At 68.8% G+C, this 56,330-nt stretch carries 54 protein-coding genes and 1 pseudogene (1 of these 55 running past the window's edge); 29 read left to right on the plus strand and 26 right to left on the minus strand.

Annotated elements, in window-relative coordinates:
• A protein-coding gene (gene leuA, locus QNA09_RS26480) for a 2-isopropylmalate synthase (RefSeq protein WP_040273612.1) crosses the window boundary here: on the minus strand, positions 1-818 show its start. 991 nt of this gene lie to the left of the window's left edge; the window shows 818 of its 1,809 coding nt (coding positions 1-818); it begins with the start codon at positions 816-818; its stop codon lies off the left edge, out of view.
• A 366-nt stretch (positions 819-1,184) separates the two neighbouring features.
• Here leuA and QNA09_RS26485 point away from each other — a divergent pair, with 366 nt between their 5' ends.
• From QNA09_RS26485 to QNA09_RS26495, 3 genes are all read left to right on the plus strand, one after another.
• Positions 1,185-2,402, plus strand: coding sequence for a DUF4185 domain-containing protein (locus QNA09_RS26485; protein WP_010594959.1), 1,218 nt, complete (start codon positions 1,185-1,187; stop codon positions 2,400-2,402).
• Positions 2,403-2,669: 267 nt separating this feature from the next.
• Positions 2,670-3,935: an aspartate kinase gene (locus tag QNA09_RS26490; RefSeq protein ID WP_003935350.1), complete on the plus strand. Its 1,266-nt coding sequence runs from the start codon at positions 2,670-2,672 to the stop codon at positions 3,933-3,935.
• Positions 3,936-3,938: 3 nt separating this feature from the next.
• The gene (locus tag QNA09_RS26495; RefSeq protein WP_248957450.1) at positions 3,939-4,970 is read left to right on the plus strand and encodes an aspartate-semialdehyde dehydrogenase; all 1,032 of its coding nucleotides are present in this window, start codon (positions 3,939-3,941) and stop codon (positions 4,968-4,970) included.
• A 122-nt stretch (positions 4,971-5,092) separates the two neighbouring features.
• Here the strand turns inward: QNA09_RS26495 and QNA09_RS26500 are convergent, their stop codons facing one another.
• Genes QNA09_RS26500 through QNA09_RS26515 form a run of 4 tightly spaced genes read right to left on the minus strand, consistent with a single transcriptional unit; the run spans position 5,093 to position 9,107 of the window.
• Positions 5,093-5,239 carry a hypothetical protein gene (locus QNA09_RS26500; protein ID WP_156525141.1) on the minus strand — a complete coding sequence of 49 codons (147 nt, stop codon included), beginning with the start codon at positions 5,237-5,239 and terminating at the stop codon, positions 5,093-5,095.
• Positions 5,236-5,535 carry a hypothetical protein gene (locus QNA09_RS26505; RefSeq protein ID WP_017681845.1) on the minus strand — a complete coding sequence of 100 codons (300 nt, stop codon included), beginning with the start codon at positions 5,533-5,535 and terminating at the stop codon, positions 5,236-5,238. Before QNA09_RS26505 ends, QNA09_RS26500 begins: the two co-directional genes overlap by 4 nt.
• A 23-nt stretch (positions 5,536-5,558) precedes the next feature.
• Positions 5,559-6,713 carry a dihydrolipoamide acetyltransferase family protein gene (locus QNA09_RS26510; protein ID WP_203011376.1) on the minus strand — a complete coding sequence of 385 codons (1,155 nt, stop codon included), beginning with the start codon at positions 6,711-6,713 and terminating at the stop codon, positions 5,559-5,561.
• Positions 6,714-6,755: 42 nt separating this feature from the next.
• Positions 6,756-9,107, minus strand: coding sequence for a transketolase C-terminal domain-containing protein (locus QNA09_RS26515; protein WP_017681847.1), 2,352 nt, complete (start codon positions 9,105-9,107; stop codon positions 6,756-6,758).
• A gap of 265 nt (positions 9,108-9,372) precedes the next feature.
• On the opposite strand from QNA09_RS26515, the gene QNA09_RS26520 reads away from it, so the two are divergent.
• The gene (locus tag QNA09_RS26520) at positions 9,373-9,849 is read left to right on the plus strand and encodes an Lrp/AsnC family transcriptional regulator (RefSeq protein WP_026138030.1); all 477 of its coding nucleotides are present in this window, start codon (positions 9,373-9,375) and stop codon (positions 9,847-9,849) included.
• Between the two features lie 11 nt (positions 9,850-9,860).
• On the opposite strand, the gene QNA09_RS26525 is transcribed toward QNA09_RS26520, so the two are convergent.
• The 5 genes from QNA09_RS26525 to QNA09_RS26545 all read right to left on the minus strand — a co-directional run bounded on the left by QNA09_RS26525 (position 9,861) and on the right by QNA09_RS26545 (position 15,858).
• Complete coding sequence (locus QNA09_RS26525) at positions 9,861-10,487, minus strand: malonic semialdehyde reductase (protein ID WP_017681849.1); 627 nt, start codon at positions 10,485-10,487, stop codon at positions 9,861-9,863.
• Positions 10,488-10,495: 8 nt separating this feature from the next.
• Positions 10,496-12,484 carry an acetoacetate--CoA ligase gene (locus QNA09_RS26530; protein WP_059175036.1) on the minus strand — a complete coding sequence of 663 codons (1,989 nt, stop codon included), beginning with the start codon at positions 12,482-12,484 and terminating at the stop codon, positions 10,496-10,498.
• Positions 12,485-12,580: 96 nt separating this feature from the next.
• Entirely contained in the window at positions 12,581-14,347 is a 1,767-nt protein-coding gene (locus QNA09_RS26535; RefSeq protein ID WP_064065594.1) for an FAD-dependent monooxygenase, read from the minus strand.
• On the minus strand, positions 14,340-15,230 hold the full coding sequence (locus QNA09_RS26540) for a fumarylacetoacetate hydrolase family protein (RefSeq protein WP_248957452.1): 891 nt from the start codon (positions 15,228-15,230) through the stop codon (positions 14,340-14,342). The genes QNA09_RS26535 and QNA09_RS26540 overlap by 8 nt, the downstream gene beginning before the upstream one ends.
• A 55-nt stretch (positions 15,231-15,285) precedes the next feature.
• Entirely contained in the window at positions 15,286-15,858 is a 573-nt protein-coding gene (locus QNA09_RS26545; protein WP_064065595.1) for a VOC family protein, read from the minus strand.
• 306 nt (positions 15,859-16,164) lie between these two features.
• On the opposite strand from QNA09_RS26545, the gene QNA09_RS26550 reads away from it, so the two are divergent.
• From QNA09_RS26550 to QNA09_RS26575, 6 genes are all read left to right on the plus strand, one after another.
• Complete coding sequence (locus QNA09_RS26550) at positions 16,165-17,439, plus strand: CdaR family transcriptional regulator (RefSeq protein ID WP_026138031.1); 1,275 nt, start codon at positions 16,165-16,167, stop codon at positions 17,437-17,439.
• Positions 17,440-17,691: 252 nt separating this feature from the next.
• On the plus strand, positions 17,692-18,144 hold the full coding sequence (locus QNA09_RS26555) for a flavin reductase family protein (RefSeq protein ID WP_017681855.1): 453 nt from the start codon (positions 17,692-17,694) through the stop codon (positions 18,142-18,144).
• Between the two features lie 79 nt (positions 18,145-18,223).
• Entirely contained in the window at positions 18,224-18,865 is a 642-nt protein-coding gene (locus tag QNA09_RS26560; protein ID WP_248957454.1) for a 3,4-dihydroxy-2-butanone-4-phosphate synthase, read from the plus strand.
• Positions 18,866-18,985: 120 nt separating this feature from the next.
• On the plus strand, positions 18,986-20,149 hold the full coding sequence (locus tag QNA09_RS26565) for an acyl-CoA dehydrogenase family protein (RefSeq protein WP_248957455.1): 1,164 nt from the start codon (positions 18,986-18,988) through the stop codon (positions 20,147-20,149).
• A 77-nt stretch (positions 20,150-20,226) separates the two neighbouring features.
• Positions 20,227-20,616: a nuclear transport factor 2 family protein gene (locus QNA09_RS26570; RefSeq protein ID WP_248957457.1), complete on the plus strand. Its 390-nt coding sequence runs from the start codon at positions 20,227-20,229 to the stop codon at positions 20,614-20,616.
• A gap of 142 nt (positions 20,617-20,758) precedes the next feature.
• Positions 20,759-22,522: an FAD-dependent monooxygenase gene (locus QNA09_RS26575; protein WP_248957459.1), complete on the plus strand. Its 1,764-nt coding sequence runs from the start codon at positions 20,759-20,761 to the stop codon at positions 22,520-22,522.
• Here the strand turns inward: QNA09_RS26575 and QNA09_RS26580 are convergent.
• Positions 22,491-22,883, minus strand: coding sequence for an SPW repeat protein (locus tag QNA09_RS26580; RefSeq protein WP_017681861.1), 393 nt, complete (start codon positions 22,881-22,883; stop codon positions 22,491-22,493). The two genes, QNA09_RS26575 and QNA09_RS26580, sit on opposite strands and share 32 nt — an antisense overlap.
• Before the next feature lie 101 nt (positions 22,884-22,984).
• Here QNA09_RS26580 and QNA09_RS26585 point away from each other — a divergent pair, with 101 nt between their 5' ends.
• Positions 22,985-23,560, plus strand: coding sequence for a TetR/AcrR family transcriptional regulator (locus QNA09_RS26585; protein ID WP_248957461.1), 576 nt, complete (start codon positions 22,985-22,987; stop codon positions 23,558-23,560).
• An 82-nt stretch (positions 23,561-23,642) separates the two neighbouring features.
• Here QNA09_RS26585 and QNA09_RS26590 read toward each other — a convergent pair whose 3' ends face one another.
• Genes QNA09_RS26590 through couN form a run of 3 tightly spaced genes read right to left on the minus strand, consistent with a single transcriptional unit; the run spans position 23,643 to position 25,935 of the window.
• Positions 23,643-24,122 carry a MaoC family dehydratase gene (locus tag QNA09_RS26590; protein ID WP_248957462.1) on the minus strand — a complete coding sequence of 160 codons (480 nt, stop codon included), beginning with the start codon at positions 24,120-24,122 and terminating at the stop codon, positions 23,643-23,645.
• Between the two features lie 14 nt (positions 24,123-24,136).
• Positions 24,137-25,027: a 4-hydroxyphenyl-beta-ketoacyl-CoA hydrolase gene (couO, locus tag QNA09_RS26595; RefSeq protein WP_010594964.1), complete on the minus strand. Its 891-nt coding sequence runs from the start codon at positions 25,025-25,027 to the stop codon at positions 24,137-24,139.
• The gene (gene couN, locus QNA09_RS26600; RefSeq protein ID WP_010594965.1) at positions 25,024-25,935 is read right to left on the minus strand and encodes a 4-hydroxyphenyl-beta-hydroxyacyl-CoA dehydrogenase; all 912 of its coding nucleotides are present in this window, start codon (positions 25,933-25,935) and stop codon (positions 25,024-25,026) included. The genes couO and couN overlap by 4 nt, the downstream gene beginning before the upstream one ends.
• A 115-nt stretch (positions 25,936-26,050) precedes the next feature.
• Between couN and QNA09_RS26605 the strand changes: the two genes are divergently transcribed.
• Entirely contained in the window at positions 26,051-26,485 is a 435-nt protein-coding gene (locus tag QNA09_RS26605; protein WP_017681864.1) for a MarR family winged helix-turn-helix transcriptional regulator, read from the plus strand.
• Between the two features lie 319 nt (positions 26,486-26,804).
• On the opposite strand, the gene QNA09_RS26610 is transcribed toward QNA09_RS26605, so the two are convergent.
• Entirely contained in the window at positions 26,805-28,406 is a 1,602-nt protein-coding gene (locus QNA09_RS26610; RefSeq protein WP_064066511.1) for an AMP-binding protein, read from the minus strand.
• A 313-nt stretch (positions 28,407-28,719) separates the two neighbouring features.
• Here QNA09_RS26610 and QNA09_RS26615 point away from each other — a divergent pair, with 313 nt between their 5' ends.
• A complete protein-coding gene (locus QNA09_RS26615) occupies positions 28,720-29,085 on the plus strand; it encodes an HNH endonuclease (RefSeq protein WP_010594968.1) in 366 nt (121 codons plus the stop codon).
• A 39-nt stretch (positions 29,086-29,124) separates the two neighbouring features.
• Here QNA09_RS26615 and QNA09_RS26620 read toward each other — a convergent pair whose 3' ends face one another.
• Positions 29,125-29,688 carry a TetR/AcrR family transcriptional regulator gene (locus QNA09_RS26620; RefSeq protein WP_010594969.1) on the minus strand — a complete coding sequence of 188 codons (564 nt, stop codon included), beginning with the start codon at positions 29,686-29,688 and terminating at the stop codon, positions 29,125-29,127.
• A 116-nt stretch (positions 29,689-29,804) separates the two neighbouring features.
• On the opposite strand from QNA09_RS26620, the gene QNA09_RS26625 reads away from it, so the two are divergent.
• From QNA09_RS26625 to QNA09_RS26635, 3 genes are all read left to right on the plus strand, one after another.
• A complete protein-coding gene (locus QNA09_RS26625; RefSeq protein WP_040273621.1) occupies positions 29,805-31,046 on the plus strand; it encodes an oxygenase MpaB family protein in 1,242 nt (413 codons plus the stop codon).
• Between the two features lie 162 nt (positions 31,047-31,208).
• Entirely contained in the window at positions 31,209-31,721 is a 513-nt protein-coding gene (locus QNA09_RS26630; protein WP_040273624.1) for a GNAT family N-acetyltransferase, read from the plus strand.
• Positions 31,722-31,812: 91 nt separating this feature from the next.
• A complete protein-coding gene (locus tag QNA09_RS26635; RefSeq protein ID WP_010594972.1) occupies positions 31,813-32,220 on the plus strand; it encodes a hypothetical protein in 408 nt (135 codons plus the stop codon).
• Positions 32,221-32,233: 13 nt separating this feature from the next.
• On the opposite strand, the gene QNA09_RS26640 is transcribed toward QNA09_RS26635, so the two are convergent.
• A complete protein-coding gene (locus tag QNA09_RS26640; RefSeq protein WP_040273626.1) occupies positions 32,234-32,914 on the minus strand; it encodes an NUDIX domain-containing protein in 681 nt (226 codons plus the stop codon).
• A gap of 67 nt (positions 32,915-32,981) precedes the next feature.
• Between QNA09_RS26640 and QNA09_RS26645 the strand changes: the two genes are divergently transcribed.
• From QNA09_RS26645 to QNA09_RS26655, 3 genes are all read left to right on the plus strand, one after another.
• Positions 32,982-33,983 carry an ADP-ribosylglycohydrolase family protein gene (locus tag QNA09_RS26645; RefSeq protein WP_248957463.1) on the plus strand — a complete coding sequence of 334 codons (1,002 nt, stop codon included), beginning with the start codon at positions 32,982-32,984 and terminating at the stop codon, positions 33,981-33,983.
• On the plus strand, positions 33,980-34,489 hold the full coding sequence (locus QNA09_RS26650; protein WP_010594975.1) for an O-acetyl-ADP-ribose deacetylase: 510 nt from the start codon (positions 33,980-33,982) through the stop codon (positions 34,487-34,489). The genes QNA09_RS26645 and QNA09_RS26650 overlap by 4 nt, the downstream gene beginning before the upstream one ends.
• Positions 34,490-34,665: 176 nt before the next feature.
• Complete coding sequence (locus tag QNA09_RS26655; protein WP_228287210.1) at positions 34,666-36,294, plus strand: transposase; 1,629 nt, start codon at positions 34,666-34,668, stop codon at positions 36,292-36,294.
• A gap of 133 nt (positions 36,295-36,427) precedes the next feature.
• Here QNA09_RS26655 and QNA09_RS26660 read toward each other — a convergent pair whose 3' ends face one another.
• From QNA09_RS26660 to QNA09_RS26670, 3 genes are all read right to left on the minus strand, one after another.
• On the minus strand, positions 36,428-38,860 hold the full coding sequence (locus QNA09_RS26660; RefSeq protein ID WP_119699349.1) for a glycoside hydrolase family 65 protein: 2,433 nt from the start codon (positions 38,858-38,860) through the stop codon (positions 36,428-36,430).
• Between the two features lie 36 nt (positions 38,861-38,896).
• On the minus strand, positions 38,897-39,709 hold the full coding sequence (gene otsB / locus QNA09_RS26665) for a trehalose-phosphatase (protein WP_010594977.1): 813 nt from the start codon (positions 39,707-39,709) through the stop codon (positions 38,897-38,899).
• Between the two features lie 247 nt (positions 39,710-39,956).
• Entirely contained in the window at positions 39,957-40,391 is a 435-nt protein-coding gene (locus tag QNA09_RS26670) for a hypothetical protein (RefSeq protein ID WP_017681197.1), read from the minus strand.
• A 129-nt stretch (positions 40,392-40,520) separates the two neighbouring features.
• Between QNA09_RS26670 and QNA09_RS26675 the strand changes: the two genes are divergently transcribed.
• The 3 genes from QNA09_RS26675 to QNA09_RS26685 are packed head-to-tail and all read left to right on the plus strand — an operon-like array spanning position 40,521 to position 41,910.
• Complete coding sequence (locus tag QNA09_RS26675; RefSeq protein ID WP_010594979.1) at positions 40,521-40,850, plus strand: helix-turn-helix transcriptional regulator; 330 nt, start codon at positions 40,521-40,523, stop codon at positions 40,848-40,850.
• Positions 40,850-41,569, plus strand: a complete 720-nt coding sequence (locus QNA09_RS26680) for a cation diffusion facilitator family transporter (protein WP_010594980.1) — start codon at positions 40,850-40,852, stop codon at positions 41,567-41,569. Before QNA09_RS26675 ends, QNA09_RS26680 begins: the two co-directional genes overlap by 1 nt.
• On the plus strand, positions 41,569-41,910 hold the full coding sequence (locus QNA09_RS26685) for a DUF3703 domain-containing protein (RefSeq protein ID WP_010594981.1): 342 nt from the start codon (positions 41,569-41,571) through the stop codon (positions 41,908-41,910). The genes QNA09_RS26680 and QNA09_RS26685 overlap by 1 nt, the downstream gene beginning before the upstream one ends.
• 42 nt (positions 41,911-41,952) lie before the next feature.
• On the opposite strand, the gene QNA09_RS26690 is transcribed toward QNA09_RS26685, so the two are convergent.
• The 4 genes from QNA09_RS26690 to QNA09_RS26705 all read right to left on the minus strand — a co-directional run bounded on the left by QNA09_RS26690 (position 41,953) and on the right by QNA09_RS26705 (position 47,119).
• Complete coding sequence (locus QNA09_RS26690; RefSeq protein ID WP_119699350.1) at positions 41,953-42,798, minus strand: PhzF family phenazine biosynthesis protein; 846 nt, start codon at positions 42,796-42,798, stop codon at positions 41,953-41,955.
• A gap of 215 nt (positions 42,799-43,013) precedes the next feature.
• Positions 43,014-44,354 (minus strand): MFS transporter, encoded by a 1,341-nt coding sequence (locus tag QNA09_RS26695; RefSeq protein WP_119699351.1) that lies wholly within the window; start codon positions 44,352-44,354, stop codon positions 43,014-43,016.
• A 25-nt stretch (positions 44,355-44,379) separates the two neighbouring features.
• Positions 44,380-45,903 carry a long-chain fatty acid--CoA ligase gene (locus tag QNA09_RS26700; protein WP_040273635.1) on the minus strand — a complete coding sequence of 508 codons (1,524 nt, stop codon included), beginning with the start codon at positions 45,901-45,903 and terminating at the stop codon, positions 44,380-44,382.
• Positions 45,904-45,952: 49 nt separating this feature from the next.
• Entirely contained in the window at positions 45,953-47,119 is a 1,167-nt protein-coding gene (locus QNA09_RS26705) for an acyl-CoA dehydrogenase family protein (protein WP_040273637.1), read from the minus strand.
• Between the two features lie 189 nt (positions 47,120-47,308).
• Between QNA09_RS26705 and QNA09_RS26710 the strand changes: the two genes are divergently transcribed.
• The 4 genes and pseudogenes from QNA09_RS26710 (at position 47,309) to QNA09_RS26725 (ending at position 51,720) form a co-directional block, all read left to right on the plus strand.
• The gene (locus QNA09_RS26710) at positions 47,309-47,887 is read left to right on the plus strand and encodes a TetR/AcrR family transcriptional regulator (RefSeq protein ID WP_017681203.1); all 579 of its coding nucleotides are present in this window, start codon (positions 47,309-47,311) and stop codon (positions 47,885-47,887) included.
• A pseudogene (locus QNA09_RS26715) lies at positions 47,884-49,386 on the plus strand (flavin-containing monooxygenase); the annotation flags it as partial. The gene QNA09_RS26710 and the pseudogene QNA09_RS26715, both read left to right, overlap by 4 nt.
• Entirely contained in the window at positions 49,386-51,101 is a 1,716-nt protein-coding gene (locus tag QNA09_RS26720) for an FAD-dependent oxidoreductase (RefSeq protein WP_017681205.1), read from the plus strand. The pseudogene QNA09_RS26715 and the gene QNA09_RS26720, both read left to right, overlap by 1 nt.
• Positions 51,094-51,720: an acetoacetate decarboxylase family protein gene (locus QNA09_RS26725; RefSeq protein ID WP_017681206.1), complete on the plus strand. Its 627-nt coding sequence runs from the start codon at positions 51,094-51,096 to the stop codon at positions 51,718-51,720. The genes QNA09_RS26720 and QNA09_RS26725 overlap by 8 nt, the downstream gene beginning before the upstream one ends.
• A gap of 15 nt (positions 51,721-51,735) precedes the next feature.
• Here QNA09_RS26725 and QNA09_RS26730 read toward each other — a convergent pair whose 3' ends face one another.
• Both QNA09_RS26730 and QNA09_RS26735 read right to left on the minus strand, forming a co-directional pair.
• Complete coding sequence (locus QNA09_RS26730) at positions 51,736-52,533, minus strand: DUF5602 domain-containing protein (RefSeq protein ID WP_017681207.1); 798 nt, start codon at positions 52,531-52,533, stop codon at positions 51,736-51,738.
• Between the two features lie 2 nt (positions 52,534-52,535).
• Positions 52,536-53,336, minus strand: a complete 801-nt coding sequence (locus QNA09_RS26735; RefSeq protein WP_017681208.1) for a DUF5602 domain-containing protein — start codon at positions 53,334-53,336, stop codon at positions 52,536-52,538.
• A 135-nt stretch (positions 53,337-53,471) separates the two neighbouring features.
• Here QNA09_RS26735 and QNA09_RS26740 point away from each other — a divergent pair, with 135 nt between their 5' ends.
• From QNA09_RS26740 to QNA09_RS26750, 3 genes are all read left to right on the plus strand, one after another.
• Entirely contained in the window at positions 53,472-53,903 is a 432-nt protein-coding gene (locus tag QNA09_RS26740) for a Fur family transcriptional regulator (protein WP_010594993.1), read from the plus strand.
• Between the two features lie 76 nt (positions 53,904-53,979).
• Positions 53,980-55,440, plus strand: coding sequence for a catalase (locus QNA09_RS26745; protein ID WP_048774222.1), 1,461 nt, complete (start codon positions 53,980-53,982; stop codon positions 55,438-55,440).
• Between the two features lie 295 nt (positions 55,441-55,735).
• Positions 55,736-56,209, plus strand: coding sequence for a Dps family protein (locus tag QNA09_RS26750; RefSeq protein ID WP_010594995.1), 474 nt, complete (start codon positions 55,736-55,738; stop codon positions 56,207-56,209).
• Positions 56,210-56,330: the final 121 nt, after the last annotated feature.

Genomic DNA, 56,330 nt, shown 5'->3' on the forward strand with positions numbered 1-56,330 from the left:
TCGCGCTTGGCCAGGTTGCGGTGCATCCACTCGATCGAGTCGGCGTACACGTTCGGCGTGGCCATCTCGACCGTGGCCGGCAGGTTGATGATCACCGGGTTCTCGGGGGTCGCGCCCAGGGTGTCGACGACCGCGTCGCACACCTCCTTGGCATACGACAGTTCCGTGCCGGTGTACGACTCGGGGGAGTACTCCCACCGCCAGTTCGTGTCGGGGTGGTTCTTCGCCTCCTCGAGCACCAGCTCGGCCGCGTCGGTGGCGATCTTCTTGACCGTGTCCTTGTCCGCCCGGAACACCACGCGACGCTGCAGGATCGACGTCGAGTTGTAGAAGTGGACGATGGCCGAGTGGGCCCCGGCGCACGCCTCGAAGGTGCGCTTGATCAGCTCGGGGCGGGCCTGCGTCAGCACCTGGATGGTGACGTCGTCGGGAATCGCGTTGTCCTCGATGATCTCTCGGACGAAGTCGAAGTCGGTCTGGCTCGCCGACGGGAAGCCGACCTCGATCTCCTTGTAGCCCATGCGTACCAGCAGGTCGAACATGCGCCGCTTGCGGGCGGGGCTCATGGGGTCGATGAGCGCCTGGTTGCCGTCACGCAGGTCCACCGCGCACCAGGCGGGCGCCCGGTCGATGATCTTGTCCGGCCAGGTGCGGTCGGGCAGCGTGATCGGCTCGACCTCCTCGGCGAACGGCCGGTACCGGTAGGTCGGCATCGAAGAGTTCTTCTGCTTGTTCCACGCCGGCTGATCGGCGGGGGCGGGCTTGCTCGGCGGCGTGATCGTGCGCGAGCCGGAGGTGAATGCGTCGGCGGGTGACATGACGTAGCTCCAAAAAATGGGGACCGGTGAGTCCGGATGAGGATACGACCGGCGCGACAACACCCCGCGACGGGAAGCCGGTCTGGTCAGATCCCGCCGCGGCGGCCGAGGAGAAGCGCGCGCTGCATGCCAGGCAGTGTACTCGCCGGCCCCGCCGGAGCCCACCCGGAGGTGAGGGATTCCATAAACGATCTCGAAACCGATCCCGAACAGCCGGGCCCGCGCGAACGTGACCCGATCGATACGAAGGGCCCCGCCGCGGTCCGTGCCGGTCCAATACGTTGACCTCATTCGTCACATGAGAATCACCTGTCACAGAAGTCCTGCGGAAGACGCGATCCGGTCACCCGGACGGGAGGAGAGTTCATGAGCGCGGTCCGGTCGGCGACGACGTTCACCTCCGCGCTGCTGCTGGCGCTCGGCTGCGCGGTGCCGTTCGCCGCCACCGCCCACGCCGAACCCTGCGGGAATTCCGGACCCGGAAGCAGCGGCTTCGGCAGCAGCAACCCCGGTGCCGGGACACCACAGGGACCGCTCCCGACGATCACCTCCGGTCCCACCCGCACCGTCGCCTGGGTCACCGGGCCGCGCAGCCCGAACCGGACCGACACCCGGTTCTCCGTCTCGGGTACCGATCTGGGAATCATGTGGGACAACGGTGAAACCGGACCCGGCCGCCAGGTGCTCATGGCCTTCGGCGACACCTTCGGCGACTGCTCGGTCGAGGGCGACGAATGGCGCCGCAACATCCTCATGCGCAGCGCGGACACCGAGCTGTCGGACGGCATCGCCGTGCCCGAGCCCCGCCCCGGCGATCCCTCTTCCGGCGCACCGGTGCTCGCCTCCGACCCGAACTTCGCCCGGGAGATCCTCGGCAGCATCGGCATCGACGGGGTCGAGACCACCGTCGTGCCCACCGCCGCTGTCGCCGTCGGCGGCACCCAGTACATCAACTTCATGTCGGTGCGCGCCTGGGGCGAGCCCGGGGAATGGTGGACCAACGCCTCCGCCCTCGCGTACTCGACCGACAACGGTGAGACGTGGACCGTCGACCCGGCCACCGCGCGGATCAACACACCGGTGGAGGTGCCCGGCGTCCAGCAGCTGGCCGTCGGCAACGCCGGGTTCCAGCAGCACGCGTACGTCAAGCACGAGGGCTACGTCTACGACTTCGGCACGCCCAACGGCCGCTTCGGACCGGCCTACGTCTCCCGCGTGCCCGAGGCGCAGATCCGAGACCTCGGCGCCTACGAGTTCTGGACCGGCACCGGCTGGGTGCTCGGCGGAATCGATGCGGCAGTGCCCGTCGTCGACGGCCCGGTCGGCGAGATGTCGGTGCACTGGACCGGCAGCACCTTCGTCCTCCTCTACGGCAACGAGGAAGGCGGCCGGATCGAGATGCGCACGAGCGCGCGGCCGGAGGGCCCGTGGAGCGCGCCGCGCGTGCTCGTCACCAGTGCCCAGATCAGCGGCCTGTACGCGCCGTACATCCACCCGTGGTCCAGCGGCAACGACCTCTACTTCGTCGCGTCCCGCTGGAGCGACTACAACGTCATGCTGCTGCGCACGACCGTCGCGGGCTGAGCCGCTCGTCCCGAGCGGCCGTTGCCGGTCGCATCCCGCCGCGCGGACCCGCGTCCCGCCGCGCGGACCTGCAGCGTCCGCCGGCCCTCCCGCCCGCCGCTGCCGTTGCCGTCCGAGATCGCGTTCGGGCCCGGCGATTACGGTCTGCTGCCGAGGTTGCCGCCAGATGGGCGGGGCGGGTCGGGGCAGGTCGGGCCGCATCCCTTCGGGCCGCATCGGTAAGCTGGTCCCCTGGACTTGCACCCAAGACCCCGGAGGTTCGCCAGCGTGGCACTCGTCGTCCAGAAGTACGGAGGATCCTCGGTCGCGACGGCCGAACGGATCCGGCGCGTCGCTGAACGGATAGTCGAGACCAAGAAGGCGGGCAACGACGTCGTCGTGGTCGTGTCGGCGATGGGCGACACCACCGACGAGCTGCTCGACCTCGCTCAGCAGGTGTGCCCCGCCCCGCCGGCGCGTGAGATGGACATGCTCCTCACCTCCGGTGAGCGCATCTCCAACGCCCTGGTCGCGATGGCGATCCACTCGCTCGGCGCCGAGGCACGCTCGTTCACCGGCTCCCAGGCCGGCGTGATCACGACGGGCAGCCACGGCAACGCGAAGATCATCGACGTCACCCCCGGCCGCGTCCGGACCGCGCTCGACGAGGGCAGCATCGTCCTCGTCGCCGGTTTCCAGGGCGTGAGCCAGGACAGCAAGGACATCACCACCCTCGGCCGCGGCGGGTCCGACACCACCGCCGTGGCCCTGGCCGCGGCGCTCGACGCCGATGTCTGCGAGATCTACACCGACGTCGACGGCGTCTTCACCGCCGACCCGCGCATCGTCAAGGACGCGCAGCGGCTCGAGAAGGTCTCGTTCGAGGAGATGCTCGAGCTCGCGGCCTGCGGCGCGAAGGTGCTCATGCTGCGCTGCGTCGAGTACGCCCGCCGCTACAACGTGCCCGTGCACGTTCGTTCGTCGTACACCACCAAGCCCGGCACCATCGTGTCCGGATCGATGGAGGACATCCCCGTGGAAGAGGCTCTGATCACCGGCGTCGCGCACGATCGCGGCGAGGCCAAGGTCACCGTCGTCGGCCTGCCCGACACTCCCGGCTACGCCGCGAAGGTGTTCCGCGCCGTCGCCGAGGCCGAGATCAACATCGACATGGTGTTGCAGAACATCTCCAAGGTGGAGACCGGCAAGACCGACATCACCTTCACCCTGCCGAAGAGCGACGGCCCACGTGCCGTGGAGTTGCTGAGCAAGCAGCAGGAGGAGATCGGCTTCACCCAGGTGCTGTTCGACGACCACATCGGCAAGGTCTCGCTCGTCGGTGCCGGAATGAAGAGCCATCCGGGCGTCACGGCGAAGTTCTGCGAGGCCCTCGCGGACGCGGGCATCAACATCGATCTCATCTCCACCTCGGAGATCCGCATCTCGGTGCTCGTCGACGACACCGAACTCGACGACGCGGTGCGCGCCCTGCACGCCGCCTTCGAACTCGGCGGCGACGAGGAAGCCGTCGTCCACGCCGGAACGGGACGGTAGATCATGACCACCATCGCAGTCGTAGGTGCCACCGGCCAGGTCGGCATCGTCATGCGCACCCTGCTCGAGGAGCGCAACTTTCCCGCCGACAAGGTGCGCTTCTTCGCCTCGGCCCGCTCGGCCGGCAAGAAGCTGCCGTTCCGCGGGGAGGAGATCGTCGTGGAGGACGCCGCGGCGACCTCCGACGAGGATCTGAAGGGCATCGACATCGCCCTGTTCTCGGCCGGTGCGACCCTCTCGCGCGCGCAGGCGCCGCGGTTCGCCGCCGCCGGCGCGGTCGTGGTCGACAACTCCTCGGCCTGGCGCAAGGATCCCGAGGTTCCCCTCGTCGTGAGCGAGGTGAACCCGCAGGAGGCGAAGAACCCGCCGAAGGGCATCATCGCCAACCCGAACTGCACCACCATGGCCGCGATGCCGGTGCTCAAGGTCCTGCACGACGAGGCCGGACTGCAGCGGCTGATCGTCTCGAGCTACCAGGCCGTATCCGGCAGCGGCATCGCCGGCGTCGACGAACTGCTCGGCCAGGCGCGCGCCGTCATCGGCGATGCCGAGAAGCTGGTGCACGACGGCAGCGCCGTCGACTTCCCGGCTCCGGACAAGTACGTCGCGCCGATCGCGTTCAACGTGCTGCCGCTCGCGGGTTCGCTCGTCGACGACGGCAGCGGCGAGACCGACGAGGACCAGAAGCTGCGCAACGAGTCCCGCAAGATCCTCGGACTGCCGGACCTGCTGGTGTCGGGTACCTGCGTGCGCGTGCCGGTGATCACCGGCCACTCGCTGTCGATCAACGCCGAGTTCGAACGCCCGCTGTCGGTGGAGCGCGCGAAGGAACTGCTCGCGAACGCCCCCGGCGTGCGCCTCGTGGACGTTCCGACACCGCTGCAGGCCGCCGGCCAGGATCCGTCGCTGGTGGGCCGGGTCCGGCAGGATCCGGGTGTGCCGGACGGCCGCGGTCTCGCGCTGTTCGTCTCGGGGGACAACCTGCGGAAGGGCGCCGCCCTCAACACCATTCAGATCGCCGAGCTGCTGGTGTAGGTTCTTCGCCCCGAGGGGGAGGTTGCCGCGACACGTCGCCGGCAACCTCCCCCTCGTCGTTCTCGGGGGACGTCGACGCATGGGCGCGGCGTTCCTCGTGCCGGTTTCGCCGGCAGAGACGATCAGGATGCGGTTGTGTCCTCCGACGAGACCGGGTCCTCCGACGAGACCGGTTCATCGGATTCGTCGAACAACGGCCGGTTCCCCTGAGCGAGCATGAGGTGGTCGTTGTGGGGTTCGGCTGCCGTGGCGGCGGTGGTCGTGTTCACGGGCGTTTCTCTACGGTCGCCTGGGACAGGCGAACCTCGGGCGGAGCGATCGGTTTGTCGAAGGCGGGGCGTGCGGGTCGCGTCGAACGGGACAGCTTCGAGACGCAGAACTGTCGTAGGAATGTACGGGTCGCGAAATCCACCTCATCCGTCGGAGTGGTGGTCACCATCGCCAGAAGACGTCGGTAGAACACCGCGGGGGTGAGCCCGAATTCGGGGAGGATGTGCTCGTCTCCTCCGCCGAAGGGGGACCACTTGGCGGCGAATGCCAGCATCGCGCGATCGTCCGGGCGCATGTGTGCTCCTTCCGGGTGGGCGATCAGGTCAGGTCGGCTGTGGTGAAGCCGTGTTCGAGGGTGTTCTTGACGGTGGTGAGGAAGCGGGCGGCGTCGGCGCCGTCGACGATGCGGTGGTCGTAGGTGATCGACAGGTAGGCCATCGAGCGCACGTCGATGCGGAGTTCACCGTCGGCTCGGGTGGGGATCAGTCGTTCGACGACGGCGCCGACACCGAGGATGCCGGTCTGGGGTTGGTTGAGGATCGGGGTGTCGAACAGGGCGCCGCGGCTGCCGGTGTTGGTGAGGGTGAAGGTGCCGCCGGTCAGTTCGTCCGGGGAGATGGTGCCGGTGCGGACCTTCTCGGCCTTGTCGGCGACGGCCCGGGCGAGTCCTTCGATGCCGAGCGTGTGGGCGTCGCGGAGGACCGGCACCATCAGCCCTTTGTCGCTGTCGACCGCCATGCCCAGGTGGCAGTGGTGGTGGTAGGTGACCTCGGTGACCGCGGTGTTCAGCGAGGCGTTGAGAACCCGGTGCTCGGCGAGCGCATGGACGGCGGCCTTGGCGAAGAACGGCAGGAACGACAGCTTGATCCCCGTTCGCCGCAGAAAGTCGTCCTTGTGGGCGGCCCGCAGCCGGGCGATCGCGGTGACGTCCACCTCGAGCACCGTGGTCAGCTGCGCGGCGGTCTGCAGCGAGTCGACCATTCGCCGGGCGATGGTGCGGCGGATGCGGGGCAGCTTCTCCACCGTCGACCCGTCTGAACCGGCGTGGTCCTGTGGCCAGGATGCATCTTGGGCAGGAATCCGAGGTGCCGGGGGCGACGGCCGCAGGGGAGGAGCCGTCGCCCCCGGAACCGGGGGCGCCGCCGCAGCCGGGGATGCCGGGTCCGCAGCGGGCGCCGGGAGGGGTGGCGCAGGGGGTGTGGGCGCCGATCCGGTGCCCGGTGCGGCGATGACGGCCAGGTCGGTGCCGACGGTGACGACGTCGTTCTCCTCGGCGAGGATCCGCTGCAGGACACCGGTGACGGGCGCGGGGATTTCGGTGTCGACCTTGTCGGTGGCGACCTCGAGCAGCGGCTCGTCGGCGGTGACGTGGTCGCCGGGTTGTTTGAGCCAGCGGGTGACGGTGCCCTCGTCGACGCCCTCGCCGAGGGCCGGCATGCGCACGGTGGTGCCGGTGAGTTGTCCGGTGGTCATGGGGGTCTCTTCTGTCTCCGGTGATGCGGGAACGGTGCCAGGTCAGGGAAGGAGGTCGAGGGCGGCGGCGACGATGCTGTCGGTGTCGATGCCGTGGTAGCGGTAGACGTCGTCGAGCCCACCGACCTGCCCGAAGCGGCTGACGCCGAGGCAGGTGCTGCGCACCCGGTTGATGCCGGCGAGGAAGGCCAGGGTGTGGGGGTGGCCGTCGAGGACGGTGACCATCGGGGTGGCGCGGTCGGCGGGGAAGAGCTGATCGAGGATCCAGCTCTCACCGCGGCCGCGGCCCTGGCGGGCCTGCCAGGCCTCGAACAGCAGTCCGGGGCTGGTGATGCACAGCACGTCGGCGCGCGCCCCGGTGGCCTCGAGCCGGTCCGCGGCGGCGAGCGCCTCGGTGAGCATCGCGCCCATCGCCACGATCGTCACCTGCGCGCCCTCGCGGCGCCGGATCGGGTAGCCGCCGGCGACGACCTGGCGGCGGCGGCGTTCGCGCGCGGCCGGGTCGGTGGGCACGGCGGCGAGGGTCTGATCGACCGGGCGGGTCGACAGCCGCAGGTACGCCGAGGTGCCGTCGGGGCGGCCGAGCCGGGCGAGGGAGGCGAGCAGGGTCCATTCGACGTCGAGGGCGAAGGCCGGTTCGTAGCTGATGCAGCCGGGTTGTTCGAGACCGATCGAGGGGGTCTTGATCGACTGGTGCGCGCCGCCCTCGGCGGCGAGGGTGACCCCGGAGGGGGTGCCGACGAGGATGGACTGTCCGCCGGCGTAGATGCCGTACGACCAGGGCTCGAGGGCGCGTTCGACGAACGGGTCGTAGAGCACCCCGATGGGCAGCAGCGGCTGGCCCCAGCGGCTCCAGGTGGCGCCGAGTTCGCCGATCAGCCCGACCAGGTTGGTTTCGGCGATGCCGAGTTCCATGTGCTGGCCGGTGGGGCGTTCGTTCCAGTGCATGATCGTCTCGGCGTCGTCGGCGAACCAGTTGTGCCGCTCGGCCGCCGACCACACCCCGACCTTGTTCACCCAGCCGCCGAGGTTGGTGGTGGAGCTGACGTCGGGGCTGACGGTGACCACCCGCCCGGCGGCCTCGGGGGCTTCGCGGGTCAGGTCCAGCAGTACCCGGCCGAGGGCGGCCTGGGTGGTGGCGGTGCCCTTGGGGGTGCGGCCGATGTCGGTGGGCAGCGTCAGGGCCGGCAGCGCCGGGACCGGGTCGCGCCGCAGCCGGTCGGCGGCGGCCCGGCACAGCTGTCCTGCCGCGGTGTCGGCCGCGAACCGGCCCCACGGGTGCTGCGGGTCCATTCCCAAACCCGAGGCCAGTTGCGTGTATTCGTCGACCGTCAGCAGCGCGGAGTGGTTCTGCGGGTGCCCTTCGGTGGGCAGACCGTAGCCCTTGATGGTGTAGGCGATGATCACCGTGGGGCGGGTGTCGTCGATCTGCCGGTACGCCTGCGACAGGGCCTGCAGATCGTGCCCGCCGAGGTTGCGGACCGCGGCGGTCAGGGTCGCATCGTCGAGGGTGGCGATCAGCTCGGCGACCTGGGCGCTGCCGACACCGTCGCCGGGCAGCCGGTCGCGGACCTCGGCCGGGGTGCAGCGCAGCAGCCGCTGGTATTCCGGATTCGGCATGTCCAGGATGCGGGTGCGCAGCGCGTCCCCGCCGGGTCGGGTGAACAGTTCTTCGAGCAGCGTGCCGAACTTGACGGTGACGACCTGCCAGCCGGCGGCGTCGAACATCTTCTCCAGGCGGCGGGCGGCGATGTTGGGCACCACCCGGTCCAGGGACTGGCGGTTCAGATCGACGATCCACACCACCTCCCCGAGGTCGGCGATACCGGGGTCGAGGATGGCCTCCCACACCGCGCCCTCGTCGAGTTCGGCGTCGCCGACCAGCGAGTACTGCCGGCCCCGGCCGGTGCCGGCGAGGTGGGTGTCGACGTAGCGGCGGGCCATCGCACCCCAGATCGGGGCGGTGGCACCGATCCCGACCGACCCGGTGGAGTAGTCGACCGTGTCCGGGTCCTTCGCCCGGCTCGGATACGACTGCAGGCCCCCGAATTCGCGCAGGGTGGTCAGGTACTTCTCGTCCAGTTCGCCGAGCAGATAGTTGATGCTGTGCAGCACCGGAGACGCGTGGGGTTTGACCGAGACCCGGTCCCCGGGACGCAGGTGCTCGAACCACAGGGCGGTCATGATCGAGACCATCGACGCGCAGGACGCCTGATGGCCACCGACTTTCAGGCCGGTGGGGTTGGGGCGGACCCGGTTGGCGTGGTGGATCATCGACGTCGACAGCCACAACACCCGCTGCCGGATCGCCTCGAGGGCGGCGAGGTCCTCGCACGCACCGACCTGGCCGGTCGGGTACGAGGTCACGGAGTCGAAGGACACGGGCTGGGACATCGGAACTCTCCTTGAAGACAACAACGCGGAACCGGGCAGGGCTACTGCATCGGGCGCCGGGGGGAGCCGGCTCGGCCGGCGACGGATGAGAAGGGGCCGAGCGGCGAAGGAATCGGGAGGCCGACCGGATCGTGTCTGGGAGGCTGCCCGACCTGCGGGGTGTGACAACAGTCCACCAGTGGGTGTCTGTTTGCGCAATACTGGAACCAAGAATTGAGCATTATGCACCCCGCCGGCGGGTGTGGACGAGAGGGAGGTGGGCACTGTGCCAAGCACACACCGAGCCGACCGGATCGACGCGCGAATCCTGACCGCCCTGTCCGACGACCCACGTGCCACCGTCCTGGCGGTGGCCAATCGAACAGGTCTGTCCCGCAACACTGTTCAAGCACGCCTGAGCAAGCTCGACGAGGCGGGGGCGCTGCGCTCGTTCGAACGCCGCGTCGACCCGGCCATCCTCGGGTATCCGCTGCAGGCGTACGTGCTCACCAACGTCACCCAGCGCAAACTCGACCGCGTCGGAGCCGCACTCGACGCGATACCCGAGGTCCTCGAAGTGCACGGCCTCAGCGGTGTCGCCGACCTGCTCGTCCACGTCGCGGCCCGGGACGCCGACGATCTGTATCGCATCGCCGGGGACATCTTGAACATCAAGGGCGTCAAACGCACCACCACGGCCCTGGTGATGCGCGAAATGGTGGACTACCGGGTGCGGCCACTGCTCGACACCCTCGCGGAGTAAGCAATCCACGATCACTCCCAGCGCAGGCACTCGCTGTGCTCGAGCCGCGGAAGCCGCTCGAACCAAGGGTTCTCACCGGGGTGTCCGATGTTGACGACCAGCAGCGACCGCCACTGCCCGTCGGGGAAGAAGTCCGCATCGAGGGCGGCGGCGTCGAAGCCGCTCATCGGCCCGGCCGCGAGACCGCGAGCCCGCACGGCGAGGATGAAGTAGCCGGCCTGTAGCGCCGCGTTCAGCTGGGCGGTGGCCGACCGGACTGCCTCGTTCGATTCGTAGAGCTGCCCGAGTTCGGGCTTGAACGGCAGCAGGGTGCCCATATGGTCGTGGAACCGGGTGTCCACGGCGAGAATCGCCGTGGCCGGAGCCGAAGCGGTCTTGGCCTTGTTGCCGTCGTTCATGTGGGTGACCAGACGATCGCGCCCGGATTCCTTGCGAACGAACACTGTTCGCAGCGGTTGCGTGTTCGCCCCCGTCGGTGCCCACCGCGCCAACTCCCAGATCTCGGTGAGCTGGTCGTCGGACACCGGGATGGGTGCGAAGGAGTTCGCGGTCCGCGCCGCGGTGAACAACGCCTCGAGTGCCCGTTCTTCGACAGGCTCGAGCCGGTGGGGTGCAGGGTTCTCTACGGTGTCGGTCACGGCAGTCCTCACTGATGTCGTGTCTGGCGAGAGCGGTGAAAGGCGTTGGCGTAGTCGATGTACCAGTCCAAGGCATCGGTATCGGCGACGGTGGCCCGGTTCAGTGCACTCTCCGGCGACGCCCCTTGGATGAGCTTCTTGATCGGCACCTCGAGGCGCTTGCCGGTGCGGGTGGTGGGTACGGCCGGGACGTCGACGATCTCGTCGGGCACGTGACGCGGTGAAACCTCGGTGCGGATGGTGGTGCGGATCTTGTCGACGAGGGCGTCGTCGAGGTCGTGACCGTCGTGGAGCACGACGAACAGGGGCATGTGGTAGCCGCCGTCGGGGAGTTCGGCGCCGATGACCAGGGCGTCGGCGATCTCGGGGAGGGCTTCGACAGCCTGGTAGATGTCGGCCGAGCCCATCCGCACACCGCCGCGGTTGATGGTCGAATCGGAGCGGCCGTGGATCCGGCAGCTGCCGTGGCCGGTGATGGTGATCCAGTCGCCGTGCCGCCACACTCCGGGGAAGGTGTCGAAGTACGCGTCGTGGTAGCGGTGACCGTCGGGGTCGTTCCAGAAGTAGATCGGCATCGACGGCATCGGCGCGGTGATGACCATCTCCCCGACCTCGTCGGTGACCGGCTCTCCGTCGGCATTCCAGGCCTCGACTGCGACACCGAGGCACGGCCCCTGCAGCTCGCCCGTGTACACCGGCTGGAGGGGATTGGCGCCGACGAACGCGGTGGCCACATCCGTCCCTCCGCTGTCGGAACCGAGGTGCACATCGGACGCGACCGCCTCGTACACCCAGGTCCAGGTGGACTCGGGCAGCGGGGAGCCGGTGCTCATGATCGACCGCAGCGAGCCGAGGTCGACGTCCGCACCCGGGGTGGCGCCGGCCTTCTCGCACAAGGTCAGGTAGGCGGCTCCGGTGCCGAAACGGGTGACGCGTTCCTTCCCGCAGATACGGAACAGGGTGTCCGGGCCGTCGGCGGTGGGGCTGCCGTCGTAGGTGACGATCGTCGCGCCGGTGACCATGGCGTCGACGAGCATGTTCCACACCACCCACGCGGTGCTGGCGGCGATGAACACCCGATCGGTGGGGCCGAGGTCGTAGTGCAGCGCGTTGGCCTTGAGGGATTCGAGCAGGATGCCGCCGTGCGAGTGCACGATGCCCTTGGGCAGTCCGGTGGTGCCGGAGCTGTAGAGAATCCACAGGGGATGGTCGAACGGCACCTGCTCGTACCGGGGCTCCGCGTCCCCGGTGATCAGCTCGGCGAAATCGAGGACACCGTCGGGAAGCGGTGTCGTGCTGTCGAGGGTGCGGACCAGGACGGTGTGCGCGACGGTGGGCAGCTGGGTCTGCAGCTCGGCGAGCAGGGCACGGCGGTCGACGGTCTTGTGGTTGAACCGGTAGCCGTCGATGCCGATGAGCACGGTCGGTTCGATCTGGGTGAACCGGTCCAGCAGTCCCTTGAGACCGAAGTCCGGGGCGCAGCACGACCACACCGCGCCGACGCTGGCCGCGGCGAGCACCGCGACCACCGTCGGCGCGATGTTCGGCAGCACCGCCGCGATCCGGTCGCCGGGACGCACCCCCATGGCGCGGAACTGTGCGGCGAGATTGGCGACCTGGGACACCAGCTGGGCCCGCCCGATCTCGGATCGGTGGCCGTTCTCGTCGAGCGAGACGATTGCCGGGCCGTCGGCGTCGATGTGCCGTAGCAGGTTCTCCGCCCAGTTCAGCCGCGCCCCGGGGAACCACTGCGCTCCGGGCATCCGAGGCTCGGCCAGGGCCACCGAGCCCGGGTTCGAGGCCGACACGTCGAAGTACTCCCAGATCGAGGACCAGAACCCGTCGAGGTCGGTGATCGACCAGTGCCACAGCGACCGGTAATCGGTGGTGCGCACGTTCTTTTCGGTGGCGAGCCAGCGCTGGTACCGCGACATCCGGCAGGCGGCGACCCGCTCGGCAGCGGGAGACCACAACAGTTCGGGCTCGGGACCGGACATCGGTGGGGGTTTCCTTTCGACTGGTCTGCCACCCCCGCGACCGACCGAGGCATGCGCTGGTGAGTGCGCGGGGTCGGTCGCCGGGACGGCGTCGATTCAGCGGGACAGGAGGGTGCCGACGGTGCGGGCGAGCTCGTCGGCAGGATCGGTGACGCGTTCGGCGCTGCGCCAGGCGACGTGGTTGTCGGGGCGGACCAGGATCGCGCCGTCTTCTGCGATCTCGCGCAGTTCGTTCCATCGGCCGGTGGGATCGGTGTAGTCGGCGCCGTCGGCGATCGTGACGACCTTGATACGGATCCCGAACTTCTTCTCGACCGTGTCGGCCGCGGTCACCCAGGCCTCGCTCTCGGCGCCGGTGACGAGCACGAAGGCGGTGTCGGTGCCGGTGAGGTCGTGGGTGGAGACCCGGCGGCCGTGGTGCTCGATCCAGGCGTGGGGAAGTCGGTGGCCGGGGCGGGTGGTGGGGAAGTACACGCTGCCCATCGGGTCCCGCGGCGGAGCGTCGCTGCCGTCGGGCACCAGGGCGCCGTCCTGGTAGGCGAAGCCGATCTCGAGGTCGTGCGCCTGGAACTCGGTGCGCTGGGTGTTGGCGACCTCGAACGCCCGCGCCCGGCGGGTTTCGCCCATCGGGGTGTCGGAGAAGAAGTCGCGGAACACCTGGGTGCGAACCTCGAGAGGCTGATCGGGGCTCAGCCCGAGGCCGGCGTCGATGACCATGTGGTTGAGGAAGGTGAACATGGCCCAGTCGACGTTGCGCATGCCCACCGGGCGCCGTTCCGGTTCGTAGGTGTCGAGCAGCGCGGGGGAGGCGTCCCCCCGCAGGACGGCGGCGAGTTTCCACACCAGGTTGTGGGCGTCCTGGATGGCGGTGTTGAGCCCGAGACCGGTGGTCGGGGGGTGCCGGTGGGCGGCGTCCCCGGCGAGGAAGATCCGGCCGACCTGGTACTTGTCGGCGAGGACCCCTTCGAGGATCCAGTGGCTGACCTTGTGCACCTTCGGTTCGAGGTCGGGCAGCTCGAGCAGTTCCCGCAGCCGGGGCACGATCGCCTCTTCGTCGAAGCGGTTGGGATCGTCCGGACGGAAGGTGAAGTGGATGACGAACTCTTCCGAATGCTTGCCCCAGGTCGGTCCCATCGCGGCCATGGCGCCGCTGTGCCACGAGCCGGCCCCTTCCGGGTTGACCAGCCAGGTGATCAGCACGTCGTCTTCCCAGTACTGCGACAGATCCGCGGTGAAATGGGTGCTGACCATGTCCAGGATCCCGGTCGGGCCTTCCAGCGTCACCCCCAGTTCGGGTCCGACGGTCTTGCCGCCGTCCGCGGCGACCAGGTACTGGGCGTGGACGGTGTAGGTCTGCTGCGTGTCCCGGTCGAGGATGACCGCATCGACGCCGTCGTCGTCCTGGGTGAACGAGACCAGTTCCCGGTGGAAGTGGATCGAGCCCGGTGCGCGCCGCTCGGCGTGCGCGCGCAGCAGCGGCTCGAGCCGCACCTGCGGGTAGTTGCTCGACAGGCACGGGCTGTCGTCGGCGTACTTGTTCTCGAGGCCCCCGCCTCCGAAGGAGTCGAGGGTGAACAGGGTGCGGCCGTCGAGTTCGCCGTCGCCGCCCAGGGAGGTCACCCAGCGGGTCTTGCCCATGTTCTTCGGCGGCGTGCCGACCTCGTAGATCGAGTCCGCGACGCCGTACTGCCGGAGCACCTCCATGGTGCGCTGGTTGAGGTAGTGCGCCTTCGGCAGCGGCGAGGTGCCGGTGTGCCGCTCGACGAGATGGTGGTCGATGCCGTGCTCGGACAGCAGGATCGAGGTGGTCAGGCCGCAGCCGCCGCCGCCGACGACGAGTACGGGAACGGTGATGTCAGACATGGTGCGTGCTCCTGGAAACCGTGGTGAGAGGGTGGGGGCGGCCGGTGGCGACGAAGCGGTGGCGCATCTCGCCGATATCCTCGGCGCAGCTGACGAGTTCGTCGTCGGTGCCGATGAGCCGTTTGGGCTCGCGGGTGAAGCCGATGCCCGCGGGGGTGCCGGTGAAGATCAGATCGCCGGGACGCAGCGGCACGATCGACGACAGGTAGGACACCAGGACCGGGATCGGGAAGATCAGATGCCGGGTGCGGGACTTCTGCATGAGTTCACCCGAGAGCACGGTGCTCACCTCGAGGTCGTCACGATCGGCGAACTCGTCGGGGGTGACCAGCACGGGGCCGATCGGCGCGAAGCCGGTGAAGGACTTGCCGAGGGCGAACTGCTGCGGCGGCGGTCCGGACAACTGCAACTTGCGTTCGGAGAGGTCCTGACCGAGGGTGAGGCCGGCGACGTGGTCCCAGCCCTGCGAGACGGGAACGTGGCGGGCTTCCTTACCGATGACCGCGACGAGTTCGACCTCGAAGTCCACCGAGCCGCCGGGGTGTTCGATGGTGTCGTACGGTCCGGTGATCGCGGCGGGGAACTTCGTGAACACGAAGGGCGCATCCGGGAGTTCGAGGCCGGATTCCTCGACGTGATCGGCGTAGTTCACGCCGACGGCGAAGATCTGGCCCGGCCGGGGAACCGGAGCGTGCAGCTCCGATTCGATCACCGAAGCAGCATCGGAGAAGTCCACTGTCCGGGCCCACGAGACGAACTCGTCCCAGCGCTCGAAGATCTGCTGGGGATCTGCGGAGAAGCGCCCGGCGCTGGCGGTTTCGACGTCGACGCCGCGTCCGTCCGCGACGAGGGTGAGCCGGCCGGATTGATTTGCCACACGCATGAGAACGAGTCCTTCGAGAGACGATCGAGTGTCGGTATCGGTAGAGACCGTCGGGTCAGCTGGTGAGCGCGACCATCGGATCGGGCAGATGGGGGCTGGTCTCGAGAGCCCAGGCATGGGTGGTGATCTCCGAGACCGGGGTGCCCATCGCGAGCGCCTCACGCATCAACTCGGGGACGAACGACACACCGACGGGGTTGTTGCCGTATTCCGGCCCGTGCATGTACTCGGTCGCCTCCTCCGGGGTGGCGAAGTTGTCGATCTGCAGTTCGACGAAATTTCCGTCCGGGTCCTGGTAGTACAGCGACGTGGTCACCCCGTGCTGGATCGGCACCTTCGGTTCGATCCCCTCGGCCTTGAGCCTGTCGTAGCGGTCGAGCAGATCCTGCAGGGTGTCGAAGGTGTAGGCGGTGTGGTGCATGCCGGCGGCTCCGGGGTTGCGCGGCGCCAGTTCGACGGGGGCGCCGAGCAGAGCAACGCGGTGATGCTCCTCGTCGAAGGTGATGAAGCACAGGCCGTGGCCCTCGTAGACCACGTGAGCGTCGAGGACGGCGCAGTACCAGTCCCGCATCTCGTCGAAACGACTGGTCTGCAGCACAACGTGAGCGAACTTCGGTGTGGAGGTCATCGGTGTCTCCTTCGGAGCTGAACGTGGTCGTCGGTGCGAGACCTCGGGCGAATCCGGGCGGACCGCCACGGGGGCCGCTCCGGGCAACAGCGTGCTCAGGACGGGAACGCTGCCGTCTGGGGAAGCGACGGCGCTGCCGGGACGGGTTCGTGGTGTGGTCTCTGTCATGTGATCTGTTGCACAATTCCATCCGATGTCGCCTTGTGCGGCTACGGGCTGGAAGCCAAGAAATCCGGACAGAGTTGGTCTGGAGCCCAATAGAGTCGTGTGCTCACCGTGCTCGGCCCGGATCGGAAGGATGCCGAAGTGCCGCATTGGACATATGAGCTCTCGGGAGCACGTGCACCCCAGCCCGAGGGCGAGTGGCTGAGCCCGGATGCCGAGCGCGTCAGGGAGGCTCTCGGGGACGGGGCGGTGACCTGGGCGGTCGAGGTCGGTCAGGACATCGCCGCCAGGATTGCCCGGAAGATTCCGGCCCTGGCGGACGAGGCGGCTGTCATGGTGGCCATCCGTCGAGCCACCACCTCCACCGCACTGCGCGCACTGATGATGGTGGCCGGTCTCGGCGAGTCCGACACGACGCTGGCGAGTGCCGAGGTCGACGAGATCGCCCGGGACTTCGCCCGACGAGGTATGGAGCTCGACGACCTGCTGCGTACCATTCGCGTGGGGTACGCCGTCCTGGCCGCGGCCTTTCTCGACGCGGCGACTCTCTTGCTTCCGCCCACGGAGAGCAGTGCCGAACTCCGGCGGATCTCGGTGTTGCTCTTCGAGGTGCACGACGACTTCACGGCCGGGGCGGCCTCCGCTTTCATCGCAGAGCAAAGCGTCTGGGCCGCGGGGGTGTCTGCGGCCCGATTCGATCTGGTGAACCAGATCCTGGGAGCCGAGGATGTCGATCGGGTCCACGCCGAGAAGGTTCTCGGCTATCCGCTCGCCGGCCCCCACATTGCGCTCGTCGCGTGGGGCGGACCGCACTCCACCCAGGATCTGCGCACCGTCGTCGACACCGTCCTGCGGGAGCGAGGCACCGCGTCGGCCTCGTTGGTACTACCGGTCGGGCTCCAGACGGTATGGGCGTGGGGAACCGTGCGCCCCGGGAGTTCGCCGCACCGGGGTGCCCTCCCCACGTTCGACGACGTGTTCGTCACGGTAGGGGAGACGGGGGTCGGGGTGGAGGGCTTCCGTCGAAGCCATGCCGAAGCCAAGGCGGTCGAACGACTGATCCGCCTTCACCCGGGCCGGGGTCCCTGCACCGTGGCCCACGAACACGTCGCACTCGAGGTGTTGCTCCTGTCGGATCCGGACGCGGCAGACCAGTTCGCGTCGCGGCTGCTGGGCCCGCTCGCGCAGCGCGAACCTCGCATGGCGGAGCTTCGGTCGACGCTGCGCCGCTATCTCGACATGGATCACAGTCTGTCCAAGGTGGCTGCGGCAGAGCATATCTCGAAGAACACGGTGACCTATCGCGTGCACAAGGCGTTGAATCTGTGTGGTCATTCGGGGGAGACGACCACCGACCTGCGTGCGGCGCTCCGCATTCACGAGTGGCTTCGCGGAGATCCGCTCGCCCGAGAGTAGCGCTCGGCAGTACCGGCATCCTGCGTCTGCAGTTTGGTCTGGAAACCAAGGTTGGTGCGCAACCTTAGGCTGCGCACCAATGCGCAAGGCGCAACCCGTGCGGTCTACTTGTGTCCTAGAACACAGCCGGCCACCGTGGTGAGAGCAGTCGAAGCGGGTCCCGGCGCCCCATCCTCCAGGCCCGCGGCATGTCCCGCGGTCGATCGAAGGACACGTCCGTTGACTTCGCTCCAGGAAACTTTCAAGAACGTGATGGCGCACGTAGCCACCCCCGTCGCCGTCGCAACCTCCATGAACGGCGGGCTGCCCGTCGGCACCACCGTCAGCGCCTTCCTCTCGCTGTCGATGAACCCTCCGATGGTCCTCGTCTCCCTCGACCGGGGGTCCGAAACCCTCGAACTCGTCACCGAGTCGCGCAGGTTCGGCCTGAACATCCTGTCCAGTGACCAACACAGCGCCGCCCTGAAATTCGCCACCAAGAACGGCCTCGGCAAGTTCCACGGGGTTCGCTGGGACATCGACCACGACCTGCCCCGGATCACCGGTGCGGCCGGATGGGTAGCTTGCACCGTCGAACGGATCCTCGAAGGCGGCGACCACATGATCGTGCTGGGCAATGTCGTCGCCGCCGAGCAGCACGACAGCGACCCCCTCACCTATCACCGCCGCACCTTCGGCACCCACTGCGCGCTGGAAATGGTGTAACCGGACAGTTCCGGGCGGCAGCGTCTATCGCTTCTGCCCCTGTTCCCCAGCGCCGAACACCCTCGAGGAGAGGAAAGTCATGACCGCCTCCGTTGCATACGCCGCTGACCCGCGGACCCTGTGGTCGACTGCAGCCGAGGGCATGCGCGCCCTGGCACGAGGCGAACTGATCATCCTGCGGCACGGTGCTCGTCTCGTGCTCGTCGGGTGTGCAGGCACCGTGACCACCGAGCAGATGGCCTTCGTCATTCGACACAGCACGGGATTCGTCCAAGTGGCCCTCCACGAGCGGGACTGCGACCGGCTCGGTCTGCCCGAAGCCACTCCGAGTTCGCGCGCGCCGTCGGCATGCGCATACGGCCAATGTGTTGCCGTCGACGCTTCGGCCGGAGTCACCACCGGCATCTCCGGGGCAGATCGGGCTCGCACCGCCCGGGTGCTCGCGGATCCGCGCTCGAGCGTCGACGACCTCAGCAGGCCCGGGCATCTCGTCCCCGTCCGGGTGGATCCGCGTGTCCTGTGCGAGCGACGGACGGTCGCCGCCTGCGCGCTTGCGCTGACCGATCTGGCACGGCCGGAATACTCCGGTGCGGTCTTCGCCGAACTCGACGGCATCGGCGACCCGGTGAACACCGCAGGTCCCCACGACGCCGAAGCACTGGCCGACAGCTACGGCCTCACCCTCGTAGCACCCGACGAGTATCGCGAACGCTCACACTGACCACCGCCTTCGTCCGAATCCATTCCGATCCAGTCGATTTCGCGCACCCGAGGTGTGCGGTGCCGGAGTGGGTCAGCTCTCTGCGATCAATTCGACCACCCATCCCGAAGCGAGGAAACCATGGACATCACCGCCGATCAACTGATGAGCCGCGTCAACGACCTGGTGCCGGTCTTGGCCGAACGCGCCCAGAAAAGCGAGGAGAACCGGGCGCCGCTCGACGAGACGATCACCGACCTGATCGACTCGGGGATCCTGGCGACGCTGACACCGAAAGCGTACGGCGGGCTCGAGCTCGGTCTCGATGTCGCAGCGGACATCGTTCGCGCCATCAGCGCCGTGTGCCCGTCGACGGGGTGGGTCACGTCCTTCTACATCGGCGCGGCATGGCGGGTGAACATCTTCACCGAGCAGGCACAGCGAGAGGTGTTCGCGGACAAGCCCTACACCCTCACCGCCGGCACTGCCGCTCCACTGCGCGGAGTGCAGAAGGTCGAGGGCGGCTACCGGATCACCGGTCAGACCGCCTGGAACTCCGGCTCCGCTCACGCCGAATGGTTCACCTTCGCCGGAGTTTCCCTCGAGGAGGGTCGCCCGCCGGCGCCTCTGTGGTTCCTCGTTCCTCGCAGTGAGGTCGAGATCCACGACACCTGGTACATCTCCGGCATGGCCGGGACCGCCAGCAACGACGTCTCCGTCGAGGACGTGTTCGTCCCCGACTACCGGACCGGTCCGTTCGACCTCGCCCTCGCCGGCGCGGCGCCGGGCATGCTGCTCCACGACAACCCGATGTACCACCTGCCGTTCCTGCCCTTCGCGATGGCGGAGGTGACGCCCGTCGTCGTCGGGGCCATGCGGGGAGCGACGAACGCATTCATCGACCGCACCCGTCAGCGGCAGGGAACATTGAGCCAGGAGAAGGCCGCCGGCAAGCAGGCCGCCCAGATGCGGCTCGGCCGTGCCCTTGCCGCGGCGGACGCCGCCGAGACTCTCCTGCAGGCCTTCTTCGAACGCCTCACCGCACAGCGACCCGAGCAGTCGGATCCGCAGGATCGGGCCGAAATGAAACTGAAGGCGGCGTACATGACCGACCTGTGCCGCAATGCGCTCAACGACATCGTGCGCGGCATCGGCGGCGACGGATTCCGCACCGCCTCACCGATCCAGCGCTTCCATCGTGACCTCAGCGTCCTGGCGGTGCATGCCTTCCTCGACATCGACACCGCGTCGGAAACGATGGGTCGCTTCACCCTCGACCTCCCCGTCGCCGACCCGCTGCTCTGACACACCCGGATCGGTCTCCGACATGCCCTCCAGGTGCGCGACGTACGAGCACCTCCACCGCAACGGAAGTGAACGCCATGACCTCCGACACGACCTCCCCCGATGCCACCGCCCTCGAGATCACCCGTAGCCTTCTCCATGCTGCCGACACCGACATCGCCCGATTCTTCGGCTACTTCTCCACGGACTGCCACTTCCGCATGGGGAACAACGACCCGGTCGAAGGAAGCGAGGCGGTCCAGCAGTGGGTGGCGTCCTACCTGGGATCGGTCGCCGGAATGCAGCACGTCATCCTCGAACAGTGGTGCGCCGGCAACGTCACCGCCCTGCGCGTGGACGTCACGTACACGATGAACGACGGCACCACGTTCACCCTTCCTGCGGTCACCCGCACCCGCATCGAGGACGGGAAGGTGACCGAGTACCTGATCTTCATGGATCCCAGCCCGGTCGTCGCCGCGCGCTGACACCGGGAGGCGGCTGCCGCCGCGGACCTACCGGTGGCAGCCACCCGACTCGGTGACGCCACCTCGTCCCACCCTGCGCATCCCACACGCCCGGTCGTACTCCACGGCCGCGTACGGGCGGAACACCTCGAAAGGAATCGTCATGATCCATCCCACAAGTCGCGAGCCGGAACAGGATTCGGTGCGCCCCGGGCCGTCGTCGACGGACGTCGCTGCGGCGATCGATGTGTCGTCGCGGCGACCGGTGGTGATTTCCGGCGCGGGCCCGGTGGGGATGATTCTCGCGCTCGAACTCAGCCTGCACGGGATCCGCAGCACCCTGGTCGAACAGGCTCCGCAGACGACCCGCTTTCCGAAGATGGACCTGACGAATGCGCGCAGCATGGAGCTTCTCGACCGGCTCGGTCTCGTCGACGACATCCGTTCGGTCGGCGTCGCCCCGGAGCACTCGCACGATGTCGTCTTCTGCACCTCGATGGCAGGCCGGCAGGTGGGCCGCTGGAAGTACCCCGCCGTCGACGAGATGTCCGAGTGGATCGCGTCCAGGAACGACGGCACCACACCGGCGCACGCCTGGCAGCGGGTCACCCAGATCGAGGTCGAGAAGCTGCTCATGCGCCGCTGTCTCGCGGACGAGAACATCGAGGTGCTCCGGCCCTGGCGCGTCACCGCCGTCACCCAGGACGACGGCGGTGCCCGGATCGAGATCACCTCCCCGGTCGACGGCACCGTCCACACACTCGCGGCGGACTACGTCGTCGGATGTGACGGCGCCGCCTCGGTCGTGCGGCGCGCCATGGGGCTGACCATGGAGGGCGAGCGCGGCGTCATCACGTTCTGCCAGGTGCATTTCAAGTCCCGGGATCTCGAAACCCTGCACGCGCACGGCCAGTTCTGGCACACCTTCTTCGTCGGCGGCGGAGTCGGCGCGATCATCGCCCAGGACGAACGCGACACGTGGACGCTGCAGACCAGCGCCATCACCGACGGTGTGCGGACCGAAGACATCGACAAGCAGGAACTGCTGGACGCGGTCTGCGGCCGGCACCTCGACGTCGACGAGGTCCTGCAGAGCAGTGTGTGGCACGCGAACGTACTCGTCGCCGACCGGTACCGCCTCGGTCGGCTGTTCGTCGCCGGCGACGCCGCCCACGAGGTCATCCCCACCGGCGGATACGGACTGAACACCGGCATCGCCGACGCCGTCAACCTCGGATGGAAGCTCGCCGCAGTCCTCCAGGGATACGGCGGCAACGACCTTCTCGACAGCTACGAAACCGAGCGCCGACCGGTTGCCGTCATGGCCCGGGACTGGTCGTTCCGCCATCTCGGCGTCCACGTCGAAGCCCAGCAGCTCGTCGACCCAGAACTCGTCGAAGCCGACACCACCGAAGCAGACGAGCACCGGCACGCCCTGGAGCAGTACTTCGCTTCCCACACCGGTGAGCACGAGAGCTTCGGCGTGGAAATGGGGTATGTCTACGCCTCGCCGGTGATCGTCCGGGACGACCGTGCGGTTCCCGACAACGACGGTTCGACCTACATCCCCACCACTCTTCCCGGCGCACGCGCACCGCACGTGCGGCTGCCGGACGGCCGGTCCATGCTCGACGCCTACCGCGACACGTTCACCATCGTCAGCTTCGTCGGCGAGGACGCCGCGACGGAACTGGTCGATGCTGCAGCCGCGGCGAACATGCCCATTCAGGTTCTCGCCGTGGACGACGCCACGGTGCGCGCCGTCTACGAGGCCGATCTCGTACTCGTGCGGCCGGACGGTCACGTGGCGTGGCGCGGAAACAGCATCCCCGAGGATGTGTCCGTGCTGATCGGGGCGGTCACCGGTCGAGTGGACACCTCCGCGTGCTTGGCCACTACTTCCGGTCGAGGACCACAGTTTCCGTGATCGGGGACCGTCCCGGGGTCGACGCCGTGACGTCGGCGAACTCGTCGGCGAGGTAGGCGCTGCTGCCGACGAGCATGATGAGCGCACCCGCGATCCACGCGGTCCAGGCTGCTCCGTCGCCGGCGAACTGTCCGATCCAGGGCGAGATGAACAGGATCAGGCCGACGACGGACAGGGACCAGTGGTCCTTGGTGGGGTCGCGGGCGATCAGCGACCACAGGGCGTAGATCGCGGCGATGGCCCCCAGTCCGAGGGTGACGCCGGAGCCGACGGCGGTGGTGTCGAACCACACCGACGCGGTCATGGTGGCGATGCCCAGGATCAGGGCGATCGCTCCGGCGAACGAGTTCGAGATCTTCATGTGCGCACCTCTCTTCGAATCGCTACATGTTGCGTAGCTACAGAGAGTGTAGCGCTGTTGTAGGATGATCGTCGAAGTCGGGACGGCGGACGGAGGGGTGCATGCGGTCGGGTGAGGGCACTGCGGTCGGTGAGGGCACTGCCACGCCGGAGGAACGCATCGCCGACGCCGTGCTCGAACTGCTTCGTCGCAAGGGACCCAAGGCGGTGACGATCGAGGCCGTGGCCGCACACACGGGCATGGCCCGCACCACCATCTATCGTCGCTACCGCGACAGGGACGAGATGCTCACCGCGGTGATGGAGCCGATTGCGCAGCCCTCGCCGCCCGATCCGGACGCCACGGCGCACGAAGTACTGATGTGGCTGGCCGAGCAGTCCCTGCGTTCGGTCGACGGGGGCGTCGGCTTCGGCGGCCTCGCTGCGCTGGTGACCGATGCGGATCCCGCGTTCACCGGTCTCATCCGCTCGGTGCTCGTGCGCCACCGCAGTACCTTGACAGAGGTCGTGCGACACCACATCTCGCGGGGAATCGTGCGAGCCGACCTCGACGTCGAAACGTTCCTGGACTGCATCGTCGGCGCCTACTGCGCGGAACGGGCCCGGAGCGGTGACATCGACGCCGACTGGAACGAACGGGTCGCGCTGACACTGTTGCCCGCGTTCGTGCAACCGTAAGCCGTCCCGAAACGAGCGAATGTACCCTTCAGCTTCGTAGATCGACAGAAGGGTACATTCGCTCGACTGTAGGCGGCGGCCGCTACTCGAACATGCGGTAGACCGCCTCGACGACGACGGCGGGCCGCTCGCTGCCCTCGAGTTCGATCAGGCCGTCGATGGTGATCTGGACGCCGCCCTTCGGCAGCTTCTCGAGCGACTTCAGCGTCGCGTCGAGGCGGACCTTGCCGCCGGCGGGCACGGGACTGGTGAAGCGGACCTTGTTCAGGCCGTAGTTGACGGCCATGGTGACACTGTCGACCTTCAGGACCTCGCTCCACATCGGGATGATCAGGGAGAGCGTCAGGTAACCGTGGGCGATGGGACCGCCGAACGGGCTCTCCTTCTTCGCCCGCTCGACGTCGAGGTGGATCCACTGATGATCGTCGGTGGCGTCGGCGAAGGTCTGGATCCGGTCCTGCTCGATCGCCATCCACGAGCTGACGCCGAGCGGTTGCCCGACGAGTGCCTCGAGGTCGGCCAAGGTGGCGACGTGGGTGATGGAGGTGGCGGGGACGGTCATGGGGCCTCCTGTGCTCAGCGCTTGATGCCGAGAACGCGCAGTGCGTTCTGCTTGAAGATCATCGGTGCGATGTCGGGTTTGATGTCGAGAGTGGCGAAATCGTTGCGCCATCGATCCACTTGGATGACGGGGAAGTCGGAGCCGAACAGCACCTTGTGGCGCAGCATCGTGTTCGCGGCCTTGACCAGTTGCGGCGGGAAGTACTTGGGGGACCAGCCGGAGAGGTCGATGTAGACGTTGGCCTTGTGGGTGGCGATGGAGATCTGCGCGTCGACCCACGGTACCGCGGGATGGGCCATGACGATGGTCAGGTCGGGGAAGTCGGCGGCGACGTCGTCGAGCAGCATGGGGTCGGAGTAGCGCAGCTTGATGCCGTGCCCGCCGGGCAGTCCGGCGCCGATGCCGGTCTGGCCGGTGTGGAACAGGGCGGGCACGCCGGCCTCGATGAGGGCCTCGTAGAGGGGGTAGAACTGCCGGTCGTTCGGCTCGAAGCCCTGCATGCTGGGGTGGAACTTGAAGCCCTTGACGCCGTACTCGTCGACCAGGCGGCGCGCCCGTTTCACAGCGGCCTTGCCCTGCAACGGATCGACGGAGCCGAAGGGGATGAGCACGTCGTTGTGGGTGGTGGCGAGCTCGGCGATCTCCTCGACCGAGTTGGGGGCGTGGCCGGTGGCGGACCGGGCATCGACGGTGAACACGACGGCGGCCATGTTCCGCTGCCGGTAGTGCTCGGCGATGGAGTCGATGGTGGGGGTGCGTTCCTCGCCGGACTTGAAGTACTTCTCCGAGGCGGCCATCAGTTCGTCGTCCATGGAGCGGTGTCCGCAGCCGTCGATCTCGACGTGGGTGTGGATGTCGATCGCCTCGATCGCCTCGAAGTCGATCCCGTATTCGTAGCGGCTCACTTGGCGAGCACCTCCTCGGGGAATTCCTCGCCGACGGACTCGACGCGGTCGGCGAACACGATGGGCCACTGCGCGGCCACGTCGTCGGCGGAGAAGCCGCCATCGTGGAAGGCGGTGGCGGTCAGCTGCGGATGCGACCACAGCGCCAGGCGGTCGCCGCCGACGGAGAACGCCTGCCCGGTGATGTCGGCGGCGTCGTCGGAGGCGAGGAAGGCGATCAGGCCGGCGACGTCCTGCGGGGTGCCCATGCCGACCTCGCGGCGGATCACCGCGGGCAGCTCGCCGGTCTGCTTCATCTGCTCGATGTAGGGCGCGAAGATCGGCACGGTCTCGGTCATCGCGGTGACGGCGACGGGGCACACCGCGTTGGCGGTGATCCCGGCGCGCTGCAGTTCCATCGCCCAGGTGCGGACCATCCCGACCACCGCGGCCTTGGCGCCGGAGTAGTTGGTCTGCCCGAAGTTGCCGCGCTGCCCGGCCGGGGATCCGATGGCGATGATGCGCCCGCCCTCGCCCTGCTCACGGAAGCGCAGTACGGCCTCGCGCACGCACGTGAAGGTGCCGCGCAAGTGCACGTCGATCACGGCGTCGAAGTCGTCGTCGGTCATCTTCCACAGCACCTTGTCACGCAGGATGCCCGCATTGGTCACCATCACGTCGAGGCGGCCGAAGTGCTCGACCGCGGCGGCGACGAGTTTTCGAGCCGTCTCGGTGGGACCGACGGGGGCGACGACGGCGACGGCGCGTCCGCCCGCGGCGGTGATCGTCGCGACGGCGGCATCGGCGGTGCCCCGGTCGACGTCGTTGATCACGACCGCGGCGCCGTGACGTGCCAGCTCGGCGGCGTAGGCGAGGCCGAGGCCCTGCCCGCTACCGGTGACGACGGCGACTTTGTTGCTGAGGTCCACGAGATCCTCCGTTGCTCGAGCTGATGAACTCCCAATCACATAGGAACATCTACTATTGAGAATGTCAACGATTGAGGAACTGTTATCCTGAGGGTCGCGACGAAAGGCTCTCGGAATGGAACGTCGACGCGTCCTCGAGGACGACCTGGGATTTCTGCTGACGCGTGCCAGTGCGATGGTGGTGCGATCGGTGAACGAGGCTCTCGCCCCACTCGGGCTGCGGGTGCGCCCCTACACGGTGCTCTCCCTCGCGTGCGACGAACCCTCCGGTGTGGCGCAGCGCCGCATCGCCGCGGACATGGGACTCGACCCCAGCCAGATCGTCGCGATCGTCGACGAACTCGAGAACCGGAATCTGGTCGCCCGCACCGCCGACCCGGGCGACCGGCGCAACAAACTCGTCGTCGCCACCGACGAGGGACGAAAGCTGTGCGACGAAGCGCGCCGGCTCAGCGAGGAGGTGTCGGACCGGCACTTCGCCGGCGTGGACCCGGCTCTTCTCGCCGAAATGCGCACTGTGCTCGGCCGCATGGTTTTCCCGAGTCGGTGAACGCCGCCCGCTGACCGCGCGCTCGTCCACGGGCGCGGTCGGGGCGTCCGGGGTGTGGAGTTGTCGACCCATCGAGGGTCGGCAGGGTATCGGCAGCCTGACGAGCTGGCTGAGGTGAGGGCCGGGTGCGGTGGCGTAGGGCAGACCGGCCTCGGCGCAGTCGAGCCGAAATCGGTCGAGCACGTCCACGCTGCCGTCGGAACAGCGGGTAGCCGGCCTCGAGCAGTCGGAGGTGCCGAAACCGGTGCCGACGGCACAGCCGCGAACCGGACCGTTCAGGCCGGCGGTGTCGAACGCAGCGACGGAGTCGAAGTAGTGGTCACAGGCCCTCCGTCGCGACGAGGTGCTCGACGACGCGGCGCAGTCGCCCGCGGTCGATCTTGCTGTTGTGCCGCGGGTCGGTCGGTAGCGCGGTGGACAGGTGCACCGGGGTGGGCCGTGGCAAGTGCAGCCGCTGGGCGAGGATTGCCATGGTGCCGAGGTCGACGGCGCGAGGATCCTCGTCGTGGGGAAAGACGTAGAACAGGCGGTCGAGATCCTCGAGATACACCACTGCGCTGAGCAGGAACCCGGTGACCATGTTCCACATCTGTTCGAGCGCATCGGGATGGATCGGGCCGTGTGGGGAGTCGACGACGTCCTTTCTGCGGCACAGGTACCACACCAGACCCGAGGAGTCGATGTAGCCGAAATCGCCTGTGCGGTGCCATATCTCACCGGTTCGCGTATCGCGCAGTTTGGCGGTGCGCACGGCGTCGTCGCGGTGGAAGTAGGTGGTGCTCACCCGAGCGCCGGAAACGACGATCTCGCCGGTCCTGTCGGCAGGGAGGCCGTCGAGCGCTACGTCGAAGTGCGGCCCCTCGAACTGCGATTCGACGACAGCGACGTCCATGTCCGCGGGCGGCCGCCCGAGCGGGGTGCCCATGCCGGTCCAGGTTCCGAGCTTCGAACGGTACACGTGCTCGTCGGCGCCGATCAGGGTGATCGGCATCAACACTTCGGTGCTCGCATACGGCACCACGACCTCGGCCGGGGCGAGCCTGTCCTGCATGCGTTCGACCAGCCGGGCGCCGATGGCCGACCCCGCGGTGGCCACCCGTCGCAACGCCGGGGCGGGCAGGTGATGCTGATCCATATGGGTGATCAGGCGATGCCACACCAGTGGCGAAGCGAACAGGTAGTCGCTGCCGGAGACGGCCAGCTGCTGGTAGAACGCGGCGACGTCGAGGCGAGCGGGTTGGACGGTGGCCAGGTCCGGCAACACCACGCGTCGGCCCATGGCCACGGCCACCAGAGCCAGGTGTGGAAACAGGCAGAACTCGGAGGAGATCTCGTCGCTGCGGTAGTAGCGCATCTGCGAGGCGAGCTCGCGCGAGGTCCACGGCACTCCCTTGGGGATGCCCGTGGTTCCGCTGGTGTAGAGCAGCAGCACGGTATCGGCGATGTCCCACTGCATTTCGCTCCGACTCGGGTCGGGCAGAACCGTACCGAGACGAGCGCTGTCGAAGCCGGTGCTCGTCGGGGTGCAGACGATGCCGTCGTAGAGATCCGCTCCGGGGCAGGGCAGTTCGGAGACCCACACCGGCGCATCGAGGTCGGCAAGGCACGCGGCCAGCGTGTCGGGGGGCTGGTTGGGGTCGAGGAACGCGGGGACTGCTCCTACCAGGAATACGCCGTAGCAGTATGCGATCAGCTCGACGCTCAGCGGCAGCGTCACCACCACGTTGTCGCCTGGCCGTACACCCAGCTGGTGCAGGTGTGTCCGTGCGGACTCGGCCGCGTGCTGGATGTCGGAAAAAGCGTGCTGCGACGACGAGCGCAGATCGGTCACCGCGATCCGATCGGGGCGCTCGACGCATGAAGTGGCCAGCCCGTCCAGCAGTGCATGTCCGGACGTGACGACGGTGTGGCGAGAATGCATGACCCCCCTTGATGGAACCGAACTTGCACAACGACGTGATGCACGGGGGAGACTGCTCGTGAAACCGTCCAGTTCCCGAATGCTCGTTCGGACGCCTCGAATGTCGTATCCCCCCGGAACCCCACCCGCGCAAGATGGTACGGTGCGGAGAACGCGAATGTCTGCCGGATGAAAGTGATCTCCGCCACGGGTGTCCCGGCGCCACTTCTGCAAGCGCCTGTGATCCCTGAGCGAACGGGACGACAACGCTCGCCCTGCATCGTGGTCCGCGGGGGCACTGGCGCTCGGGGAGCGACTCGGTCACGATCGACAGGTGGACCGCGCCGCCAGACTCACGCTCGCCGTCGAACGACAGGACGATTGCTGCCTGTGGTGTGGCCGACGGTTCGGACCGTTGATTCCGCCGACCACCGAACATCTCGTGCCACGAGTCAAGGGCGGTCCCAGCATCGCGGCCAACGAGGCCGCCGCGTGCCGGCGGTGCAACGCCGACCGCGGTCACCGGGGTCCGGTCGAGTGGCTCGCCGAGTGCCGGAACCGGCGCGGCTGGGCCCCGCAGGCGAGCCTGCTCGCGACGCTCCTGAACGCGCTGGACCTCGAACTCGCCAGCGCGGGTGGGCATCGCCGCGCCCGGCGATACCTGGCCGGCCAGCTGCGACGCTGCCGGAGCAACTGCTGAGGCGTGCGGACAGATCGTCGGGAAGGATACGGGCGGCGCTCAGTCCAGAATCTCCTTGAGATAGGCGGTGATCATGGCCGTCAGCTGGTCCGCGACCACCTCCGGCTCGATCGGTGGCTGATCGAGCACGTAACCGACCGCGACGTTCTCGACGGTGCGGACGAGCATCCACGCGATAGCGTCGGGATGCTCGATCCGGCGCCGGCCGGGATTGAAGCGCAGCCACATGGCCAGCAGCGCGTCGATGCGGTGCTCGAACGCGACCAGCCGGCTGTCCGGCGTGCGGGGGAGTTGCTCGACGAGCACGCGCAGCAGCCGGGGGTTCTCGCCGAGTGCCTCGAGGAGTACGCGCATGTTGGTCCGCACCGATTCGGTCCAGGTGGGGGCGTCGAGCGCATCGGTGAACACGTGCGAAATGCGAGCCTGAACCTCCTCGGTCCACCGGTCGACGACTTCGGCCACGATGGCGTCCTTGCCGGGGAAGTACTGGTACAGCGAGCCGGGGCTGATACCGGCGGCGGCGGCGATCCGGTTGGTGGAGGCGCCCTCGTATCCGTGGGTGAGCAGGACCTCCCGGCCGGCGGTCACGATGCGCTCGACCATCGCCTGGGAGCGGCGTTGCCGTGGCACCCGGCGCAGCCGGCTCTGCTCCGCCGGCCTCATCGGCGCCCCCCGGACGCGAATTGAACGCGAGTATTTGCTCGTGTCAGCATCGGCTCATGGTGGCACACGAGATTCGGCAGGACGCGCAGGCGGCCCGTTACCCGCGCCGGTACGCGGGCATCCGGCCCAGGAACCAGCGCATCGGACGCCCGCTGCGCGCCTACGCGCGGATCGGCGCCGTCGACGAGGAACTGCTCGATCGGATCGGCCGCCGGATGTTCGCCCGGGACGAGGTGGGCGCCGATCTGGTGCGCGCGATGCGCCGCCCCCGGACGGACGCCGAACGGGTGAGCATGGCGCAGTTCCATCGGGCGCTCGAGCACGGCATCGACGCGGTGCCGGAGGCCCCGGAGGCGCTGCGACGGTTCTTCGCCGTGGTCGACGACGTCCCGGAGTGGGTGGACTTCGACCTGCTGGAGAAGGGCGCCCGGGCCTTTCGCAGGATGGGCCGCAGCCGCATCGACGTGCTGCTCCAGTTGTCGCTCATCGGTGGCTATCGGTTCGGCGGGCCGCCGGATCTGCTCGTCGAGACCGGGGGCCTGACCGGCTCGACCGCAATGCGGCGCCTCGGCGAAACGCAGAAATGGGGAACCGCGGTCGGCGAGCCGGGCGGGATGCGCAGGAACGGTGAGGGATTCAAGCTCACCGTGCACGTGCGCGCGATGCATGCGCTGATCAACCACCAGTTCGAGACCAACGGCCGATGGGACGTCGAGCGCTGGGGTCTGCCGATCAACCAGACCGACCAGGCGGCAACTCTCGGGTTGTTCAACGGCACGCTGTTGCTCGGCATGCGGGCACTCGGGTACTTCGTCACCCGTGAGGAGTCGCGGGCGGTGATGCACCTGTGGAAGTACGTCGGATGGCTCATGGGAATCGACGAGGACTGGCTGTTCGACACCGAACGCGAGCAGCACGTGTTCAACTACCACGTGCTGCTGGTGCAGGACGACGTCACGCCCGCGGGTGCCGCGTTGTCCGGGGCCCTCGTGGAGGGCCAGCGGACCCTCGACCACGGCAGGTTCGGGGACGTGCGCGGCCGGTACGAGCGGCAGCGCCTGCTGAGTATGCTTCGGTACTTCCTCGGCACGCAGAGCCTGCGGGAGCTGGATCTGCCCGTCACCTCGGCCTGGGCCGTTCCTCCGGTGCTGGTCAAGAACGTCGTCGCCTCCACGGTGGTGGCCCGCACACGCACCGGCAGGCGGTTCCTCGAGCGGGCCGGCGACCGGGCCGCCCGGCGCGAACTCGCCTCGAAGTTCGGGGCGTCGAGGCCGGCCGTCGGCGCGCTGCCCGGCTGAGCGTCCGCCCCTCGGAAGCCGGAACGGTCGCGTCGTCGCGGTCGGCTAGGCTTGTTCCGGCAAGCCGGACCGCCGGTCCCTCCGCGGTTGCGGGCCGCGGTCGTCGAGAAAATTGGGTGAAAGACGTTGACGGACTCTGGGGAACTGAGTATCGGGCCGCTGGTGCGCCCGGCCGACGGCAGTGACGACACCGCCAAGGTGGTCGCCGACCTCGTCAATTCCGTCTATGCCGTTGCCGAGGACGGCATGTGGCCGGAGGGGGCCACCCGGACCTCGGCGACCGAGATCGCCGAACTTGCCGGTGCCGGTCAGCTCTTCGTCGCCTCGCTCGGCGACCGGATCGTGGGCTGCGTGAAGGTGGTGCAACTCGATGCCCGCACCGCCGAGTTCGGGATGCTCGCTGCCGACCCGGAGGTGCGGGGTGCAGGCATCGGCCGTGCCCTGGTGCGGTTCGCCGAATCCCACGCGGCGCGGCTCGGGAACGAGATCATGCAGCTCGAGATCATCCAGCCCAAAGACTTCGAGCACCCGTCGAAGGTGTTCCTGTCGCAGTGGTATCCGCGAATGGGATACGTGCCGGTGCGGACGGAGGACCCCGAGGTCATGTACCCCGAACTGGTTCCGCTGCTCGCCGTTCCGTGCGACGTCGTCGTGTACCACAAGCGGCTCGGCTGACCGGTTCCGAATCTTCCGTCTCCGCGTGGTGCCCGCTGCCGGCGGGCACCACGTGCTTCGATGGTCGGGACGAGTACCGCGAGGAGGCGAGATGACGAGCAACCGTATCGGCCGCCGTGCCCGGCGAGCGGGAGCGACGCTGCTGCTGGCGGCCGCCGCAGTCTTCGGCGCATCCGGCCCGGCGTCGGCGCAGGACCAGTGGCCCGAGATTCCGTCCTATCCGACACCGATGATGCCGTACGAGACCAAGGACTTCCTGACTCCTGCGGACCTGGACTACTGGAATCCGCTGGTGAACCGGAATCGGCTCACGTCACCGTTCGGCACCGGCACCCGGATCGTCTGCGTCGGCTTCCACGGCGTGACCACCGACTGTTGGCAGGCCGATCAGAACGGGCAGCCGCACAAGCTGATCCGGCTGCCGGCCAACCTGCCGAACGTCACCGGTTCGAGTCTGCCGGGCGGCGGGCCCGGGCACTTCGTCTATCCGATCCTGTGACCCCGCGGCCGCCTCAGCCGGTGAACAACACCGCCGCCTGAGCCGGCAACCGGGCGCCGTCCTTGCGGCGGAACAGTTCCGCCGGCCGGCCGGTACCCGGACTCGACATGCGCCCGGTGCTGTCGAGAGCGTCGACGACGTGGCGGCGGAACGAGTCCTTCTGCAGTGGAAGACCGAACACCACCTCGTACAGCCGCCGCAGCTCGAGGACGGTGAACTCGTCGCCGAGCAGCCCGTCCGGATCGACACGCTGTGCGTAGCGCGCCCGCAGATCCGCCACGGCCGCCGCCACCATCTCGGCATGATCGAAAGCCAGCGGCTGGTCGGCCTTTCCGTCACGCACCACCACGAGGAGGGCGCGGGGCGGGAGATCCTCGTGGGGGACCGCCGCGGCATGGGCGATCGAGATCACCCATCCGCGCGGATCCCGGTCGGGGGTGTCGAACGCGCCGATCTGGTGGAATCGGATGCCGGCGAGGTTCGTCTTGTCGCGCAGCACGCGCCGGGCGGCGTCGGCGAGCCGTTCGCGTTCGCGGAGGAACGTGCCGGGCAGGGCCAGGGGGCCGTGGCCGTGCTCGACGGCCAGCACCCGGAGTTCGCCGTCGCAGTAGGTCAGCACGGCGACGTCCACCGCCGCCGACGGGTGCGGATAGTCGCCCAGCGTCCGGCCGGTCTCGTCCCTCCACTCGTTCACTCTTGCAGCTTAGCTCGGACATGATCTAAGCTGATAGCGCAGATTTGATCGAAGGGTGGGACGAGCGATGGCATTGACGACACGACAGTGCGACCGAGCGGTGGGGGTGCTGCTGGTGGCGACGGCGGCCGGGGACGCCCTCGGCGCCGGCTACGAATTCACTCACCCCGCGGCGGACGCTGAGATCGGCATGGTCGGCGGCGGCGTGTTCGGGTGGGAACCGGGGGAGTGGACCGACGACACCGCGATGACCGTCGCCGTCGCCGAGGTCGCGGCCACGGGCGTCGACCTCGGCAGCGCCGCCGGTCTCGACGCGGTGGCCGCGCAGTTCGTGCGCTGGTTCGACTCGGACCCGAAGGACATCGGCAACCAGACCCGCGCGGTGCTCTCGCATCGTCCCGCCGGCGGCGCCGCGATGCAGGCCCGCGCCCGCGCCCTTCCCGGCCGCAAGGGCGGCAACGGCGCTCTCATGCGCACCGCCCCCGTCGCATTGTCCTGTCTCGGCGCGGGCGGGACGGACGTCGCGCTCGTCGCCGCGGGGGAGGTGGCCCGGCTGACCCACGACGACCCCCGGGTGGTCCAGGCCTGCCGGCTGTGGACGTACGCGATCCGCCACGCCGTCCTGCACGGCACCTTCGACGGTGTCCGCGGATACCTGCAGGTCTGCCCCGCCGACGTCGCCGAGTACTGGGGCCCGTTGCTCGATCGGGCCGAGCGCGGCTCGCCCGACGACTTCGCGAACAACGGATGGACCGTCCACGCGCTGCAGACCGCGTGGTGGGCGATCAGCACGACCGACGATTCCGACGCCGGGCACCTGCAGCGTGCCCTCGAGGCCGCGGTCCGCGCCGGCGGTGACACCGACACGACCGCCGCCATCGCGGGCGGACTGCTTGGCGCTCGCTGGGGCGCCTCGGCGGTCCCGGATCGTTGGCGGCGCATCCTGCACGGCTGGCCCGGGTACACCGCGCACGACCTGACCCGCCTGGCCACGGCGGCCGCCCGCAAGGGATACGGTCGTCCCGTCGCCGTCCCCGCTCGTCCCACCATGTTCCAGGAGCAGTCGTGACCCTCATCGACGTCGTCCACGGCGACATCACCGCCCAGCGCGTCGACGCGATCGTCAACGCCGCCAAGTCCTCCCTCCTCGGCGGCGGCGGCGTCGACGGCGCCATCCACCACGCCGGCGGTCCGGAGATCCTCGCCGCCTGCAAGGCCCTGCGCGCGACGACCCTGCCCAACGGTCTGGACGTCGGTGCGGCGGTGGCCACCACTGCCGGAAAACTCCCGGCGCGCTGGGTGATCCACACCGTCGGACCGCTCTACTCGCCCCACGAGGACCGCTCGCACCTGCTGCGGTCGGCCTACACCCGCAGTCTCGCCGTCGCCGACACCCTCGGCGCCCGCACCGTCGCGTTCCCGCTCATCTCCGCCGGTGCCTACGGCTGGCCGAGGGAGGACGCGATCCGGCAGGCGGTCACTGCGCTGACCTCCGCCCGCACCGCCGTCGAGATCGTCACGCTCGTCGCGTACGACCGGAGCGTCGCCGAACTGATGCGCCGCTCGTTGCCGTAGGACGCCGGCGCCGGTGACCGAATGTCACATTCGGTCGGTTGGGGGGTTGTTGCAGAATCGTGGGTCGGCCCCGTCATGTCACGGCGGGGCTGACCTGCGGTTTCGTGTAGAATCCGTTGGTGGCCAAAGGATATCGACCCGTCGATCGTGACCAGCAGTTCCTGATCCCCCCGGACATGCGCGACTGGCTCGGCACCGACCATCCCGTGTGGACGGTCATCGACATCATCGACCGGATCGACACCACCGCATTCCATCGGACCGCCAAGACCGGTGGCGCCGGCCGTGCCGGCTACCACCCGGACATGCTGCTCACCTTGCTGGTGTGGGCCTGGTCCCGCGGGGAACGCTCCTCCCGCCGCATCGAACGGCTGTGCACCGAGGACGTGGCCTACCGGGTGATCTGCGCCCAGGACATCCCCGATCACGTGACGATCGCCCGGTTCCGCAAAACCCACGCCACCGCCTGCGAAGACCTGTTCACCCAGGTCCTGCTGCTGGCTGCAGCCCTGGGACTGGGCCGGCTGGAGACCATCGCGTTGGACTCGGTCAAGATCGCCTCCAACGCCTCGGCCGGCGCCAACCGCACCGAATCGTCGGTGCGGGCCGAAGCCGCCGCCCACGCCCGAGCAGTGGCGGCGGCAGCGGTGGCCGCGCATGCGGCCACCGATGCCGCCGAAGACGAACCCCACGATCACGGCGACCGCGGTCCCGGTTCGGTCCCACCGGCGTTGACCGACCCCCGGTCACGGGCAGCGCGGATCAGCGAGGCGATCGCCGCACTCGACGCTGCCCGCGCCGCCGACGAGCAGGCCCGGGCCGACAAGGACACCTCGGCCCGTCTGTATCTCGAGCAGGCCCGCGGCGGGCAGATGCCGATGGGTGCCCCGCCCGCCTCGGCGGCGGTCGCGGCAGCGGAACTGGCGTTGGAGAAGACCCTGGCTGCCCATGCCGCGAAAGTTCGGCGGTACGAGCAGCGGCGGGCCGAAGCGGCAGCGAAAGGCCACCGATACGGTGGCTGGGTGATCCGGCCGGCCGGGCAGGACCCGAAGGTGATCAAGGCCCGGGCACGTCTGGCTCGTGCCACCGCCGCAGCGGCGGCGGCGACTGCGGTCGCGGCGGCACGAGCCGATGCCGACACCGAGGGCCGGCCCGAGCGGGTGGTCAACACCACCGACCCGGAGTCCGGGTTGCAACCGTTGCGTGGTGGCGGCTGGGTGCAGGGGTTCAACTGTCAGGCCGTGACCAGCGGTGACGGGCTGATCATGGCGGTGTCGGTGGCGGCCAATCCCACCGATGCGCCGACGTTCGTGCCGATGATGCAGGCGGCGGTGGCCGCTGCCGGGTCGATCATCGCTGCCCGCCCCACCGGCACCGCCGATACGGACGGCACCGACGGCACCGACGGCGAGGGGATCGGGATGCTGCTCGCCGATGCCGGGTACTTCTCCGAAGCCAACATCACCGCGCCGGGACCGGACCGGTTGATCGCCCGCGGCAAGGCCCGCCACCTCGAACACGCGGCCCGGCACACACCGGTGTCTGGGCCGGCGCCGGTCGAGGCTTCACCGGTCGAGGTGATGGCCCACCGGTTGCGCACCGAGGAGGGAATCGCCACCTACCGCAAGCGTTCTCACATTGCCGAGACTCCGTTCGGGCATGCCAAACACAATCTGAATTTTCGGCGGTTCACCGGCCGGGGACTGGTCCGTGCCCGTGGTGAGTGGAGTTTTCATGCCGCGGTGCACAACATCGGCAAGATCCTCGCTGCGGTGGGTGGGGGCGGGTTGCCGGCCGCTGTGTGAGGCGGTGGTCCCGGGGCGGGAGACCCCGCCCCGGGACCGGCGCTTTGGTTCGCGGTCGCGGACCCTCGGCGATTTCGCAACAGCCCGTTGGATCGACCGCATGTGACATTCGGCCACAACGGTTGGGCGGTGCTCAGGGCATCGACGGTTCCTGGGTGGGCAGGGTGAACACACAACTCTCCCCGGCGCCGAGTTCGCAGACCTGACCGTCGAGACCCACCCGGACGGGTCCGTGGAACCCCTCGGACTGGGCCAGCACGGTCAGTTCGCCACCCACGATGCGTACCCGTAGCGGGGTGCCCCGGAACCGGATCGAGAAGGACACGCCGTCGAGCCGGTCCACGAGGCGGGGCCGGAACAGCAGCACACCGTCGTAGACCCGGGCGCCGACGAAGCTGCTCTGCAGCAGGTCGAGCGTGCCGGACATGACGCCCATGTGGATGCCCTCCTTGGTGGTTCCACCTTGGATGTCGCTGACGTCGCTCTCGAGTGCCAGCATGAAGCGTTCCCACGAGCTGGGCGGATGGATGTCGGCGAGCACTCCGGCGAAGGTGACGTGGCTGAGCGTCGACCCGTGTGAGGTCCGCTGGTCGTAGTACTCGATGGTGCGCCGGGCCAGCTCCCGGTCGTACGGATAGCCCAGCCGCTCGAACGTCGCGTGCAGTTCGTCGTCGTCGAGCAGAAAGAACAACATCACCGTGTCGGCCTGCTTGGCCATCTTGAACCGGTTCGGATCCTCGCCCTCCGCCCGGAGGATGCGATCGAGCCGCTGGATGTCGGGGTATGCGGCGCGGTAGTGCTCCCAATCGAGTTCCTCGAGTTCGTCGTAACCCTCGAACTGGCTGACGACGCCCTCGTGGAAGGGCACGAACATCCGCCGGCTCATGTCGTCCCATGTGTGCAGCTCCTCGTCGGTGACCGCGAGCTGGGCGAGCAGGGCGCCGCGCCGGCTGGACGAGAGCGAGCCGAGCACCGCCGGAACCGTCGCCATGATCCAGGCCACCATGACATTGGTGTAGGCGTTGTTGCGCAGGCCGGCCTCGGCCGCGCCGGGGTGGCGCTCATGGAACTCGTCCGGCCCCATCACACCGTGGATCTCGTAGCGTTCGCGCTCGGAGTTGTAGTGGGCCACCGACGCCCAGAACCGGGCGATCTCGAGCATGAGCTCGGCGCCGTAGTCGGCCAGGAACTCCGTGTCGTCGGTCGCCTGCAGGAAGCGCCACACGTTGTAGAAGATCGCCGCGTTGACGTGCCGCTGATTCCGGCTGAGGTCTGGATCCCACTGCCCGGAAAGGGGATTGAGATGGACGGCCTGGGTCTCCTCGGTGCCGTCGCTGCCGCTCTGCCAGGGGAACATCGCGCCGCGGTACCCGGCCTCCTCGGCCGCGGCCTGGGCTTCGGACAGCCGGCGGTACCGGTAGAGCAGCAGGCTCCGGGTCACCTCCGGCATCCGCAGGTTCAGGAAGGGCTGGATGTACATCTCGTCCCAGAACACGTGCCCCCGGTACGCCTCTCCGTTGAGTCCACGTGCCGGCACGCCGACGTCGTGCCGCGCCGTGTGCCGGGAACAGACCTGCAGCACGTGCGCGACATGGAGCCGCAGCAGGAGGTCGGCACGCGGTTCGCTGGGCAGCCGGACGTCGCAGATGTCCCACAGTTCGTCCCACGCCGCTTCGTGCTCGGCATACGCGGGGGCGAAGTCCGGGTACCGCAGCACGTGCCGGCCGGACGCGGCCAGCGCCTCGGTGATCGCATTGTCCCGGGAGGTGAACAGCGACACCATCTTCTCCACGCGCGTCGGCCGGCCCTGCTCGACGTCGAAGGAGAGCACCTGCTGGATGTAGTCCTCCATCTGGTACAGCGAGCGGTCGACCTCGAGCGGTCCGCCGTCGTAGCCCTCCCCGCGGAAGACCCGGGTACGGGCGGCCTCGGCGATGTAGATGTCGGACTGGCGGGTCTGCACGCGCAGCGCGATGGTCTCGTTGCCGAAGGTACGCGGGGACACCGGATCCAGATGGCGGCCCTCGAGCTGCCGGTAGCGGGCGACGATCTGGTTCGTGACGCGGCCGTCCAGTGCCGAGACCACCTCCACCGTCCCGGACCAGTTCTCCGGGACCAGCGTCCATTCGATCCCGGCCTGATGGCTCTGGGCCATGCTCACGAAGCGACGGCTCCGCAGGGTGGTCTCCCGCCCGAACCGGTCCCGGAATCGCACCTCGCGCTTCACCGTGGCGAGGCGGATGTCGTAGGTGTGCCGGTAGGACAGCACGTCGACGTCGTCGAGCCGTACGGCGTCCCCGCCTTCGATGCGAAGCTTGAGGACCAGCCAGTTCGAGACGTTGACCAGATCCTCGTTCAGCACCGGGCGGCCGCCCATGATGGTGGTCTCGCGGTTGTAGATCCCGTGCACGTACGTGCCGGGGTAGTGGATGGGACTCATGTCCTCCCACTCGGCGGTGCCGCGCGTGCAGAAGTAGCCGTTGCCGGTGGAGGTCAGCGCCTCTCGCAGTCCCTCCGACGCGCTGTCGAACCGGTCGTAGTCGAGTTCGAACTTCGGGTCCTGCACGACGTCCCCCTGGATGTCCCTGGGCGTGGCCCCCGATCACCGCGCCAGTGTGGTCAAGAAGCGCTCCACCTCGTCGACGGAGGCGAGTGCGAATTCGGCGGCCGTGGTCCGGCCCGCCATCTCCGGATCGTCCGGCCGGCCCACGAGGATGCCGATCCCCCGCCCGCGCAACGCCCGGAAGGCGTCCTCGTCGGTGATGTCGTCGCCCAGGTACACCGGTACCGTGTCGGCGGAGTCGAGACCGAGAACGTCCACGAGGTACAGCACGGCCCGGCCCTTGTCCCAGTCGATGGCGGGCGCGAGCTCGTACACCATCTTTCCCGGGGTGACCTTCAGTTCGCCGTGATGCTCGGTGAGCAGGGTCTGCACGACCGCCTCGATCCGATTCCGGTCCGCGGGGTCGACGAGCCGGTAGTGCACTGCGACCGACGCGCGTTTCGGCTCCACCAGCGCACCCGGGATCGTCCCGATCTCGGCGCGGAGCCGCTCGGTCACCGCGGCGACGAGGTCCGCGAACCGGGCCACGCGGTCGTCGGAGACGGAGCCGCGCTGCGGAGTCCAGATGTCGAAGCCGTGGCTGCCGGCCACCACGAGGTCGTCGACGCCCATCAGCTGCTGCACCACCGCCCGGTCCCGGCCGGTCACGACGCAGACCGGGCACCGTGCTGCGAGATCTCGGACGACGGTACGCATACCGTCCGAGATCACAGCGTCCTCGGGTCGCGACACGATCGGGGTGAGTACTCCGTCGTAGTCGAGGAACACCGCCGGCCGGCGTCCGTCCAGCAGCCGCGCCAGGTCCTCGTTCCCGAGCGCGGGGGGCAGGTCGCGAACCGAAGTGTCCGCCATTGTCGGATTACCTCCTGCGCCCTCGCGGCGCCTCGGTGGGACGAGGGCGACGCGACCGCAGACTCGCCGCGCGCACCGGCCGGTGAACAGTGGCTGTCACAGGCATCGGTACGCCCCCTCGTGTTCGGCTCCGTGACGCCGGCAGCGTCGACGGCGATGAGCTCCTCGATTCCTACTGTAGGGCCGTGCCGGAGGCAAGGCGGGCATACGACGTGACGGCCCCGTGGGGCGCGATCGTCCGCCGGGATCAGACGATGGCGCCGGCGAGCACGATCGCGAGCGCGATCAACAAGGCGACCTTGGCGATCTCGAGTGCCACGTACGCGTAGTGCGCGTTCGAGCGGGGCACGTCCTCGCCGGCGAGGACGCGGTTCGACCGGCGTGTCAACGGCGGCCGGACCACCGCCACCTGCACCGCCAGCACGGCCACGGTCACCAGCAGCAGCACCCAGCCCGTCGTGCCCGGCGAGAGGATCAGGCACGCGACGATCAGCGCGACGGCGAGAACGACCTCGACCGTGTTCAGGGCCCGGAACACCAGGCGCCCGATGCCGAGTCCGAGCGGGATGGTGATCCCCGGCGCCCGGAACTTCAAAGGCGCCTCCAGGAAGGAGATCGCGAGCACCATTCCGAGCCAGAGCATCGGCACGAACAGTTCGACGTAACGCGCGAGAGTGTCCATCACCCGTCCTCGGCTGCGGTCGGCATGTGGCCGCCGAGTCTAGCGGCGGCGCGCCGGCCGGTACTGCCTCGCGGACGGCGATTCGATACATCATTTCCTGAATACAGGATTCGATGTACATTCGAGGTCGTGGAGACGGTGGAGCATCACGACGCGCTGTCCCGGTTCGGTCATGCCCTCTCGGATCCGACCCGGACACGGATTCTGCTGACCCTGCGGCGTGGCCCGGGTTATCCCTCGGAACTGGCCGAGGCGATCGGCGTCAGCCGGCAGATCCTCTCGAACCACCTGGCGTGCCTGCGTGGGTGCGGTCTCGTCGTCGCGGTGCCCGAAGGCCGGCGCAATCGTTACGAACTCGCCGATCGCCGGATCGGGCACGCACTCGACGACCTGCTCGACCTGGTCCTGACGGTGGACCCCTCGTGTTGTCCCGCCGCCGCGGCCGAGGACTGCTGCTGATGTCCGCGCGGCCACACGCCCCCGCGCCGTCGGCGCCGCGCAGGGCCGTGCTCACGAAACGGATCCGGCTGCTGGTGACCGCGACGATCGCGTACAACATCGTCGAAGCGAGCGTCGCATTGACCGAGGGCGCGCGGGCGTCGTCGACGGCGCTGATCGGGTTCGGGCTCGATTCGCTGATCGAGGTGTCCTCCGCCGCCGCGGTGGCCTGGCAGTTCGCCGGCCGAGATCCGGAAGCCCGCGAGAAGGCCACGCTGCGGATCATCGCGTTCTCGTTCTTCGGGCTCGCCCTGTATGTCGGCGTCGACTCGATCCGATCGCTGCTCGGGATCGGCGAAGCCCGGCACTCGCCGGTCGGGATCGCGCTGGCCGCGGCGAGCCTGGTGATCATGCCCGTGTTGTCCTGGGCTCAGCGGCGTACCGGGCGCGAACTCGGATCCGCCTCCGCCGTGGCCGATTCGAAGCAGACGCTGCTGTGCACGTACCTCTCGGCCGTGCTGCTGATCGGGCTGGTACTCAACAGCGCATTCGGTCTGTCGTGGGCCGATCCGGTCGCGGCACTCGTCATTGCGGTCTTCGCGGTGCGGGAAGGACTCGAAGCCTGGAGGGGCCGAACCTGCTGTCCAGTACCCGCAGTGGTGACCGATGACGCGCCGGAATGCTGCTGCGGATCCGAATGCGATTGTTGCCGAACCCCTCCTGAACCGAAGGATCGATGATGCCTCGTATCGGTGCCACTGCCCGAGCCCTCTACCGACAGGAGATGACGGCGTCGAGAACCGCCGTCGACCCGCAACAGCGGTGGCGCCATCTCGAACGCGCACACATCCTCTCGCAGCCGGACCCGTGGCTGCACACCTGCAACCACGCCGCGATGCTCGCCCTGGCCCTGCGCTGCCGTGACCGCCGCGAGGCTTTCGGGCAGGTCGTGCGGATCCTCGTGGCTGCCCCCGGTTCGATGACCGGCCGGTATCCCGAAGGCAACATCGGACGGGTCGCCGCCGGACTGACCACGCCGATGCCGGTCCCCGACGATCTGGCCCGAGCGCTGTCGGCGTAGTCGCACGGAGACGACGGGAGACCCCGTCCCGAGACCGGTGCCCTACAGGTGCACGGCGCCCCGGATGCACGTCGTGCTGCGTCCTCCGATCCACACCTCGCCGCCGGACGAATGCACGGTCACGATGCCGCGGCGGCCGACGCGAGTGCCCTGACTCGCCCGGTAGTCGGCCGGCGCGAGGCCGGCACCGATCAGCCACTGGGCCAGGCCGGCGTTGAGGCTGCCCGTCACCGGGTCTTCCCTGACGCCCACGGGCGCCGCGAAGGCGCGCACCTCGAACTGCAGCGGCGATCCCGGCGGGTAGGGACCGACGACGCCGAGGATGAGATCGCGCATGTGCTGGTCGTCGGGTTCGAGGTCGAGCACCTCCTGCGCGGACCCGAGCAGGACCGCGGCCCAGCCGGGTCCGTTGTCGACCCAGTTGTGCGCCACGATTCGCGCACGGTCGATCCCGAGCCCCCGCGCGATCCGGGCCAGGTGCTCGTCGTCGAGGTCGCCGCGACGGACCGGTTCGGGAGCCCGGAATGCCAGGGACTCGTCGCCGCGGCGCAGTGCGACGAGTCCGGCTCCGCACTCTTGGACGAGCAGACCCGGGCTGTTCGGCACCCCGCCGGCCTCGAGCCACGCCTGCGCCGAGCCGAGGGTGGGGTGACCGGCGAACGGGATCTCCGCGGCCGGAGTGAAGATGCGGAGCCGGTAGTCGGCCCCGGCGGTCGTCGGGGGAAGGACGAACGTGGTCTCGGACAGGTTCGTCCACGCCGCGAACTGCGCCATCGCCTCGTCCGGGAGGCCGGCGCCGTCGAGAACCACCGCGACGGGGTTTCCCCGATACGGTTCGGCGGCGAACACGTCTACCTGCGCAAACTCCCGGGACCGTGGCTGCACCATTTCGTCTCCTTCGTCGTTGCCGTCCCATTGTGGTCGCGGAGCCGGCGGTACGCACCCGAATATCCGGCCGCTCGAGGCGGCGTTCGAGCCGTTCCCCACGGCGGTGGAGACCTCGGCGCGGGCGTATCCGGAGCACCGGCCGGTGCGGCGCTGACCGGAGTCGGAAACCCCGAGGGCGCGCAGGGATTTCCCTGCGCGCCCTCGGGGTTCGCGTATCAGTGCTCGTAGGTGCTCAGATCGCGGTCCTTGCTCTCCTTCGCCAGGAGGATGAACACCGCGCTCAGGACTGCCAGACCGATCATGAACGCCGCGACCAGTCCGGTGCCGCCGCCGGCGGCCGCCTGCAGCGACGCGAGGATCACCGGCGTGAAGCCCGCGCCGAGCAGTGTCGCGCCCTGGTAGCCGAGCGAGGCGCCGGTGTACCGGGCCGCGGTGCCGAACTGCTCGGCGATGTAAGCGGCCATCGGACCGTACGTCGCGGACTGGCAGACGCCGAAGCCGAGCACGAACCCGAGCGTCACCAGCGCGACGTTGCCGGACGAGAGCAGCGCCAGGATCGGCACGATCAGCACGACGAACGCGCCGAGGCCGAAGAGCATCACCGGGCGCCGGCCCACGCGGTCGGAGAGGCGGGCGAATCCGAGCAGGGTGAAGATCGCGACGAACTGGCAGACGGCGAACGCCATCAGCGCCTGCGATCGGGTCACCCCGGAGTGGGATGCGTACCCGATGGCGAAGGTGGTGAACATGGTCTGGATCCCGAAGCTGGCCATGCAGCCCAGGGCGACGAGCAGCAGACTTCGCGGCCGGCGCAGGATGCTCAGGATCGGCGGGGTGGGCCGGTCCACGGCGGCGGCATCGACCTCGACCTGCTTGGCCATCGCCTCCCGGAACAGCGGGCTCTCGGAAACCCGGGCCCGGACGAACAGGCCGACGGCCAGCATCACCGCGGACAGCAGGAACGGGATGCGCCAGCCCCACGACAGGAAGTCGTCCTCGGGCAGCAGCGCCACCAGTGCCAGGGCGAGGGTGCCGAGCAGCGAACCGGTGGGTGCGCCGGCGTTGGTGAACGCCGCGGCGAAGCCGCGTCCCCGCCCGCCGACGTGCTCGAGGGACATGAGTGCCGCCCCGCCCCACTCGCCGCCGACGGCGATGCCCTGGCACACGCGCAGCAGCACGAGAATGATCGCGGCCCAGGATCCGATCGCCGACGCCGGTGGGACGAGGCCGATGAGGAACGAGGCCACGCCCATGACCGTCATCGAGATCAGCAGCATCGACTTGCGGCCGTACCGGTCGCCGAAGTGCCCGAAGACGATGCCCCCGAAGGGGCGGGCGAGGTAGCCCGCGGCGAACGTGCCCATCGACGCGATGGTCCCGGCGAGCGGGGACAGGTCCGAGAAGAACACGGGGGCGAAGACGATCGCTGCCGCGGTCGCGTAGAGCAGAAAGTCGTAGAACTCGATCGTGCTGCCCAGGTAGCTCGACAGCACGACGCGTCGAACTTCCTTCTTCCTCTGGGCCGCAGTGATGTCCGCGGATGCGGTGACAGTCATGGGGGCTCCTGCAGTGGCGGTCGGGTCAGTGGGCGTACTGCTCGCGCAACGTGTCCTTGCGGACCTTTCCGGTGGCGTTGCGGGGGATCTCGTCGAGAACGAGGAGCGATGTGGGGATCTTGTACTTGGCGAGACGCTCGCCGAGGAAGGCGAACAGCTCTTCCTCGGTGAGGGTGACGCCGTCGGCGAGGGTGACCGCGGCCCGGCCGACCTCGCCCCATTTCTCGTCGGGCACACCGAAGACGGCGCAGCCGAGCACGCCGGGCAGGTCGAGGATGGCGGCCTCCACCTCGGCGGGGTAGATGTTCTCGCCCCCCGAGATGATCATGTCCTTGAGCCGGTCGACGATCGTGACGAAGCCGTCCTCGTCGGGAACCCCCACGTCGCCGGAGCGGAACCAGCCGTCGCCGGTGAACGCGTCGGCGGTGGCGTCGGGTCGATTCCAGTAGCGCTGCATCACGTTCGGGCCGGAGATCTGGATCTCGCCGCGTTCTCCGGGGGCGGCCTCGGTGCCGTCGGGGTCGACGACACGCACGTCGGTGAAGAAGTGCGGCGCGCCCGCGGTGCCGAGCTTGCGCTCGGCGTCCTTGGGGGTGAGGATCAGCGCGCCCGGACCGGTCTCGGTCAGCCCGTATCCCTGGCAGAGGCGGACGCCGCGGGCGGTGTAGGTCTGCAGGGTCCGCGGCGGAACCGGTGCGGCCGCCACGATCCAGCGTCGGATCGAACTCAGGTCGGTGCGGTCCCAGTTCGGGTGGGCGCTCATCGCGTCGAGCATCGTGGGCACCCCGAACGAGTAGGTGACTCTTTCGGTTTCGATCAGGTGGAGGATGCGGCCCGGCTCGAAGCCTTCCTCGATGAGCACGGTGCCGCCCTTGAGCAGGGTGGGCAGGGCGACGAAGTTCAATGCGGCGGTGTGGAACAGGGGTGCGGCGACGAGAGCCACCTCGTCGGACAGGAAGTCGAGGTCGACGATCGGGTTCATCACCGCGAACACCACGTTCCCGTGGGTGAGGACGACACCCTTGGGCCGGCCCGTCGTGCCGGAGGTGTACATGATGAAGCACGGGTCCTCGTGCGTGACCGGGAGGTCGAGGCGGTCGGTGGGAGCGGCCGCGACGATCTCCTCGTAGCCGACGGCCCGGTCGTCGGGCGCACCGTCGAGGACCACGCGCCGGGTGGTGCCGGCCGCGGTCGCGGCGGCGTCGGCGACGTCCGTGAGGGCGGCGGAATGGACCAGGACGATGCTGCCGGAGTCGGCCAGGCAGTACTCCACCTCGGGGGTGGTCAGCCGGGCGTTGAGCGGCACGAACACCGCCCCGAGCAGACCGGCGGCGAACAGCACTTCGAGATAGGCGGGGTGGTTCGCCGACAGCAGCGCGACGCGGTCCCCGGGGCCGACACCCTGGGCGCGCAGGGCGTGGGCGAGCCGGGTGACCCGCTCGTCGAGTTCGCGGTAGGTGACGCCGGTGCCGCGGAAGGCGAGCGCGACCGCGTCGGGGGCCTGCCGGGCGCGTCGGCGCGGCCACGTACCGGTACCTTGGTTGAGCACGGGATCTCCTCGATGCCTGGGAATTTCAGGATGTTCTGGATCGAAGCGGCTACGGCCGGGTGAGCCTGCGGCCGACGATCTCCTTCATGATTTCCGTGGTGCCGCCGTAGAGCGTCCCGGCCCGGGAGTCCAGATAGTCGCGGGCGACGTCGTACTCCTTCATGAAGCCGTAGCCGCCGTGCAGTTGCACGGCACGGTGCACGACCTTCAGATGCAGCTCGGTGACCCACCACTTCGCCATCGCCGCCGTCACCTCGTCGAGGCGTCCGTGGGCGGCGTCGAGGATGCAGCGGTCCACGAACACCTGGGCGACCTCGATCTCGGTGGCCAGTTCGGCGAGGTAGAAGCGGTTGGCCTGGAAGTCGGCGATGCGCTGCCCGAACGCCCTGCGGTCGGTGGCGTGGCGCAACGCCGTCTCGAACGTTCGGGTCATCAGGGCCATGGACGTCACCGCGATGCTCAGCCGCTCCTGCGGCAGGTTGTGCCGTAGGTAGCCGAAGCCCTTGTTCTCCTCGCCGAGGAGGTGGGTCCGGGGCACTCGGACGTCGTCGAACACCAGCTCGGCGGTGTCCTGGGCGGACAGGCCCACCTTGTCGAGCGGGCCGTTCTTCGTGAAGCCGGGCATGCCGTCCTCGACGACGAGCAGGCTCACCCCGTTCTTCCCGGCGGCGGGATCGGTCTTTGCGACGACGATGATCGTGTCGGCGAGGATGCCGTTGGAGATGAAGATCTTGCTGCCGTTCAGGACGAAGTGGTCGCCGTCGGGGATCGCCGTGGTGGTGACGGCGGCGAGGTCGCTGCCGGTGCCGGGCTCGGTCATCGCGATCGCGCCGATCGTCTCGCCGGCGACCATCGGGGCGAGCCAGCGGTGGTTCTGCTCGTCGGTGCCGAGGGCCGTGAAGTACGGCGCGACCAGGTCGTTGAATCCCGACAGCCCCATGGTGACGGCCTGGGCGCCGGCGCGGGCGAGTTCCTCGATGAGCACGGCCCCGAACCGGAAGTCGTCGATGCCGCCGCCGCCGAACCGTTCCGGCACGGCGACCCCGAGCAGGCCGAGCTTGCCGGCCTGCCGGTACAGCTCACGATCGACGCGGCCCGTGGCGGCCCACTCCTCGAGGTGCGGTGCGACCTCGCGCTCGGCGAAGCGTCGCGCGGTTTCGCGGAACGCGTCGTGGTCGGATTCGTAGACGGTGCGGTCGAGCGACACGGCACTCATGGAGACGGCGGTCCTCCTTCTGCGACGTTTGTCGCGCAGATCACAGTAGACCAATAACGATTGAAATAGTCAACGGTTGAATTCCAGTTGCTTTTGGGTGGCTACGCCCGCCAGCTGGAGTGACGCCGGCCCGCCGGTTATTTGCAAGCAGTCTGGACTGTTTGTTCATTGACTGTTACCGTCCGTTCTGTGACTCGAACCACATCCACGGGCACCGGGCGCACGCAGGCCGAGCGCACCGCCGTGACCCGGGCGAAACTCCTCGACGCGGCCGTCGACTCGCTCGTCGAGCTCGGCTACGCACGCACCACCACGCAGGTGATCGCCAAGCGGGCCGGGGTGTCCCGGGGCGCGCAACTGCATCACTTCCCGACCAAGGAATCACTCGTCGTCGCCGCGGTCGAACACCTCGTGGACAAGCGCCTGACGGAGATTCTCGAGGCGAGCCCGGACCCCGAGCGGGGCCTCGACGTCCTCACCGACGCGTTCCGCGGGCCGCTGTTCCATGCCGCGCTCGAGCTGTGGGTGGCCGCGCGGACCGATCCCGCCCTGCACGAGGCGGTGATCCCCCTCGAGCGCAAGGTCTCCGATGCGCTGCGGGTCGGCTGCCTGGAGATCATGGGTGACCGGATGGGGCCCGACGAGATCGACCTGAGCATCGAACTCGCTCGCGGACTTGCCGTCGCCGCCCTGATGCGTACCCCCGAATCGGATCGTGAGATCCGGGAGCGGCTGCTCCCGGTCTGGAAGGAACTGGTGATGAAGTGAGCATCGAGACCCTCCCGCCGCACGTACACACGCTCGTCGTCGGGGCGGGCTTCGGGGGCATCGGCATGGCCGCCACCCTCCTGCGCGAGGATCCGCGCGCCGACGTCCTCGTGATCGAACGAGGCGACGACGTCGGCGGCACCTGGCGCGTGAACACCTACCCGGGTGCGGCCTGCGACGTGCCGAGCGCGTTGTACTCGTTCTCCTTCGCGCCCGAACCGGACTGGTCGAAGGCTCACGGTACCCAGGAGGAGATCTACGCCTACCTGCGCCGGGTCGCGAAGGAGCAGGGCGTCACCGACCGGACGATGTTCGGGTGCGAACTGCGTGACGCGCAATGGGACGACGAAAGCGCCCGCTGGATGGTGTCGACGTCGCGTGGTGACCTCACCGCCGAGGTGCTCGTCTCGGCGACCGGCGCGTTGTCCACCCCCACCCTGCCGAAGGTGCCGGGACTGGAATCGTTCCGCGGCAAGATGTTCCATTCGGCGCAGTGGGACCACGACTACGACCTGACCGGCAAGCGCGTCGCCGTGATCGGCACCGGCGCCTCCGCGATCCAGTTCGTCCCCGCCATCGTCGACACCGTCGGGCACCTGACACTGTTCCAGCGCACCGCCTCGTGGGTCATGCCCAAGCACGACCACACCATCGCGCGTCCGGTGCGGGCCCTCTACCGGCGTTTCCCGCTCGCACAGAAGGTCGTTCGCGCGGCCGTCTACGGGCAGAAGGAGACGTACGTCGTCGGGATGACACGCCCGTTCGCACGCCGGTGGCTCGTGCCGCTGTTCGAGCGCCGGGCGCTGTCGGTGCTCGACAGGCAGGTCGCCGATCCGGAGCTGCGGGCGAAGCTCACCCCGAAGTTCCGGATCATGTGCAAACGGATCCTGCTGTCCAACGACTGGTTCCCGGCGATCACCCGGCCCGACGTCACCGTCGTGGCGTCCGGGCTGACCGCCCTCACCGAGAACGGGGTCGTCGACGAAGCCGGCAACGAGTACGAGGTCGACACCGTCATCTTCGGTACCGGCTTCACCGTCACCGAACCACCGGTGGCCCAGCACATCCGAGGCGGCGACGGCCGCACCCTCGCCGAGACCTGGAACGGCAGCCCCAGCGCCTATCTGGGCATCGCGGTCCACGGTTTCCCCAACCTCTTCCTGATGTACGGGCCGAACACCAACCTCGGTCACAGCTCGATCGTGTACATGCTCGAGTCGCAGGCCGCCTACATCGCGGATGCATTGCGCGCCATGAGGTCCCGGGATCTGTCCGCCGTCGAGGTGACCGCGGGCGCGCAGCGCACCTACAACGCCGAACTCGATCCAGCCCTCGCGGGCACGGTGTGGAACGCGGGCGGCTGCGACAGCTGGTACCTCGACCGCAAGGGCCGTAACTCGGTGATGTGGCCTACGTTCACCTGGCGGTACCGCGCCCGGACCCGGCAGTTCGACCCCGAGAACTACCTCGCCCGCCCCGCGGCCGAAAGGATTGCGGCATCACCCATTACGACGTACTGGTCGTCGGCTCCGGCTTCGGCGGCAGTGTCGCCGCGCTGCGCGCGACCGAGAAGGGCTACCGCGTCGGCATCCTCGAGGCCGGCCGGCGGTTCGCCGACGACGAACTCCCGAAGACCAGCTGGCGGCTGCGCAAGTACCTGTGGGCGCCGGCGCTGGGCTGCTACGGCGTGCAGCGCATCCATCTGCTGCCCGACGTCCTGGTCATGGCGGGCGCAGGCGTCGGCGGCGGATCGCTCAACTATGCCAACACCCTCTACCGGCCGCCCGCCCGTTTCTTCCAGGACCCGCAGTGGGGGCACATCACCGACTGGCAGGCCGAGCTCGGACCGTACTACGAGCAGGCGGCGCGGATGCTCGGGGTGCGCCCGAATCCGCTGACGACCCCCGCGGACGACGTGATGCGTTCGGTGGCCGAGGAGATGGGGGTGGGGGAGACGTTCACCACCACGCCGGTCGGGGTGTTCTTCGGCGAGCCGGGGCAGACGGTCCCGGACCCGTTCTTCGGCGGCGCCGGCCCGGACCGGACCGGCTGCACCGAGTGCGGCGGCTGCATGACCGGTTGCCGGGTGGGGGCGAAGAACACCCTGGTGAAGAACTACCTGTACCTCGCGGAGCAGGCCGGTGCGACGATCCACCCGCTCACCACCGTCACCGGGATCCGCCCGCGCGCCGGCGGCGGATACGAGGTCCGCACCCGCAGCACGAACCGGATCCGCAAGCGCCACGACGTGTACACCGCCGACCAGGTGGTGCTCGCCGCCGGCACCTACGGCACGTCGCGGCTGCTGCTCGCGATGCGCGAGACCGGTGCGCTGCCGCGGTTGTCGCCGCGGCTGGGCACGGTGGTGCGCACCAACTCCGAAGCGGTGCTCGCCGCGACGGCGCAGGACCGCAGCGTGGACTACTCCCGGGGTATCGCGATCACCGCCTCCTTCCACCCGGACGACCACACCCACATCGAACCGGTGCGATACGGCAAGGGCAGCAACGCTATCGGACTCCTCCAGGCCCTGCTGGTCGACGGTGGCGGCCGGACACCGCGGCTGGCGAAGTTCTTCGCCGTGGCGGCCCGTAATCCGGCGGCGTTCCTGCGCAGCCTGTCGGTGCGGCGCTGGTCCGAGCGGACCGTGATCGCGCTGGTCATGCAGACCGACGACAACTCGCTCGAACTGACGAGCAAGCGCGGGTTCTTCGGGCGCCGGCTCACGAGCCGCCGCGGACCCGGTGCGCCGCCGCCGGAGTGGATCCCGGTGGGTCACGAGGCGATCCGGCGGGTCGCCGACAGGATCGACGGCGACGCGGGCGGATCGATCGCGGACCTGGTCGACATTCCCATGACCGCGCACTTCCTCGGCGGCTGCGTGATCGGGGATTCGCCCGAGTCCGGTGTCGTCGACCCCTACCTGCGCGTCCACGGTCACGACGGTCTGCATGTCGTGGACGGATCCGTCGTCAGTGCCAATCTGGGCGTGAACCCGTCGCTCACCATCACGGCGCAGGCCGAGCGGGCGATGGCGTTGTGGCCCAACAAGGGCGAGGCCGACCCGCGTCCGGCGCCCGGCTCCGGGTACGTGCCGGTCACCGCCGTGCAGCCGGTGCGTCCCAGCGTTCCGGACTCCGCACCCGGGGCGCTGCGCCTGCCGATCCATCCAGTCCGACGAGAGGAGGCCGCCCGTGTTGTGGAGCGTGCCTGAGAGCACCGACGAACGCACCGACTGGCCGACATCCGCGCCACCCCCGTGGTCGGCGCAGGCGCGCGCCGCCCTGTGGTGGCATCGCAGTGCGCCGGGGGCGGCGCAGTTCGGCCCCGGTGGCCGGACCCTGCCGTTCACCCTCGCGATGGTGGTGGACTATCTCGACTCGCCCGTCGGTCCCTACCGTGAGGTGCTCGCCAGTCCCGTCCTGCGCCCGGGCCTGATCCCGGCGATGGCGGTGCCGTTCATCGCCGTGGACTCCGAGGCGTCCGTGCACGGCGGCCGCGAGCACTGGCACCTGCCGAAGGTGCTCGCCTCGTTCGACGGCGACGTCACCGGCCGGTTCTCGGCCACGGGCCACACGTGGAAGGTGGACACCGACGCGTCCCCGCGTGGTCCCGAACTGCCGATCGTCGGCGGACTGGCATTCGCCCAGCCCGAACCGGACGGCAGTCAGGCCCGGGCCACGGCGCGGCTGCGAGGGCGGTTCCGCTACGCGCGGGTCCGCGTCGAGGCGCAGGGCCCGACGCTCGGGCAGTGGTTGCTGCCGGGGGCACACCACGGCATCGTGATCACCTCGGGCCGGATGAGCATCGGGCCGGCCCGGACGGTGCGCTGACGGGCGGCGCCGGGCTCACGACGCCTCGCGCATCGTGAGCCCGCCGAGCTCGACGACGTACTGCCCGGCCGCGTCGTCCCACGTCACGGAGTAGGTGGTGGGGTAGTAGCCGGACTGCTGGTACGCGCTCGGCTGGCGCAGGTCCTCGTGCAGGTCGGGCCGGGAGGCGAGCCAGTCCCTGGTCATCATCGGCTCGATGAAGATGTGCCGGCCGTCCCACGAACCCTGCAGGACCGTTTCCGTGAAGTGCCCGTGCGGCTCGGTGGTGTCGAGCCAGTGCAGTCCCATTTTGGCGACGGTGCCGAGAATCGGCTGGGGGTCCGACGGTGCGTAGCCTTCCGGCAGATACTTCGGGTCTGGCAGCTTCGCGGCCCGTTCGAGATAACCGGGGACGAACGGGTGGATCGATTCCACCGTCGCGGTGTCCACGAGGTAGAAGTGCACGTCGAAGTGCGGCTGGTCGAACCCGTGCTCCGGATTGTGGCCGTGCGAGTTCCAGTCCAGCGTGACGTGGTCGACGACGGTGTCCGGCGCCCCGGCGGGCACGTCGAGGACGTAGGCCTCGGTGGTGGGCAGCAGACCGCTCGTGAGGCCGTCGAGTGCGGCCGCGTCGAGGCGGACGCCGATCGCGGTGGGAGTGCCGTCGGGGCCGACGGTGACGTACGTGTGGGCCGATCCGTTGCCGACCGGGTGCGGCGGGCCGTCGAGGGCCGTGGAACTCTGGGCTCCGGCCGCCGAGCCGAGGACGAGTGCTGTCGCCGTCGCCGTCGCACCGACGACTCCGAGCACCGCGAACGTGCGAAGATGCACCACTGTCACGACTCCTCTCGCATGGTGAGTCCACCGAGTTCGACGACGTATTCCTGCTCCCGGTCGTCGAAGCTCACCGAGTAGGTGGTGGGGTAGTACGCACTCTGCTGATAGGCCTCCGGCTGCTTCACCGGCTCGTCGACGGTGGGCCGGGTGAGCAGCCACTCACGGGTCATCATCGGTTCGACGAATGTCCATTCGCCGTCCCAGGATCCCTCGATGAGGATCTGGGTGAAGTCGTACTGTCCGGGTGCGATCGGCAGGGTGCCGTCGACCCAGTGCATCCCCATCTGCGGGACGAGTGCCACCTCCGGCGGGCCGGCGGGAACGTAGTCCGCAGGCATGTACCGTGGTTCGGGCATGTTGGCCGCCGACTCGGCGTATCCCGGTGCGGCCGGGTCGATCTCGTCGACCTTCTCGGCGGGGATCATATAGAAGTGGATGTCGAAGTGGGGCTGGTCGAACAATCCCACCGGTTCGTGCCCGTGCGGGTTCCAGTCCAGGGTCAGGTGGTCGAAGGCCGTCTCGTCCGCCTCGGCCGGGAACTCGAGCGTGTGCACCTCGAGGGCGTCGGCGAGCCCGTCGAGTGCCGTCGCCGAGAAGCGCAGCCCGATCGCCTGGGGTGTGCCGTCGTCGCCCGACTCGACATAGGTCCGTGCAGTGCCGTCGCCGACATCGACGGTGGGCCCGTAGGAGTAGGGCTCCGACTCCGAGTCGGAACCGCTGGAGCAGCCGAGCAGCAGGGTGAGCGCGGTGCCGGCCGCGATCGCGATCCCGGAGGCGCGAGAAATCGGGATGGTGCGCATGGCGGACCTCTTCCGGTGGGCTGAGAAGCAGGGTAGACCGCACCGAGGGGTCCGTTGTGTGGAATCGGAGGATCGTGCTCGCACCGATCTCGCCCATTTTCTTGACCTATTCCAGAAAAGGGGCATACTGGGGTCATGCACCGAACGGACGAGCCTGTCGACATCCCGGCGCAACTGCGCGCCGCGGGTCTGCGGGTGACTGCTCCGCGCGTTGCCGTGCTCGGCGCGGTTGCCGCGCACCCGCATTCCGATGCGGACGAGATCGCGGTCGCGGTGCGGAGCGAACTCGGCTCCGTCTCCACGCAGGCGGTGTACGACGTGCTCAAGGCGTGTGTCGGGGCCGGGCTACTGCGCCGCATCGAACCCGCCGGCTCACCCGCCCGGTACGAGACCAGGATCGGCGACAACCACCACCACCTGGTGTGCCGCAACTGCGGCGCGGTGACCGATATCGACTGCGTCGTCGGAGCGGTCCCGTGCCTCGTGCCCTCGGACGATCACGGATTCGCCGTCGACGAGGCCGAAGTGACGTTCTGGGGTCTGTGCCCCGATTGTCGAGAATCCTAGTTCAGCAACGCTTTTCCCTCCGCCACCACCGCATCCCGCGGTGGTGTGGCGGGCACCCTTCCCCAGGAGGATCACCATGACGAATCCCCGCCCCACCACGACCGGCGTCGGTATCCCCGTCGCGAGCGACGACGAATCGCTCACCGCCGGAACGCAGGGCCCCATCCTGCTGCACGACCACTACCTGATCGAGAAGCTCGCCCAGTTCAACCGGGAACGGGTCCCGGAGCGCGTCGTGCACGCCAAGGGCGGCGGCGCGTTCGGCGAACTCGTCGTCACGAACGACGTCAGTGCGTACACCGCGGCGAAGCTGTTCCAGCCCGGCACGAGAACCGAATCCCTCGTGCGGTTCTCGACGGTGGCCGGGGAGCAGGGCAGTCCCGACACGTGGCGTGACCCGCGCGGATTCGCGGTGAAGTTCTACACCGGGGACGGCAACTACGACCTCGTCGGCAACAACACCCCGGTGTTCTTCGTCAAGGACCCGATCAAGTTCCCCGACTTCATCCACTCCCAGAAGCGGCTGCCCGGTTCGGGACTGCGCGACCACACCATGCAGTGGGACTTCTGGACGTTGCGTCCCGAGACCGCGCACCAGGTGACGTGGCTGATGGGTGACCGGGGCATCCCCCGAACCTGGCGCCACATGGACGGTTTCGGCTCCCATACCTACCAGTGGGTCAACGCCGAAGGGGAGCGGTTCTGGGTCAAGTACCACTTCAAGACGAACCAGGGCATCGAGTTCCTCACCCAGGCCGAAGCCGACCGGCTCGCCGGTACCGACCCGGACTACCATCGCGCCGATCTCCACGACGCGATCGAGCGGGGCGAGTTCCCCAGCTGGACGCTGAAGGTGCAGATCATGCCCGTGGCCGAGGCGGAGGGGTATCGCTTCAACCCGTTCGACCTGACCAAGGTGTGGTCCCAGCGTGACTACCCGCTGATCGAGGTCGGCACCTGGACGCTGAACCGCAACCCGCGCAACTTCTTCGCCGAGATCGAGCAGGCCGCGTTCGCGCCGTCGAACATCGTGCCGGGCATCGGACTGTCGCCGGACAAGATGCTGCTCGGCCGGGTGTTCTCCTACGCCGACGCGCACCGCTACCGCATCGGCGCGAACCACGCGCAGCTGCCGGTCAACGCGCCGAAGAACGAGGTGAACTCGTACTCGCAGGACGGCGCCATGCGGTACTCGTTCAACGACCCGGGCACCCCGGTGTATGCGCCGAACAGCTTCGGCGGCCCGCACGCCGACCCGCAGCTCGCCGGCGACGAAGGTCTGTGGGAGTTCGGCACCGAGGCGGTACGGGCCGGCTACGTCCGGCATGCCGAGGACGACGACTTCGGTCAGGCCGGCACGCTCGTGCGCGAGGTGCTCGACGACGCCGCTCGGGAGCGGCTGGTGGGCAACATCGTCGGACACATCCTCGGCGGAACCTCGGAGGCGTTGTACGGCCGGATCTTCGAATACTGGTCGAATGTCGACACCGACCTCGGAAAGAAGATCGAGGAGGGTGTCCGGTCGGGCCGGGCCTGACCGCGCGTCAGAGCAAGCCCCACCAGTAGAGGAGGGTGGCCAGTATCCACACGACGACCGTCTGCATCTCTTTGTCCTCCCTCGGTGCGGATTCTTCCTCCATCATCCGCCCGCGGGGGCACGGCCGCCACGGACACTCCGAGAACAGGGAGTCCCGTGTCCACTTCGTTGCCTGCGGCCGCAGGGAACCAGGCCACCGCCTCGGGCGTTGAAACAGGGCAGTATGTCCGAAGTACGACCGGCGCGACGTCCGTCGCCGCCGGGAGGCACATCGACACCGATAGGAGCTCGGATCATGACCGGACCCATCACCAGCACGCTGAATCCGGACCAGCAGAAGATCGCGGGGGATGCTCTGCAGGACACCCTGGTCGACATGATCGACCTGAGCTTGATCGCCAAGCAGGCGCACTGGAACGTCGTCGGCCCCCAGTTCCGCAGCCTGCACCTCGCCCTGGACGAGATCGTCACGGCCGCCCGGACCTACACCGACGAGGTGGCGGAGCGGCTCACGGCGATCGGCGTCAGCCCGGACGGACGGGCCACGACCGTCGCCCAGGACTCGGGCACCAAGGGGTTCGGTGCGGGTTGGACCAAGGACGAGCAGGTCGTCGCGTCGATCACCGACAACCTCTCGGCCGTCATCGGCCGCCTGCGCGAGCGCATCGCGGCGACGGACGAGGCGGACCCGGTCACGCAGGACCTGCTCATCGCCCAGACCGCCGGTCTCGAGCAGACGCATTGGATGTGGCAGGCCCAGCTCGCCTGAGCCGGTACCTCCCTCAGGGCCACCCGTTCCCGCGGGTGGCCCTTCGTGTGTTCCGGGCGATCGAACACCTGTGTTACTGGAGTGTCGGATGTGATTGCTACGTTGGCACCGGTCCGTTCTC

Source organism: Rhodococcus sp. AH-ZY2 (assembly GCF_030916465.1).
In the GTDB taxonomy this organism is placed as follows: Bacteria; Actinomycetota; Actinomycetes; order Mycobacteriales; family Mycobacteriaceae; genus Rhodococcus; species Rhodococcus ruber.

What these genes read in the sequence shown, in the direction of transcription:
- QNA09_RS26485 (WP_010594959.1), top strand. Translation starts at nt 1,185, where the DNA reads ATGAGCGCGGTCCGGTCGGCGACGACGTTCACCTCCGCGCTGCTGCTG.
- QNA09_RS26495 (WP_248957450.1), top strand. Translation starts at nt 3,939, where the DNA reads ATGACCACCATCGCAGTCGTAGGTGCCACCGGCCAGGTCGGCATCGTC.
- QNA09_RS26505 (WP_017681845.1), bottom strand. Translation starts at nt 5,535, where the DNA reads ATGCGCCCGGACGATCGCGCGATGCTGGCATTCGCCGCCAAGTGGTCC.
- QNA09_RS26510 (WP_203011376.1), bottom strand. Translation starts at nt 6,713, where the DNA reads ATGACCACCGGACAACTCACCGGCACCACCGTGCGCATGCCGGCCCTC.
- QNA09_RS26515 (WP_017681847.1), bottom strand. Translation starts at nt 9,107, where the DNA reads ATGTCCCAGCCCGTGTCCTTCGACTCCGTGACCTCGTACCCGACCGGC.
- QNA09_RS26530 (WP_059175036.1), bottom strand. Translation starts at nt 12,484, where the DNA reads ATGTCCGGTCCCGAGCCCGAACTGTTGTGGTCTCCCGCTGCCGAGCGG.
- QNA09_RS26535 (WP_064065594.1), bottom strand. Translation starts at nt 14,347, where the DNA reads ATGTCTGACATCACCGTTCCCGTACTCGTCGTCGGCGGCGGCGGCTGC.
- QNA09_RS26540 (WP_248957452.1), bottom strand. Translation starts at nt 15,230, where the DNA reads ATGCGTGTGGCAAATCAATCCGGCCGGCTCACCCTCGTCGCGGACGGA.
- QNA09_RS26545 (WP_064065595.1), bottom strand. Translation starts at nt 15,858, where the DNA reads ATGACCTCCACACCGAAGTTCGCTCACGTTGTGCTGCAGACCAGTCGT.
- QNA09_RS26555 (WP_017681855.1), top strand. Translation starts at nt 17,692, where the DNA reads ATGGCGCACGTAGCCACCCCCGTCGCCGTCGCAACCTCCATGAACGGC.
- QNA09_RS26560 (WP_248957454.1), top strand. Translation starts at nt 18,224, where the DNA reads ATGACCGCCTCCGTTGCATACGCCGCTGACCCGCGGACCCTGTGGTCG.
- QNA09_RS26565 (WP_248957455.1), top strand. Translation starts at nt 18,986, where the DNA reads ATGGACATCACCGCCGATCAACTGATGAGCCGCGTCAACGACCTGGTG.
- QNA09_RS26570 (WP_248957457.1), top strand. Translation starts at nt 20,227, where the DNA reads ATGACCTCCGACACGACCTCCCCCGATGCCACCGCCCTCGAGATCACC.
- QNA09_RS26575 (WP_248957459.1), top strand. Translation starts at nt 20,759, where the DNA reads ATGATCCATCCCACAAGTCGCGAGCCGGAACAGGATTCGGTGCGCCCC.
- QNA09_RS26580 (WP_017681861.1), bottom strand. Translation starts at nt 22,883, where the DNA reads ATGAAGATCTCGAACTCGTTCGCCGGAGCGATCGCCCTGATCCTGGGC.
- QNA09_RS26585 (WP_248957461.1), top strand. Translation starts at nt 22,985, where the DNA reads ATGCGGTCGGGTGAGGGCACTGCGGTCGGTGAGGGCACTGCCACGCCG.
- QNA09_RS26590 (WP_248957462.1), bottom strand. Translation starts at nt 24,122, where the DNA reads ATGACCGTCCCCGCCACCTCCATCACCCACGTCGCCACCTTGGCCGAC.
- QNA09_RS26605 (WP_017681864.1), top strand. Translation starts at nt 26,051, where the DNA reads ATGGAACGTCGACGCGTCCTCGAGGACGACCTGGGATTTCTGCTGACG.
- QNA09_RS26610 (WP_064066511.1), bottom strand. Translation starts at nt 28,406, where the DNA reads ATGCATTCTCGCCACACCGTCGTCACGTCCGGACATGCACTGCTGGAC.
- QNA09_RS26620 (WP_010594969.1), bottom strand. Translation starts at nt 29,688, where the DNA reads ATGGTCGAGCGCATCGTGACCGCCGGCCGGGAGGTCCTGCTCACCCAC.
- QNA09_RS26625 (WP_040273621.1), top strand. Translation starts at nt 29,805, where the DNA reads ATGGTGGCACACGAGATTCGGCAGGACGCGCAGGCGGCCCGTTACCCG.
- QNA09_RS26635 (WP_010594972.1), top strand. Translation starts at nt 31,813, where the DNA reads ATGACGAGCAACCGTATCGGCCGCCGTGCCCGGCGAGCGGGAGCGACG.
- QNA09_RS26645 (WP_248957463.1), top strand. Translation starts at nt 32,982, where the DNA reads ATGGCATTGACGACACGACAGTGCGACCGAGCGGTGGGGGTGCTGCTG.
- QNA09_RS26655 (WP_228287210.1), top strand. Translation starts at nt 34,666, where the DNA reads ATGCGCGACTGGCTCGGCACCGACCATCCCGTGTGGACGGTCATCGAC.
- otsB (WP_010594977.1), bottom strand. Translation starts at nt 39,709, where the DNA reads ATGGCGGACACTTCGGTTCGCGACCTGCCCCCCGCGCTCGGGAACGAG.
- QNA09_RS26670 (WP_017681197.1), bottom strand. Translation starts at nt 40,391, where the DNA reads ATGGACACTCTCGCGCGTTACGTCGAACTGTTCGTGCCGATGCTCTGG.
- QNA09_RS26680 (WP_010594980.1), top strand. Translation starts at nt 40,850, where the DNA reads ATGTCCGCGCGGCCACACGCCCCCGCGCCGTCGGCGCCGCGCAGGGCC.
- QNA09_RS26685 (WP_010594981.1), top strand. Translation starts at nt 41,569, where the DNA reads ATGCCTCGTATCGGTGCCACTGCCCGAGCCCTCTACCGACAGGAGATG.
- QNA09_RS26690 (WP_119699350.1), bottom strand. Translation starts at nt 42,798, where the DNA reads ATGGTGCAGCCACGGTCCCGGGAGTTTGCGCAGGTAGACGTGTTCGCC.
- QNA09_RS26695 (WP_119699351.1), bottom strand. Translation starts at nt 44,354, where the DNA reads ATGACTGTCACCGCATCCGCGGACATCACTGCGGCCCAGAGGAAGAAG.
- QNA09_RS26705 (WP_040273637.1), bottom strand. Translation starts at nt 47,119, where the DNA reads ATGAGTGCCGTGTCGCTCGACCGCACCGTCTACGAATCCGACCACGAC.
- QNA09_RS26735 (WP_017681208.1), bottom strand. Translation starts at nt 53,336, where the DNA reads ATGCGCACCATCCCGATTTCTCGCGCCTCCGGGATCGCGATCGCGGCC.
- QNA09_RS26740 (WP_010594993.1), top strand. Translation starts at nt 53,472, where the DNA reads ATGCACCGAACGGACGAGCCTGTCGACATCCCGGCGCAACTGCGCGCC.
- QNA09_RS26745 (WP_048774222.1), top strand. Translation starts at nt 53,980, where the DNA reads ATGACGAATCCCCGCCCCACCACGACCGGCGTCGGTATCCCCGTCGCG.
- QNA09_RS26750 (WP_010594995.1), top strand. Translation starts at nt 55,736, where the DNA reads ATGACCGGACCCATCACCAGCACGCTGAATCCGGACCAGCAGAAGATC.